Source organism: Streptococcus sp. 29887 (assembly GCF_032595075.1).
GTDB classification, from domain to species: Bacteria; Bacillota; Bacilli; order Lactobacillales; family Streptococcaceae; genus Streptococcus; species Streptococcus iners.
In genome coordinates this window covers 1,358,773-1,416,443 of sequence record NZ_CP118735.1, presented here as the reverse complement: position 1 = coordinate 1,416,443, position 57,671 = coordinate 1,358,773, and the positions used below count along the sequence as shown (strand labels likewise).

The 57,671-nt window shown below is 39.1% G+C and carries 55 protein-coding genes and 7 pseudogenes (2 of these 62 only partly in view); 59 read left to right on the top strand and 3 right to left on the bottom strand.

Annotated elements, in window-relative coordinates:
• Both PW252_RS07015 and PW252_RS07010 read left to right on the top strand, forming a co-directional pair.
• Positions 1-743: pseudogene (locus tag PW252_RS07015) on the top strand (DNA cytosine methyltransferase); its annotated part reaches 277 nt to the left of the window's first position; the annotation flags it as partial.
• 37 nt (positions 744-780) lie between these two features.
• Positions 781-2,015, top strand: a pseudogene (locus PW252_RS07010) (phage tail tip lysozyme); the annotation flags it as partial.
• Positions 2,016-2,076: 61 nt separating this feature from the next.
• On the opposite strand, the gene PW252_RS07005 reads toward PW252_RS07010, so the two are convergent.
• Positions 2,077-2,922, bottom strand: coding sequence for a nucleotidyl transferase AbiEii/AbiGii toxin family protein (locus PW252_RS07005; protein ID WP_001030299.1), 846 nt, complete (start codon positions 2,920-2,922; stop codon positions 2,077-2,079).
• On the bottom strand, positions 2,919-3,509 hold the full coding sequence (locus PW252_RS07000; protein WP_000037237.1) for a type IV toxin-antitoxin system AbiEi family antitoxin domain-containing protein: 591 nt from the start codon (positions 3,507-3,509) through the stop codon (positions 2,919-2,921). Before PW252_RS07000 ends, PW252_RS07005 begins: the two co-directional genes overlap by 4 nt.
• Before the next feature lie 169 nt (positions 3,510-3,678).
• On the opposite strand from PW252_RS07000, the gene PW252_RS06995 reads away from it, so the two are divergent.
• From PW252_RS06995 to PW252_RS06875, 26 genes and pseudogenes are all read left to right on the top strand, one after another.
• Complete coding sequence (locus PW252_RS06995) at positions 3,679-8,574, top strand: SspB-related isopeptide-forming adhesin (protein WP_248050946.1); 4,896 nt, start codon at positions 3,679-3,681, stop codon at positions 8,572-8,574.
• Positions 8,575-8,766: a calcium-binding protein gene (locus PW252_RS06990; RefSeq protein WP_001068448.1), complete on the top strand. Its 192-nt coding sequence runs from the start codon at positions 8,575-8,577 to the stop codon at positions 8,764-8,766.
• On the top strand, positions 8,750-9,301 hold the full coding sequence (locus PW252_RS06985; protein ID WP_017648290.1) for a hypothetical protein: 552 nt from the start codon (positions 8,750-8,752) through the stop codon (positions 9,299-9,301). Before PW252_RS06990 ends, PW252_RS06985 begins: the two co-directional genes overlap by 17 nt.
• A gap of 49 nt (positions 9,302-9,350) precedes the next feature.
• Positions 9,351-12,941, top strand: a pseudogene (locus tag PW252_RS06980) (N-6 DNA methylase); the annotation flags it as partial.
• A 72-nt stretch (positions 12,942-13,013) separates the two neighbouring features.
• Positions 13,014-13,094, top strand: a complete 81-nt coding sequence (locus PW252_RS06975) for a 23S rRNA methyltransferase attenuation leader peptide (RefSeq protein ID WP_125332768.1) — start codon at positions 13,014-13,016, stop codon at positions 13,092-13,094.
• A 159-nt stretch (positions 13,095-13,253) separates the two neighbouring features.
• Positions 13,254-13,991 (top strand): 23S rRNA (adenine(2058)-N(6))-methyltransferase Erm(B), encoded by a 738-nt coding sequence (erm(B), locus tag PW252_RS06970; protein WP_167787034.1) that lies wholly within the window; start codon positions 13,254-13,256, stop codon positions 13,989-13,991.
• Positions 13,992-14,160: 169 nt separating this feature from the next.
• Positions 14,161-14,421 (top strand): annotated as a pseudogene (locus tag PW252_RS06965) (topoisomerase C-terminal repeat-containing protein); the annotation flags it as partial.
• A 41-nt stretch (positions 14,422-14,462) separates the two neighbouring features.
• Entirely contained in the window at positions 14,463-14,837 is a 375-nt protein-coding gene (locus PW252_RS06960) for a TnpV protein (protein WP_248050943.1), read from the top strand.
• A 366-nt stretch (positions 14,838-15,203) separates the two neighbouring features.
• Positions 15,204-17,123, top strand: coding sequence for a TetM/TetW/TetO/TetS family tetracycline resistance ribosomal protection protein (gene tet(O), locus PW252_RS06955; protein WP_248050939.1), 1,920 nt, complete (start codon positions 15,204-15,206; stop codon positions 17,121-17,123).
• A 51-nt stretch (positions 17,124-17,174) separates the two neighbouring features.
• Positions 17,175-17,364: pseudogene (locus tag PW252_RS06950) on the top strand (cysteine-rich KTR domain-containing protein).
• Between the two features lie 473 nt (positions 17,365-17,837).
• Positions 17,838-18,347 carry a sigma-70 family RNA polymerase sigma factor gene (locus PW252_RS06945; RefSeq protein WP_000872511.1) on the top strand — a complete coding sequence of 170 codons (510 nt, stop codon included), beginning with the start codon at positions 17,838-17,840 and terminating at the stop codon, positions 18,345-18,347.
• A 94-nt stretch (positions 18,348-18,441) separates the two neighbouring features.
• Positions 18,442-18,867 carry an RNA polymerase sigma factor gene (locus tag PW252_RS06940; RefSeq protein ID WP_000323896.1) on the top strand — a complete coding sequence of 142 codons (426 nt, stop codon included), beginning with the start codon at positions 18,442-18,444 and terminating at the stop codon, positions 18,865-18,867.
• An 83-nt stretch (positions 18,868-18,950) separates the two neighbouring features.
• The gene (locus PW252_RS06935; RefSeq protein ID WP_000323521.1) at positions 18,951-19,424 is read left to right on the top strand and encodes a sigma factor-like helix-turn-helix DNA-binding protein; all 474 of its coding nucleotides are present in this window, start codon (positions 18,951-18,953) and stop codon (positions 19,422-19,424) included.
• 55 nt (positions 19,425-19,479) lie between these two features.
• Positions 19,480-19,602, top strand: a pseudogene (locus PW252_RS11335) (helicase SNF2); the annotation flags it as partial.
• A gap of 70 nt (positions 19,603-19,672) precedes the next feature.
• Positions 19,673-19,972 carry a DUF5962 family protein gene (locus PW252_RS06930; protein ID WP_000194866.1) on the top strand — a complete coding sequence of 100 codons (300 nt, stop codon included), beginning with the start codon at positions 19,673-19,675 and terminating at the stop codon, positions 19,970-19,972.
• Between the two features lie 13 nt (positions 19,973-19,985).
• Positions 19,986-20,276, top strand: coding sequence for a DUF5966 family protein (locus PW252_RS06925; protein ID WP_024413658.1), 291 nt, complete (start codon positions 19,986-19,988; stop codon positions 20,274-20,276).
• Positions 20,277-20,371: 95 nt separating this feature from the next.
• Positions 20,372-21,010, top strand: a complete 639-nt coding sequence (locus PW252_RS06920; RefSeq protein WP_024413657.1) for a hypothetical protein — start codon at positions 20,372-20,374, stop codon at positions 21,008-21,010.
• A 39-nt stretch (positions 21,011-21,049) separates the two neighbouring features.
• Positions 21,050-22,126, top strand: coding sequence for a toprim domain-containing protein (locus tag PW252_RS06915; RefSeq protein WP_024413656.1), 1,077 nt, complete (start codon positions 21,050-21,052; stop codon positions 22,124-22,126).
• 53 nt (positions 22,127-22,179) lie between these two features.
• Complete coding sequence (locus tag PW252_RS06910; protein WP_012775533.1) at positions 22,180-22,407, top strand: DUF5965 family protein; 228 nt, start codon at positions 22,180-22,182, stop codon at positions 22,405-22,407.
• Positions 22,404-22,793 (top strand): DUF5945 family protein, encoded by a 390-nt coding sequence (locus PW252_RS06905; protein ID WP_024408868.1) that lies wholly within the window; start codon positions 22,404-22,406, stop codon positions 22,791-22,793. The genes PW252_RS06910 and PW252_RS06905 overlap by 4 nt, the downstream gene beginning before the upstream one ends.
• 49 nt (positions 22,794-22,842) lie before the next feature.
• Positions 22,843-23,139 carry a hypothetical protein gene (locus PW252_RS06900; protein ID WP_161942787.1) on the top strand — a complete coding sequence of 99 codons (297 nt, stop codon included), beginning with the start codon at positions 22,843-22,845 and terminating at the stop codon, positions 23,137-23,139.
• A gap of 177 nt (positions 23,140-23,316) precedes the next feature.
• Complete coding sequence (locus tag PW252_RS06895) at positions 23,317-24,384, top strand: Abi family protein (RefSeq protein ID WP_002936409.1); 1,068 nt, start codon at positions 23,317-23,319, stop codon at positions 24,382-24,384.
• Positions 24,385-24,437: 53 nt separating this feature from the next.
• Positions 24,438-24,680: an ADP-ribosylation factor GTPase-activating family protein gene (locus PW252_RS06890; RefSeq protein WP_002943336.1), complete on the top strand. Its 243-nt coding sequence runs from the start codon at positions 24,438-24,440 to the stop codon at positions 24,678-24,680.
• A gap of 342 nt (positions 24,681-25,022) precedes the next feature.
• Positions 25,023-25,385 (top strand): SAG1252 family conjugative relaxosome accessory protein, encoded by a 363-nt coding sequence (locus PW252_RS06885; protein ID WP_024376479.1) that lies wholly within the window; start codon positions 25,023-25,025, stop codon positions 25,383-25,385.
• Between the two features lie 2 nt (positions 25,386-25,387).
• Complete coding sequence (locus PW252_RS06880; protein ID WP_017768985.1) at positions 25,388-25,753, top strand: plasmid mobilization protein; 366 nt, start codon at positions 25,388-25,390, stop codon at positions 25,751-25,753.
• The gene (locus PW252_RS06875; protein WP_248050938.1) at positions 25,740-27,614 is read left to right on the top strand and encodes an SAG1250 family conjugative relaxase; all 1,875 of its coding nucleotides are present in this window, start codon (positions 25,740-25,742) and stop codon (positions 27,612-27,614) included. Before PW252_RS06880 ends, PW252_RS06875 begins: the two co-directional genes overlap by 14 nt.
• 104 nt (positions 27,615-27,718) lie before the next feature.
• Here the strand turns inward: PW252_RS06875 and PW252_RS06870 are convergent, their stop codons facing one another.
• The gene (locus PW252_RS06870; RefSeq protein ID WP_043029181.1) at positions 27,719-28,582 is read right to left on the bottom strand and encodes a helix-turn-helix domain-containing protein; all 864 of its coding nucleotides are present in this window, start codon (positions 28,580-28,582) and stop codon (positions 27,719-27,721) included.
• A 191-nt stretch (positions 28,583-28,773) separates the two neighbouring features.
• On the opposite strand from PW252_RS06870, the gene PW252_RS06865 reads away from it, so the two are divergent.
• The 31 genes and pseudogenes from PW252_RS06865 to PW252_RS06715 form a co-directional block, all read left to right on the top strand.
• Complete coding sequence (locus PW252_RS06865) at positions 28,774-28,938, top strand: PhrA family quorum-sensing system peptide (RefSeq protein WP_141666435.1); 165 nt, start codon at positions 28,774-28,776, stop codon at positions 28,936-28,938.
• 540 nt (positions 28,939-29,478) lie between these two features.
• A complete protein-coding gene (locus PW252_RS06860; RefSeq protein WP_238718734.1) occupies positions 29,479-30,483 on the top strand; it encodes a hypothetical protein in 1,005 nt (334 codons plus the stop codon).
• Positions 30,484-30,528: 45 nt separating this feature from the next.
• Complete coding sequence (locus PW252_RS06855) at positions 30,529-31,848, top strand: YcaO-like family protein (protein ID WP_238718733.1); 1,320 nt, start codon at positions 30,529-30,531, stop codon at positions 31,846-31,848.
• Positions 31,849-31,868: 20 nt separating this feature from the next.
• Complete coding sequence (locus tag PW252_RS06850; RefSeq protein ID WP_238718732.1) at positions 31,869-32,711, top strand: SagB/ThcOx family dehydrogenase; 843 nt, start codon at positions 31,869-31,871, stop codon at positions 32,709-32,711.
• Between the two features lie 8 nt (positions 32,712-32,719).
• The gene (locus PW252_RS06845) at positions 32,720-33,949 is read left to right on the top strand and encodes an insulinase family protein (protein ID WP_074390465.1); all 1,230 of its coding nucleotides are present in this window, start codon (positions 32,720-32,722) and stop codon (positions 33,947-33,949) included.
• 14 nt (positions 33,950-33,963) lie between these two features.
• Entirely contained in the window at positions 33,964-34,899 is a 936-nt protein-coding gene (locus PW252_RS06840) for an ABC transporter ATP-binding protein (protein ID WP_043029129.1), read from the top strand.
• Entirely contained in the window at positions 34,892-35,644 is a 753-nt protein-coding gene (locus tag PW252_RS06835) for an ABC transporter permease (protein WP_043029130.1), read from the top strand. The genes PW252_RS06840 and PW252_RS06835 overlap by 8 nt, the downstream gene beginning before the upstream one ends.
• A gap of 385 nt (positions 35,645-36,029) precedes the next feature.
• Positions 36,030-36,434 carry a sigma-70 RNA polymerase sigma factor region 4 domain-containing protein gene (locus PW252_RS06830; protein ID WP_248050936.1) on the top strand — a complete coding sequence of 135 codons (405 nt, stop codon included), beginning with the start codon at positions 36,030-36,032 and terminating at the stop codon, positions 36,432-36,434.
• A 316-nt stretch (positions 36,435-36,750) separates the two neighbouring features.
• Positions 36,751-36,891, top strand: coding sequence for a hypothetical protein (locus PW252_RS06825; protein ID WP_248050934.1), 141 nt, complete (start codon positions 36,751-36,753; stop codon positions 36,889-36,891).
• A gap of 98 nt (positions 36,892-36,989) precedes the next feature.
• Positions 36,990-38,564 (top strand): recombinase family protein, encoded by a 1,575-nt coding sequence (locus tag PW252_RS06820; protein ID WP_248050932.1) that lies wholly within the window; start codon positions 36,990-36,992, stop codon positions 38,562-38,564.
• Entirely contained in the window at positions 38,564-40,180 is a 1,617-nt protein-coding gene (locus PW252_RS06815; RefSeq protein WP_248050930.1) for a recombinase family protein, read from the top strand. Before PW252_RS06820 ends, PW252_RS06815 begins: the two co-directional genes overlap by 1 nt.
• Positions 40,167-41,609, top strand: coding sequence for a recombinase family protein (locus PW252_RS06810; protein ID WP_248050927.1), 1,443 nt, complete (start codon positions 40,167-40,169; stop codon positions 41,607-41,609). The genes PW252_RS06815 and PW252_RS06810 overlap by 14 nt, the downstream gene beginning before the upstream one ends.
• A 109-nt stretch (positions 41,610-41,718) precedes the next feature.
• Positions 41,719-42,063 (top strand): annotated as a pseudogene (locus tag PW252_RS06805) (NUDIX domain-containing protein); the annotation flags it as partial.
• A gap of 198 nt (positions 42,064-42,261) precedes the next feature.
• The gene (locus PW252_RS06800) at positions 42,262-42,711 is read left to right on the top strand and encodes a EutP/PduV family microcompartment system protein (protein WP_248050925.1); all 450 of its coding nucleotides are present in this window, start codon (positions 42,262-42,264) and stop codon (positions 42,709-42,711) included.
• 9 nt (positions 42,712-42,720) lie between these two features.
• Complete coding sequence (gene cobD, locus PW252_RS06795) at positions 42,721-43,815, top strand: threonine-phosphate decarboxylase CobD (protein ID WP_248050922.1); 1,095 nt, start codon at positions 42,721-42,723, stop codon at positions 43,813-43,815.
• Positions 43,802-44,674: a GHMP family kinase ATP-binding protein gene (locus PW252_RS06790; protein WP_248050918.1), complete on the top strand. Its 873-nt coding sequence runs from the start codon at positions 43,802-43,804 to the stop codon at positions 44,672-44,674. The genes cobD and PW252_RS06790 overlap by 14 nt, the downstream gene beginning before the upstream one ends.
• A gap of 1 nt (position 44,675) precedes the next feature.
• Complete coding sequence (gene cobT, locus PW252_RS06785) at positions 44,676-45,740, top strand: nicotinate-nucleotide--dimethylbenzimidazole phosphoribosyltransferase (RefSeq protein ID WP_248050915.1); 1,065 nt, start codon at positions 44,676-44,678, stop codon at positions 45,738-45,740.
• 15 nt (positions 45,741-45,755) lie between these two features.
• Positions 45,756-46,364, top strand: a complete 609-nt coding sequence (locus PW252_RS06780) for a cob(I)yrinic acid a,c-diamide adenosyltransferase (protein WP_024380930.1) — start codon at positions 45,756-45,758, stop codon at positions 46,362-46,364.
• A gap of 183 nt (positions 46,365-46,547) precedes the next feature.
• Positions 46,548-47,903 carry a cobyrinate a,c-diamide synthase gene (locus PW252_RS06775; RefSeq protein WP_248050913.1) on the top strand — a complete coding sequence of 452 codons (1,356 nt, stop codon included), beginning with the start codon at positions 46,548-46,550 and terminating at the stop codon, positions 47,901-47,903.
• A 3-nt stretch (positions 47,904-47,906) separates the two neighbouring features.
• Positions 47,907-48,854: an adenosylcobinamide-phosphate synthase CbiB gene (gene cbiB / locus PW252_RS06770; protein WP_248050910.1), complete on the top strand. Its 948-nt coding sequence runs from the start codon at positions 47,907-47,909 to the stop codon at positions 48,852-48,854.
• A 9-nt stretch (positions 48,855-48,863) separates the two neighbouring features.
• Complete coding sequence (locus PW252_RS06765; RefSeq protein ID WP_248050908.1) at positions 48,864-49,547, top strand: cobalt-precorrin-8 methylmutase; 684 nt, start codon at positions 48,864-48,866, stop codon at positions 49,545-49,547.
• Between the two features lie 9 nt (positions 49,548-49,556).
• Positions 49,557-50,252, top strand: a complete 696-nt coding sequence (locus PW252_RS06760) for a cobalt-precorrin-8 methylmutase (protein ID WP_248050906.1) — start codon at positions 49,557-49,559, stop codon at positions 50,250-50,252.
• Between the two features lies 1 nt (position 50,253).
• On the top strand, positions 50,254-51,378 hold the full coding sequence (gene cbiD / locus PW252_RS06755; RefSeq protein WP_105117748.1) for a cobalt-precorrin-5B (C(1))-methyltransferase CbiD: 1,125 nt from the start codon (positions 50,254-50,256) through the stop codon (positions 51,376-51,378).
• Positions 51,369-51,986, top strand: coding sequence for a cobalt-precorrin-7 (C(5))-methyltransferase (locus tag PW252_RS06750; protein ID WP_105117749.1), 618 nt, complete (start codon positions 51,369-51,371; stop codon positions 51,984-51,986). Before cbiD ends, PW252_RS06750 begins: the two co-directional genes overlap by 10 nt.
• Positions 51,973-52,536, top strand: a complete 564-nt coding sequence (locus PW252_RS06745; RefSeq protein WP_248050904.1) for a decarboxylating cobalt-precorrin-6B (C(15))-methyltransferase — start codon at positions 51,973-51,975, stop codon at positions 52,534-52,536. The genes PW252_RS06750 and PW252_RS06745 overlap by 14 nt, the downstream gene beginning before the upstream one ends.
• A 5-nt stretch (positions 52,537-52,541) precedes the next feature.
• Positions 52,542-53,315, top strand: coding sequence for a cobalt-precorrin-4 methyltransferase (locus PW252_RS06740; protein ID WP_024380922.1), 774 nt, complete (start codon positions 52,542-52,544; stop codon positions 53,313-53,315).
• Positions 53,290-54,351 carry a cobalt-precorrin 5A hydrolase gene (locus PW252_RS06735; RefSeq protein ID WP_398582942.1) on the top strand — a complete coding sequence of 354 codons (1,062 nt, stop codon included), beginning with the start codon at positions 53,290-53,292 and terminating at the stop codon, positions 54,349-54,351. The genes PW252_RS06740 and PW252_RS06735 overlap by 26 nt, the downstream gene beginning before the upstream one ends.
• Positions 54,352-54,371: 20 nt before the next feature.
• Entirely contained in the window at positions 54,372-55,097 is a 726-nt protein-coding gene (gene cobJ / locus PW252_RS06730) for a precorrin-3B C(17)-methyltransferase (RefSeq protein ID WP_105106638.1), read from the top strand.
• Positions 55,094-55,873 carry a precorrin-6A reductase gene (gene cobK / locus PW252_RS06725; RefSeq protein ID WP_248050901.1) on the top strand — a complete coding sequence of 260 codons (780 nt, stop codon included), beginning with the start codon at positions 55,094-55,096 and terminating at the stop codon, positions 55,871-55,873. Before cobJ ends, cobK begins: the two co-directional genes overlap by 4 nt.
• Before the next feature lie 17 nt (positions 55,874-55,890).
• Complete coding sequence (cobA, locus tag PW252_RS06720) at positions 55,891-57,345, top strand: uroporphyrinogen-III C-methyltransferase (protein ID WP_248050899.1); 1,455 nt, start codon at positions 55,891-55,893, stop codon at positions 57,343-57,345.
• Positions 57,342-57,671, top strand: the start of a protein-coding gene (locus PW252_RS06715) for a sirohydrochlorin cobaltochelatase (RefSeq protein ID WP_248050897.1). 438 nt of this gene lie beyond the right edge of the window; only the first 330 of its 768 coding nucleotides appear in the window; the start codon lies at positions 57,342-57,344; its stop codon lies beyond the right edge, outside the window. Before cobA ends, PW252_RS06715 begins: the two co-directional genes overlap by 4 nt.

The window sequence follows — 57,671 nt, the reverse complement described above, 5'->3', positions numbered from 1 at the left end:
GAGGGACTCTCTTTTTTGAGATTGCTCGAGCGGCCAAACAAATCCAACCACGTTTTCTATTTTTGGAAAACGTCAAAGGCCTACTCAATCACAACGAGGGACGGACGTTCGCCACAATCCTCTCCACGTTGGATGAATTGGGGTATGATGTCGAATGGCAGGTGCTTAACAGTAAGGACTTCCAAGTCCCGCAAAACAGAGAGCGGGTCTTTATTATCGGACATTCTAGAAGATACCGTTCCAGATTCATATTTCCTCTCAGAAGAGAAAACAGCCCAGCTCATCTTGAAAGGCTAGGAAATATCAATCCCTCTAAACGTGGTTTGAATGGTGAAGTCTATCTGACGAATGGACTTGCTCCTACACTAACAAGAGGTAAAGGAGAGGGAGCAAAAATCGCCATTCCAGTCTTAACACCAGATAGACTTGAAAAACGGCAACATGGTCGTCGATTTAAGGACAATCAAGACCCTATGTTTATTTTGACCAGTCAAGACAGACACGGAGTTGTTGTCGCAGGAAATCTGCCGACTAGCTTTGACCAGACCGGAAGAGTATTTGACATATCTGGCTTGTCACCGACTTTGACCACTATGCAAGGTGGAGACAAGGTGCCAAAGATTTTGCTGAGGGAGGAGCTGTCATTTCTGAAAATCAAGGATGCCACAAAAACAGGGTACGCAAAGGCAACTCTTGGAGACTCTGTCAATCTGGCTTATCCAGACTCAACCAAACGTAGGGGATGAGTGGGAAAGGGAATATCCAATACCCTGACGACTTCAGACAGGCATTCATTCAGGCCGAGTGAGTGAACATCAACAAGTCTTGGTAGGAGATATTATTGGTCAGACCAAAGACGGAACGGGTCTGAAGGTCACCTATCAAAAGGTTGATGATGACACGGATAAGCTAGTCTATGTCAATCCCCAGCTTTCTACTTTCCAAAAGTGATCCAGGTTCAGACAACCATCCTTCCAACTATCGGTCAGTTTGGCGGCGATGAGTTCGAGAGAGCCAAGGCAATTTATGACTATCTCAAAAGCAAAGGTGTGACCAATCAAGCTATTGCAGCCATTTTAGGAAATTGGTCGGTAGAATCCTCCATTAATCCAAAACGAGCTGAAGGCGACTATTTATCTCCACCAGTTGGTGCGACAGACAGTTCGTGGGATGATGAGGGCTGGCTCTCACTTAATGGTCCAACTATATACAATGGACGTTACCCAAATATTCTCAAACGTGGTTTAGGCTTAGGCCAATGGACAGATACCGCGGATGGGTCACGCAGACATACCTTATTGCTCGAATATGCCAAAGGATAACATCAAAAGTGGTATGACTTAGGGTTACAACTGGATTTCATGTTGCATGGGGATAGTCCTTATTACACCAACTGGTTAAAAGATTTCTTCAAAAATACAGGTAGTCCAGCTAGTCTTGCCCAACTCTTTCTCATTTACTGGGAAGGAAATAGTGGTGATAAGCTACTTGAACGTCAGACACGAGCAAGTGAGTGGTATTACCAAATTGAAAAAGGCTTTAGTCAACCTAACGGTGGGACAGCACAAAGTGATCCAAAAGCACTTGAAGCTGTATGAGGAGACCTTTTTGAAAACTCTGTTCCAGGAGGTGGTGACGGTATGGGGTATGCCTATGGCCAATGTACTTTGGGAGTCGCAGCCCGTATCAACCAACTGGGTCTAAAACTCAAAGGTAAAAACGGTGAGAAGATTCCAATTATCAGTACCATGGGCAATGGCCAAGATTGGGTGCGTACAGCCGAAAGTCTCGGTGGAGAGACAGGGACAAGTCCACAAGCAGGAGCTATTCTTTCCTTTGCGGGAGGAGGACATGGCACACCTGCAGAATACGGACATGTGGCTTTCGTCGAAAAAGTCTACCCAGACGGTTCATTCCTTATCTCAGAAACCAACTATAATGGCAATCCTAACTACACCTTCCGTAAATTATCAGGAGTCGATAGTACAATTAGCTTTGCCTATACAACGAAATAAAAAAAGATATGCTAACAAAATGAATAAATGTTAGCATATCTTTTGTGTTTTTTTGTCACGATTAATCAGAATTTATAGAAATGAGAACTGTTATGAGACGAATCATCTCATCAAGAACATCTGCAAGTGAAATCCCTTTTGTATAGCTATATTTTTTTGAATAATTTTGCCATTGTTTATTCTGAATAGGGTCAGATTTGAACCTCTCGAGTAGTTCAATAATCTTTACAAAATCGAGTTCTGTTTCGCGATATGAAAATGTTCTCTGACAGGCATTTCTCAACTGAATGAAGTCAATGTCTTCTTTCTTCAGTTTGGAAAGAATATAAACATCGTAAAAATCTTTGCTTCTACTGTTCAAGAAGTTACGTGAATAGATGGTTTGAAGTTTTTCAGCTAGAATTGTTTCAATTGTATAAGCAATGATTGGAAAATTGTCTTCATCAAAAATAGCTTTATAGTCGTATGTAATCGGCTGAGGAGTTACAACATCACCTGTCGCAATATCCAAATGGATAACTTGTTTAATATTCTCAAGTTGGCACGAAATTGTTGCTCGATAGCCACCATAGTCATCACTTTCTTTAATAGCTGTGATTGATTGAATCACAAAAGATATACCTTCTTCGGAATCTGCTAAAATTTCCTTGAGTTGCTGTTTAACAGTTTCTTCTGAGAGTGTTATTTGATGGAATAAAAAGTCAATATCAACAGTGCTACGAGATTCAACTCCGATGACATTCGAAAGTAGGAATCCTCCTTTGAAGATATAGTGATTTGAATAAGAACTTTGACTTAATTTTTTCAAAATGACTTCTAGGAAGTAATAGGTCATGACGGAATTAAAGGTTAAACCAGTATTCTTTGATATTTTATGACAGAGTGCTGTTAATTTAGCTTTGTTCATATTAGAACCTCCAGAGTTTGTTTAACTTTTTCTAAAGTATTCATTTTTGTCGCATATTCATAGAGTTTTGCTAGATTTTTTTTAGGATAGTTCCCATAAGATTGAAGTGTCTTGACAAAGAGTTCGGAATCAATCTTTTCTCGATGTATTACAAAATCACAAATAATACGTTCAAAATCATATACCCTTACGTTGTTTCCCAAAGGAGTAGGTACAGTAGTCATTCCCAGCTCGCTGTATTCTTTAGAGACAAAGTGAATATTTAGATTAGCTGGAGGAGTATTAAAGCGGTAGCCTCTAGGAACTGTCACATCAAAATATTGTGGAATTTCATCTGTAAACTGTTGTAGATACAGTGCCGAAATATAAGAGAAAATAGCCTTAGGAAAACGATATTGAAAGAAGTAGTATTCATCATAGTCTCCGTTTTGGGTTAGGAAAATACCTTTTTCAACTCGGAAGATAATGCCTTCTTTCTCTAGTCTTGTCAGATATATTGTTGGAATACCTAGTGCTTTACAATCTTTGTTTGTGACAATTCCATTGTTCTTTTCTATAAAATCGAGTAGAATCTCTTTTTTTGACATACGGCCTCCCACTTGTTGCTTTTACACTACAATTTTACAATATTTGTGGTATAAAAGCAACATTTTCTTTTCCCTCATTTTATTGTGATAACAAAATCAAGCCTTCTTTTTTATGATGAGGAAAGAGTGACAATTTGTTGCTACAGAAAAAAGAAAAGAAGGACACATTATGACCAAAACATGTAATCATCACTTTCTTGTCAATCAGGAAAAAGGCGAGAAACACGTCTTTCGTAAGAGTAAAAAATACCGTACTTTATGTTCGGTTGCCCTTGGAACTATGGTGACGGCTGTTGTTGCTTGGGGAGGAACGGTTGCATCTGCTGATGAAGTCACATCATCAGTTGACACCACCATCCAACGAACGGAGAATCCAGCCACAAATTTACCAGAAGCACAGCCAAACCCTTTATCTGAACAAACTGAAAGTTTAGCGTTAACTGGACAATCTAATGGAGCGATTGCTGTCACCGTACCACATGATACAGTAACACAAGCAGTTGAAGAAGCAAAGGCTGAAGGTGTTTCTACGGTTGAAGATAGCCCAATGGACTTGGGAAATACAACTTCTGCGGCAGAAACCAACCAACAAATTTCAAAAGCAGAAGAAGATGCCCAAAACCAAGTTGAGGCTATCAATGAAGTTACTGAAACCTACAAAGCTGATAAAGCAACATATGAATCGAATAAAGTCCGAATTGAGCAAGAAAATAGGAAACTGACACAGGCCTTCGAAGGGGCCAACCAAACTGGTAAAGAGACAAATGCTTGGGTTGATACTAAAGTCAATGACCTAAAAACTCGGTATGCAGATGCTGATGTGACAGTAAAAGAACAAGTAGTTTCATCAGGAAATGGGACATCTGTACTTGACTATACAAAATATGGCAAGGCTGTTGAAACCATTCAAACTACTAACGAACAAGCTGTAGCGGATTATCTAACAAAGAAAACCAAGGCAGATGATATTGTTGCGAAAAACCAAGCCATTCAAAAAGAAAATGAAGCTGGACTAGCTAAGGCAAAGGCAGATAACGAAGCCATTGAAAGGCGTAATCAGGCAGGTCAAGCAGCTGTAGATGCTGAAAATCGTGCAGGTCAAGCTGCGGTGGATCAGGCTAATCAGGAAAAACAACAATTCGTTTCAGATCGAGCAGCTGAGATTGAAGCCATTACAAAACGTAATCAAGAAAAAGAAACCGCAGCCAGAAAAGAGAATGAAGCGATTGATGCCTACAATGCCAAAGAAATGGAACGCTATCAACGTGACCTGGCCGAGATTTCGAAAGGTGAAGAAGGTTATATTTCTGAAGCCCTTGCTCAAGCCCTCAATCTCAATAACGGTGAGCCACAAGCACAACATGGGGCAATTACTCGAAATCCCAATCAGATCATTTCGACTGGCGATACCATGCTAGGTGGATACTCAAGAATTTTGGATTCAACAGGATTCTTTGTCTATGATAGCTTCAAAACAGGCGAGACTCTTAGTTTTAACTATCAAAATCTTCAAAATGCACGATTTGATGGGAAAAAGATTAGTCGTGTGACTTACGATATTACCAACCTTGTATCACCAGCTGGAACCGATGCCGTGAAATTGGTTGTACCAAATGATCCAACCGAGGGCTTCATTGCCTATCGAAATGACGGAAACGGTGACTGGCGAACAGACAAGATGGAGTTTCGTGTAGTTGCTAAGTATTTTTTGGAAAACGGCTCACAAGTTACCTTCTCCAAAGAAAAACCAGGTGTCTTCACACATTCTTCCCTCAATCATAATGACATTGGTCTAGAATATGTTAAAGATTCATCTGGGAAATTTGTTCCGATTAATGGTTCAACCGTTCAAGTGACTAATGAAGGTCTAGCACGTTCTTTGGGTTCCAACCGTGCAAGTGATTTGAATTTACCTGAGGAATGGGATACCACATCAAGTCGTTATGCTTATAAAGGAGCTATTGTCTCAACAGTTACATCAGGTAATACCTACACAGTAACCTTTGGCCAAGGCGATATGCCACAGAATGTTGGCTTGTCATACTGGTTCGCCTTAAATACCCTACCAGTTGCACGTACAGTAACACCGTATAGTCCCAAACCTAATGTAACGGTGGAACTTGAACCCATTCCAGAACCTATTACGGTAACACCAGATATCTTTACTCCTAAAACATTTACACCAGAAAAGCCTGTAACCTTCACGCCAAAGCCTTTGGAAGAAGTGGTGCAACCTAGTCTAACTTTGACCAAGGTAACCTTACCTGTCAAACCTATTCCAAAAGAACTTCCAACGCCACCACAAGTACCAATTGTCCATTATCATACGTACCGTTTGACGACAACTCCAGAGATTATGAAAGAAGTGGTCAATAGTGACCAAGCTAATCTTCATGAGAAAACTGTCGCAAAAGATTCAACGGTGATTTATCCCTTAACAGTTGATGCCTTATCGCCCAATCGTGCCCAAACGACTAGTCTCATTTTTGAGGACTACTTGCCTGCTGGTTACCTCTTTGATAAGGAAACAACACAAAAAGAGAATGGAAACTATGTCTTCAGCTTTGATGAGACTAAGAATTTTGTGACTTTGACCGCAAAGGAAAACTTGTTGCAGGAGGTAAATAAAGATTTAACCAAGGTTTATCAACTGACTGCTCCAAAACTCTATGGTTCTGTTCAAAATGATGGGGCAACCTATTCTAATAGCTACAAGTTGCTTGTGAACAAGGGAACAGCCAATTCCTATACAGTCACTTCAAATGTGGTGACGGTTCGTACACCAGGTGATGGGGAGACAACTACACTTATTACACCTGACAAGAACAATGAAAATGCGGATGGTGTTCTCATTAACGATACGGTCGTAGCTCTTGGTACAACCAACCACTACCGATTGACTTGGGATTTGGACCAGTATAAGGGAGATCGTTCTGCTAAAGAGACAATTGCACGAGGCTTCTTCTTTGTGGACGATTACCCAGAGGAAGTGCTCGATGTGGTGGAAAATGGCACGGCTGTTATTACCCTTGACGGTCTGAATGTATCAGGAATAACGGTTAAAAACTATGCTTCACTAAATGAAGCTCCTAAAGACCTTCAAGCTAAATTAGCTCGTGCTAAAATTACACCGACAGGTGCCTTTCTAGTCTTTATGCCGGATGACAACCAAGCCTTTTATGACCAGTATGTTCAAACAGGAACTTCTTTAGCTCTTTTGACCAAAATGACGGTGAAAGATAGTCTCTACGGTCAGACAAAGACCTATACAAACAAGGCTTATCAAGTTGATTTCGGCAATGGCTATGAAACCAAGGAAGTGACCAACACCCTTGTTTCTCCAGAACCCAAGAAACAGAACCTCAATAAAGACAAAGTAGACATCAATGGGAAGCCCATGCTAGTGGGAAGTCAAAATCACTATACTCTCTCATGGGACTTGGACCAATACCGAGGGATTAAAGCAGACAACTCTCAGATTGCACAAGGTTTTTACTTTGTGGATGATTATCCAGAAGAAGCTTTACTGCCGGATGAAGCAGCTATTCAGTTTGTCACATCTGATGGTAAAACAGTTTCAGGAATCATGGTGAAGGCTTATTCTCGATTATCAGAAGCTCCTAAATCTTTACAAGAAGCCCTTTCTAAACAAAAAATTCAGCCTAAAGGAGCTTTTCAAGTTTTCATGCCTGAGGACCCACAAGTCTTTTTTGAATCTTATGTGACCAAGGGGGAGAATATTACCATTGTCACTCCGATGACGGTTTTGGAAACCATGCTTAATTCAGGGAAGTCTTATGAAAACGTGGCCTATCAGGTGGATTTTGGCCAAGCTTATGAAACCAATACGGTGACTAATTTCGTCCCTAAAGTAACTCCACATAAGTCTAATACCAATCAAGAAGGCATTTTAATTGATGGAAAGACTGTCCTTCCGAATACAGTCAATTATTACAAAATTGTCTTGGATTACAGTCAATACAAGGACATGGTCGTGACGGATGATGTTCTTGCCAAGGGATTTTACATGGTAGACGATTACCCAGAAGAAGCCCTTACCCTAAATCCTGATGGCATTCAAGTTTTGGATAAGGCTGGCAATCGTGTATCTGGTATCTCTGTCAGCACCTACGCTAGTTTGTCAGAAGCTCCGGAAGTCGTCCAAGATGCCATGGCTAAACGTCAGTTTACGCCTAAAGGAGCCATTCAAGTCCTTAGTAGCGATGATCCAAAAGCCTTTTATGATACCTATGTGAAGACTGGTCAAACCTTAGTTGTCACGCTTCCGATGACGGTAAAAAATGAGTTGACCAAAACAGGTGGTCAGTATGAAAATACAGCCTATCAGATTGATTTTGGTTTGGCCTATGTCACGGAAACAGTGGTTAATAATGTTCCAAAATTAGACCCACAAAAAGATGTGGTGATCGACTTGTCTCATAAAGATGACAGCCTTGACGGGAAAGAAGTGGCCTTGCATCAAACCTTTAACTATCGCTTGGTTGGAGCATTGATTCCAAGTAATCGTGCGACTGATTTATTTGAATATGGTTTTGAAGATAACTATGATGAAAAGCATGATGAGTATAATGGTGTTTATCGCAGCTATCTGATGACGGATGTCATCCTCAAAGACGGTTCTGTCTTAAAAGAGGGGACAGAAGTCACGAAATATACCTTGCAACAGGTGGATACAGAAAATGGCCTAGTGTCAATTTCATTTGATAAATCCTTCTTAGAGACTATATCTGATGATTCAGCTTTTCAGGCAGATGTTTACCTGCAGATGAAACGGATTGCGACTGGTCAGGTGGAGAATACCTACCTTCATACAGTGAATGGCTATGTCATTAGCTCAAATACAGTTGTAACACATACACCTCAACCTGAAGAACCAAGTCCAAATCAACCCACACCACCTCAACCACCAATTGAGACTATTGAACCGCCTGTTCCAGCAAGCATTTTGCCAAATACAGGGGAACAGGAATCCCTTTTGGGCTTGATTGGAGCTGGTATTCTACTTGGTACGGCTTATGGACTGAAGAAAAAGGAGGAGAAGTAGATGAATCCAAAAACTATTTATGAAAAGGATTCAGACCAAGATGGCTTGACAGATGCTCAGGAACTGGCTTTGGGAACCAATCCGCAGTCTGTTGACACAGATGGTGATGGTCAAGCTGATTTAGAGGAGCTACAATCTGGACATTCACCACTAGTCCCACAAAAGGAGTTGTGTGATGGCTTGGAACTTTGACACCATGAAAGAGGCTTTGTCTGAAATGGAGAAGGTCGATTACCAAGAGTTTATCAAGGCCTTTCTCTCTTTGGAATTAAGTATTTCTGATAGAACAATCCTCAATCAGGTTTATCAAGATTATATGGATGAAGATGACCTATCCTTGATTAGTGATGAGCTACGAGTTAAAGTGGATAGTTATCAGGATGAAGTACAGGCAGATATGACTGACATTCTAGAAAAGTTGTACCGAACAGGGGAAGGCTCTAGTTTTATTATGGATCTGATGTCATCAAATAGTCTTTCAGACACCTTGGAACAGTATGAGGTTTTGGATAGTGACGATTATTCACCACTTAGCCTTGAAACCTTACAGGACATGATTCAACAGGACTTGGCTATTTCCAGCCAGGATTATTTTGGAGATTTGGTTCACCTTGCCTTGCAAAAAGATTTACTAGACCAGAAAAGTCATTTCTTACAACACTATGTGGCAACTGTAATTGAAGGTATTCCACAAGAAAGAGACCAACGAGCCTTGGTCCTAGATTAACGCAAAGGGCTGAGAAAAACTCTCAGCCCTTTTAAAATGGGAGGGAAAAATGAATCAAGAAGTCTTACTACAAATGATGAGAGCCACCATTCCTCGTGATAGAGCCCTGCTTGAGGCATTTTTATATTACCAAGCAGAGCATTTTGATGAGGAGTGGGATAGTCTTATTCGTCAGTTTATGACCAATAGGCAGGGAATCAAAAGATCTGTTCAGGTACTTCACTTTGAGACAGATGTTTCAGCTTTTGTCCAGGCTAGTCCTTATGATACTGCTCATGATCTATTGACCTATACACAAGTTTTCGGCCAAACTGGTCTCCAAAAACTCGACAAACTATCGCCGTCTGAAAAAGACTTGGTGATTGAAGTGGCCTTGTTCAATCTGGCCACTCGTTTTCAATTATTGGATTCCAATGGACACTACCAAACCATATCGCCGGATTCACTCTTACAAAAGAGTAGGGGAGCTAATTTGGTCAATGTTTATCGTGTGGCTAATAATTTAGCGGATCGAATCAGCCGAGATATTGAACAGTTTCTCTTGACTTACGAGCCTGAGCTTGAAACAAGAGCTGATAAAACTGTTCTAGAAAATGAAGAAACTGGTGATGAGCACAAAGTGAGTAGTAATCAAGCAATATCATTTAGAGAAGATGGCTCTTTGATTATTGCTAGTTTGGACGTAGATTTGTCTCATTTGGATATCCGAACTGGAAAAACCAGTCATCTGCCTGCCTATGAAGAGTTATCTTTACGACGTAAATTTGAGATTCTAACATATTTTGACCAAATTCGTAATGAACGTTCCAAAGTCCCAAGTTTTAAACGAGGTGATTTTGACACTGAAATGGAAATGACACCAATCTTTGAGGGCGAGGAGTTACTCACCTATCTAGAAGCTGATGGTAGTCCCTATGAGCTGAAACGAACGCTGACCACAGTCGAAGAAAAGGAATTAGAAAAAATTGGACAAGCTATTAGGGCAGAAAATCAAGAAAAATTGACTCAGGTAGGGATTGAGCTATCTCAGTTTGACCCAGACCAAATCGGTATTTTATTGGATGCGGCAGGTCGTTTTCGTTTAAAAAATGCAGACCTTGCTTTACTAGGTGGTTATCCCAAAGCCTCGGTAACTCAACTAGCCCTTGCGACAGAACTACTCCAAATGGGACTAAGTCATGAAAAGGTTGAATTTTTCTTTGGTAGCCAGCTTTCCATTGAAGAGCTGCGACAAGTTGCCTACGCCTTTTTACACCAAGAACTCAGCAGAGAAGATGCGGAGCAATTTGAAAAAGATAAAGGTAATCAGCCAGATTTAACTCTCAGAGATTGGAAAAGCAAGCTAGAGAAAGCTGAGGGAAAAGAAGTAGTTGATGAAGAATTCGCGGAAAATCCACTGGTTCAGAGAGTATTGGACACTTATCCTCTGGGGTCATTGGTTTCCTATAAGGGACAGGACTTTGAGGTCGTGTCGGTCAGCGATGCTCGATTGAACGGTTTGATTCGAATTGAGTTAGTCAATGATTTTTCGGATATCATTGAACAAAATCCAGTTCTTTATTTGAGGACCTGGGAAGAAGTCAGTCAGGCACTTCATCAGCCAAAGGCAGAACCACAAACAGAGTTAGAAGAAGCGGACCAAGAACTAAATCTTTTTTCATTTCTGAAAGAGGAGCCAGTTCAGAGTATTGGACTATTGGAACCAGATGGTTCTGAAAAAGGTCATAACGATATTGATCTTGAAGAAACAGATAGTCAAATTCCTGAAGAGGTAGTCGTCGAAACAATTCCAGAGATTCCAGTAACGGACTTTTATTTTCCAGAAGATTTGACGGACTTTTATCCTAGGACTGCTAGAGATAAGGTTGAGACAAACATTGCGGCTATTCGTTTGGTTAAAACACTTGAAACGGAACGCCGTCAGGCAAGTCCAAGTGAACAAGAACTCCTTGCCAAGTATGTGGGTTGGGGTGGACTTGCCAATGATTTCTTTGATGACTATAATCCAAAATTTTCTAAGGAACGAGAAGAACTGAAAAGCTTAGTCACAGATAAAGAGTATTCGGATATGAAACAGTCCTCCTTGACAGCCTATTATACAGACCCTACCCTGATCCGTCAGATGTGGGATAAGTTGGAAAGAGATGGTTTTACAGGCGGAAAAATCCTAGACCCTTCCATGGGAACAGGGAATTTCTTTGCGGCTATGCCCAAACACTTAAGAGAAAAGAGTGAGCTATATGGCGTAGAGCTAGATACCATTACAGGAACTATAGCCAAACACCTTCACCCCAATAGTCATTTTGAAATTAAGGGTTTTGAGACGGTGGCTTTTAACGACAATAGTTTTGATTTGGTGATTTCAAATGTGCCATTTGCCAATATTCGGATCGCGGATAACAAGTACGATAAGCCTTATATGATTCATGATTACTTTGTCAAAAAGTCGCTTGATTTGGTCCATGATGGTGGGCAAGTAGCGATTATCTCCTCAACAGGAACCATGGATAAGCGAACCGGAAACATTTTACAAGATATTCGTGAGACAACTGACTTTCTTGGTGGGGTTCGACTGCCTGACTCTGCCTTTAAAGCCATTGCGGGAACGAGTGTCACAACGGATATGTTATTCTTCCAGAAACACTTAGACAAGGGATATGTGGCAGACGACTTAGCCTTTTCAGGTTCCATTCGTTATGATAAGGATAGTCGCATTTGGCTCAATCCTTATTTTGATGGGGAATACAATAGCCAAGTGCTAGGAACCTACGAGATCAGAAATTTTAACGGCGGAACACTTTCTGTTAAGGGGACTAGTGATGACTTGATTGCCAGTGTCCAAACTGCTCTAAATCAAGTAAAAGCCCCAAGAAAGATTGATAGAAATGAGGTCATCATTAATCCAAATGTGTTGACCAAACAAGTCATTGATACTTCCATTCCAGTTGAAATGAGGGAGAATCTGGGTCAGTACAGTTTTGGTTACCAGGGTGCTACGGTCTACTATCGAGATAATAAAGGCATTCGAGTCGGAACCAAGACGGAAGAAATCAGTTACTATGTCGATGAAGAGGGCAACTTCAAAGCATGGGACACCAAACATTCTCAAAAACAGATTGATAGATTTAATAGCTTAGAAGTTACAGATAGCAGTGCTCTGGATGTCTATGTGACCGATGATGCAGCTAAACGCGGACAATTTAAGGGGTATTATAAAAAGACAGTTTTCTATGAAGCTCCTTTGTCTGATAAAGAAGTGGCACGAATCAAAGGAATGGTGGACATTCGAAATGCTTACCAAGAGGTCATTGCCATTCAACGCCATTATGACTATGATAAGAAGACCTTTAACCACTTGTTAGGCAAACTCAATCGTACCTATAATAGCTTTGTCAAACACTATGGGTATTTGAACAGTGCAGTGAACCGTAATCTTTTTGATAGTGATGATAAGTATTCGCTTCTTGCTAGTTTGGAAGATGAACGTCTGGATCCAAGTGGAAAGTCTGTTATCTATACTAAATCCCTTGCTTTTGAGAAGGCTTTAGTGCGTCCTGAAAAAGAGGTTAAAAAGGTACATACTGCCCTTGATGCCTTAAATTCGAGCTTGGCTGACGGACGTGGTGTTGATTTCGATTATAAAATTTTGTATAATAGGAATTGAAGTTAAATTAGATGCTAAAAATTTGTAATTAAGAAGGAGGGATTCGTCATGTTGGTATTCCAAATGCGTAATGTAGATAAAACATCTACTGTTTTGAAACAGACTAAAAACAGTGATTACGCAGATTGAAACAGACTAAAAACAGTGATTACGCAGATAAATAAATACGTTAGATTGATTCCTACCAGTGACTAATCTTATGACTTTTTAAACAGATAACTAAAATTACAAACAAATCGTTTAACTTCTGTATTTGTTTATAGATGTAATCACTTCAGGAGTGATTACATGAAAAAAAATATAAAATATTCTCAAAACTTTTTAACGAGTGAAAAAGTACTCAACCAAATAATAAAACAATTGAATTTAAAAGAAACCGATACCGTTTACGAAATTGGAACAGGTAAAGGGCATTTAACGACGAAACTGGCTAAAATAAGTAAACAGGTAACGTCTATTGAATTAGACAGTCATCTATTCAACTTATCGTCAGAAAAATTAAAACTGAATACTCGTGTCACTTTAATTCACCAAGATATTCTACAGTTTCAATTCCCTAACAAACAGAGGTATAAAATTGTTGGGAATATTCCTTACCATTTAAGCACACAAATTATTAAAAAAGTGGTTTTTGAAAGCCATGCGTCTGACATCTATCTGATTGTTGAAGAAGGATTCTACAAGCGTACCTTGGATATTCACCGAACACTAGGGTTGCTCTTGCACACTCAAGTCTCGATTCAGCAATTGCTTAAGCTGCCAGCGGAATGCTTTCATCCTAAACCAAAAGTAAACAGCGTCTTAATAAAACTTACCCGCCATACCACAGATGTTCCAGATAAATATTGGAAGCTATATACGTACTTTGTTTCAAAATGGGTCAATCGAGAATATCGTCAACTGTTTACTAAAAATCAGTTTCATCAAGCAATGAAACACGCCAAAGTAAACAATTTAAGTACCGTTACTTATGAGCAAGTATTGTCTATTTTTAATAGTTATCTATTATTTAACGGGAGGAAATAATTCTATGAGTCGCTTTTGTAAATTTGGAAAGTTACACGTTACTAAAGGGAATGTAGATAAATTATTAGGTATACTACTGACAGCTTCCAAGGAGCTAAAGAGGTCCCTAGCGCCTACGGGGAATTTGTATCGATAAGGGGTACAAATTCCCACTAAGCGCTCGGGACCCCTTGTAGGAAAATGTCCTAAGTGTGGCAACAATATTGTATTAAAAAAATCGTTTTATGGTTGTTCAAATTATCCTGAATGTAAGTTTACTTTAGCTGAACATTTTAGAAAGAAAAAACTAACCAAAACGAATGTAAAAGAATTACTGGAGGGAAAAGAAACCCTGGTAAAAGGAATCAAAAACAAAGAGAAAAAGCCCTACAATGCCGTTGTAAAAATTGGGGAAAAGGGATATATTGATTTTATCTCTTTTTCAAAATAAACATAAAAGCCCTTTAAAGAGGGCTTTTGAGGTAACAGACAATGGCAAAGACAATTTTTGAGGAAATGGGCGGCAAATACGAAAGGCAAGGCGATTATTTGATACCGTGCTTTACTGTACCCGCCGAAGAAGAACAGCCGATAGGCATCTGGGGACAGCGGCATTTGGATTATCTGAAGCATCACTGCAAAGTTACATACACCAATCTTCTTACAAGCGGCAGACTTAACGCTTACCTTGCCGACATTGACAGACAGGCACAGGAACGCTTTGAAAGGCTCATAGAGGGTATGAAACAGGCACAGGGCATAACGGAACAGCTAAAGGCAGAAAACGCCTTAGAATGGACAGGATGCCTCAATAACATAAGGGCTTGTGCGAGGGAGATTGTGGAAAAGGAAATTATTTTTGCATAAACAGATGATTAGTGGCAGGGGGAAATCCTGCCGCTTTTTCTGCTTTAGTTTGTCAGCTTGACAAATAAAGGGTTAAGGAATATAATTAGATTCAGTATTATACAAGGAGTTAATAAATATGCGGCAAGGTATTCTTAAATAAACTGTCAATTTGATAGTGGGAACAAAAAGTAGCAGTCCCGTTTCACTTTTAATATGGGGCTTAGTTTTTTGTACCCAGTTTAATAATACTTTTATCATGTAATTTTATATGCCCGAAAACATATAAGTGTTTTGGGGCTATTGGAGTTATTTACCCAGTGATAGGAGTATTTATCACTGGGTATTTTTATGCCCTTTTTTGGGTGTTGATAGGAGGAAAATCACATGAAAATAATTAACTTAGGCATTCTGGCTCACGTTGACGCAGGAAAGACAACATTAACGGAGAGTTTATTGTATACCAGTGGTGCAATTGCAGAACCAGGGAGCGTAGATGAAGGCACAACAAGGACAGATACAATGAATTTGGAGCGTCAAAGGGGAATCACTATCCAGACAGCAGTGACATCTTTTCAGTGGGAGGATGTAAAAGTCAACATTATAGATACGCCAGGCCATATGGATTTTTTGGCGGAAGTATACCGTTCTTTATCCGTATTAGACGGAGCAGTATTATTAGTTTCTGCAAAGGATGGCATACAGGCACAGACCCGTATACTGTTTCATGCACTACAGACAATGAAGATTCCGACAATTTTTTTCATCAATAAAATTGACCAAGAGGGGATTGATTTGCCAATGGTATATCAAGAAATGAAAGCAAAGCTTTCTTCGGAAATTATAGTGAAGCAAAAGGTTGGGCAGCATCCCCATATAAATGTAACGGACAATGACGATATGGAACAGTGGGATACGGTAATTATGGGAAACGATGAACTATTAGAGAAATATATGTCAGGGAAACCGTTTAAAATGTCAGAACTGGAACAGGAAGAAAACAGGAGATTCCAAAACGGAACGTTATTTCCCGTTTATCACGGAAGCGCTAAAAACAATCTGGGGATTCGGCAGCTTATAGAAGTGATTGCCAGTAAATTTTATTCATCAACGCCTGAAGGTCAATCTGAACTATGCGGGCAGGTTTTTAAGATTGAATATTCAGAAAAAAGGAGGCGTTTGGCTTATGTGCGTCTGTACAGCGGCGCATTGCATTCGAGGGACGTTGTCAGAATATCAGAAAAAGAGAAAATAAAAATTACAGAGATGAGTATTCCTACAAACGGTGAATTGTGTTTAGCAGATACGGCTTACTCTGGTGATATTGTAATTTTACCAAATGATGTTTTGCAGCTAAACAGTATTTTGGGGAACGAAATACTGTTGCCGCAGAGAAAATTTATTGAAAATCCGCTCCCTATGCTCCAAACAACAATTGAAGTAAAGAAATCCGAACAGCGGGAAGTGTTGCTTGAGGCACTTACAGAAATCTCAGATGGCGATCCTCTTTTAAAGTATTACGTGGATACTACAACGCATGAAATTATACTTTCCTTTTTGGGGAAGGTACAGATGGAAGTTATTTGTGCCATTCTTGAGGAAAAGTATCATGTAGAGGCAGAAATAAAAGAACCTACTGTTATATACATGGAAAGACCGCTTAGAAAAGCAGAATATACCATCCACATAGAAGTCCCGCCAAATCCTTTCTGGGCTTCTGTCGGGTTGTCCATAGAGCCGCTCCCTATTGGAAGCGGAGTGCAGTATGAAAGCAGAGTTTCACTTGGATATTTAAATCAATCGTTCCAAAATGCGGTTATGGAGGGGGTTCTTTATGGCTGCGAGCAGGGGCTGTATGGATGGAAAGTGACAGACTGTAAAATCTGTTTTGAATATGGATTGTATTATAGTCCTGTAAGTACCCCCGCAGACTTTCGGCTGCTTTCCCCTATCGTATTGGAGCAGGCTTTAAAAAAAGCAGGGACAGAACTATTAGAGCCATATCTCCACTTTGAAATTTATGCACCGCAGGAATATCTCTCACGGGCGTATCATGATGCTCCAAGGTATTGTGCAGATATTGTAAGTACTCAGATAAAGAATGACGAGGTCATTCTGAAAGGAGAAATCCCTGCTAGATGTATTCAAGAATACAGGAACGATTTAACTTATTTCACAAATGGGCAGGGAGTCTGCTTGACAGAGTTAAAAGGATACCAGCCAGCTATTGGTAAATTTATTTGCCAACCCCGCCGCCCGAATAGCCGTATAGATAAGGTTCGGCATATGTTCCACAAGTTAGCTTAACAGCTTGCAAAAGTCATATAAAATGAGATTTGAAAGGATTAGAGACTAATTATGATGAAATGCGAATGGATATTGTGTCCTGTTTGTGGGAGCAAAACCCGTAATAAAATTAGGAAGGACACTGTTTTGGAGAATTATCCCCTTTATTGTCCAAAATGCAGACAAGAAAGCTTGATTAAAGTTGACAACTTGAAGATAACTGTCATCAAAGAGCCAGACGCTTAAGACGCAGAGCCGATGAAATTGTGGAACAATTCACGAATCATCGGCTCTTTTTGTTTCGTATTTGAAAGAACAAACTCACCAAATAAAAAAAACGATATTCGGGTGGGTTATTTTGTTATACCCTAAATTACCCTCTGAATTTGTTTTTAAATTTGGAGGGATTTTTTTATGTTCTTTTTTCGGGCGGTTATTCATCTGCTCATACGAAGTAAAATTTATCAATACATAGCATATCAGAGAATGGCAGGAAACCAGTTAAAAAAATTTCTGCCAGTGCAGCGGTACTTCTCACCTTGAAAGTGGAAGTACAATCTCCATACAACAGAATTTGTATTTCCCATAACCGTGAAGGTCACAGAGCCTTTGCGGTTTTTCTTTTGTCGTTTTTTGTTGGAAAGTGCCGCAGGGCTGTTTCTGGTGTGCGTTGCCGCTCCCCGCCTCTCCATCTGGATTTTTACATTTCAAAAATTCAGATGGGAGGTATTAGCGGTGAAATACGCACCAAGAAAAGTATATATCAAAGAAAGCGGCGGCTATGTGGAACTGTCCTATACGGATTTCTGCCGCCGCAGGCAAGCCGACAAGGGATATATGGACAAGCTGTTTATCCCCGTCCAAGGTTGTCTGCTTGAAGTCGTAAGGGAGCAATATGCGGACTTCTACCGTGACAGGGAGCGGTGGCGTTACCTGCAAAAATTAGATGCGAGGAACAGCCTGCTATCTCTGGACGGATTTACGGACAGCGAGGGGAATCCTCTGGACTTTATCGCTGATGAAGCGGCGGACATTGCGGAAACCGTTGTCAATGCTGTTATGGTGGACAGGCTGAAAGCCGCCCTGCCTTTGTTGTCGGATAGTGAGCAGGAGTTGATACAGGCAATCTTTTTTGACGGACTTTCCGAGCGTGAAGTCGGGGCGAGGTTAGGCATAACCCAGAGCGTTGTGAACAAACGCAAAGCCAGAATCCTAAGAAAACTAAGAAAGATAATAGAAAATTAAAATTTAAGGCGTTCAGCCCCCTTGTTTTTTCCTTTGGGAAAATGAGGGGGCTTTTCTCTGCCCTCTCAATCAATTCTGATTGGAGGAAGAAAGAATGGCATACAACCACGGACGGGAGGACAGGAAATGGCGTATCTGGAAAGAAGCGGAGGAAAAGCTGCTGCGTGAGTGCGGCGTTGATGAAGTGACCATTGAGCAGATACGCATAGCGGACAGGGCAGACTTCAATTCCAACAGGCGGTTTTACCGATGGACGAATGACGTTGCGGAATACCTTGAGGACATGGCAGACAGGGAGCGGCAAGCGGAGGTGAATACAGTTGCGGAGTTACTGGACGAGATTGAGAGCGAAAATCTCTATCAAGTATTAGTCACGGTGGACGGGCGTACCTTGAAAATCGTCCTGCTGAAAATGCAGGGGTATTCCACAAAGGAGATTGCCCCACTTGTGCATTTGACGACTGGTGCCATCTATGCGAGGTTAGACCATCTGCGGAAGAAGCTTCGGAAAATTTTGTAAGCGTCTAATACATCCCATTATTCTGCGGGCTACTGGGTGGGGAGTGGAATCTCCCCGCTTATTTTTGGCAGGAGGAAAACGGGATGGCATATAAAGCTAAGGCGTATACGCTTCGGGAGGAATCCACGGAAAGCGGTATAAGGTATTTTATCAGTTTTAAGGACGGGCAGGGGGAACACCACGAACTGGAAGTATCCGAGCAGTTATTCTTTGAATTTCGGCAGATGGAACGCAGGAACAGGAATCTTCTCCAATGGGACGAGCGGCACAGGGAGTTTTCGGAAGTATGGGACGAAACGCTGAACAGGCGGGCGTTAAAGCTGCCTAAGAGCATTGAGGAACAAATGATTGAAGCAGAACGGGCGGAACTGCTCTGTAAGGCGGTTGACAGACTGCCAGAGATACAAAGGCGACGTTTCCTGCTCTACTACGAGTATGAGTTCAATTTTTACCAAATCGCCGCTATGGAGCATTGCACCGCTTCTGCAATACAGAAATCCGTTGCTGTTGCAAAGAAGAAAGTAAAAGCGGAAATGAGGAAATATCTCCAACCATGACCGACACCGCCCGAAAAAGAAATGGCATTTAGCAAAAACGTATGTTGACGATGGCTATGATGTTTTAGCTCCCTTGGTTGAAAAAGAAGTAGAAATTGAGGAGATAGATGCAGCTTTGGCCAAGTTTAGTGAAGATACAACACCCCAAAAGAAGCAACAAATAGCACTTGAGATATAAGAAAAAAGGCTGACAAATAATTTTGAACGCGGTAAAATGAAGTCAAGAAATCACAAAAGGAGAATAGATCATGACCCAAACACTAGAAGAAATGCGTTATCAACTAGAAGAATGGTTGTCACAAGGCTTTACGAGTTCAGAAGATAGGGCAAACTACCAAACTTTAAAGGAACAGTATGAAGATGAGACCTTTGATTACAGTTTTTCAAGGCGTGAAATTACTGGACAGCTGGAACTCATCATCACAAGTCGTGAGAATGATTTTCCTAGCTTAGATGAGGTGACAAAGACGGAATACCTTGATTTGGTTGCCCAACTAGATGATTTAGACAAGAGACAGGCTGACTACTATCGCAAGCAATTAGCCTAGAAAGAGGTGTAAGATGTTGGAGCAAATTCTACAAAGCCTTTTGATTATCGCAGCAATAGGACTGATGTTGCTCGTCCTTTATCGGATTGTGAAAGTTTCAGTTGCTTTGTTTCTTATCGGACTCATCAGTGGATTAGTCTTTATAGAAATCTATGGAATCTACCTCTTCTTTACTGAGAGATACCTCTATACAGAAGATTTAGCCACCAATGGTATTTGGAGTTTTACAGGATTTTTTATTGCTTTGAATCTATTTCTCGTTTTAAGCTTTATTATAAAGTGGTGGAGAAATAGAATAGTTTAACACGGAGGATTACCGATTGGTAGTCCTTTTTCTTGTGATAAATTTTCCAAGATAATCTTGTTATGATGTGGCTATCACTAATAAAGGAGTAAGCCATGTTAAATAAAGTGAAAGCTCGATTTCTGATTGGAGTAGGAGGTTTAATCGCAGTCAGTTTTATGGTCATGATTGGCTATACGATTGGCTCACAATCCGTTTCAAAACAAACTGAGCACCAAATACGAGCAGAAGCCAATAAACTTGTGACAAAGGAAAAGCAGGAGGAAAGAGCGACAGTCCTATCAGATGAGCTTGTCAAAGAATTTCTTACTCAATATTTCACCAAGGTCCAGCTTGGTGAAAATAACGCTCGTATCAAGCCCTACATGACGGATTCGGCATTTTCAGAAGAGGAAGCAAATCAGAATAAAGCAATTAATCAAGTTTATAAAGATTATATGCTTGACTACCGATTTGAATCAGCCAGTATCTATGTCAATACAGAAAGCAATGTTGCACTTGCGGAAGTTACCTACCAAGTGACCTATGTTTCTGATTTGAGTGAGCAACAACAGCGAACCACTCAGACAGAAATCAAGACGGTTATGTTATCCTACTCCAAAGTTTCCGACAAGCTCCTGGTTAATCAGTTGACCATTTGGAATGGGAAACTGGAGGACATGAAAGAAGCCACAAATGGTGCTAATTCCAGCATACCAACGATCCAAGGAACTACAACAAGTGAGAACAACTAGCAGGAGACAGTCTTCTGCTTTTTTTGATAGGGAGACAAGATGACACGAATTAAAATAGTAAAACAAAAGGCCATTTTAGATGTGGCTGAAAGTTTAGGTTATTCCTTCAGACGTTTATCAGGACACATTTATGAACACCCAGACCATGATTCCTTTCGGATTTTTGCCGATACCAATACTTTCAAATGGTTTTCAAGAGATATACAAGGGGATGTGATTGACTTTGTTCAATTAGTGGCAGGTGTTACTTTCAAAGAGGCTGTATCCTATCTTGAAACTGGAGATTTTGAACAGGCTACGGTAATAGAAGAAACTTATCAACCGTTTCAATATTATTTGCATGAAGAACCCTTTCAGCAAGCACGTATTTACTTAAAAGACATCCGTGGCCTAAGTGATCAGACTATCAATACCTTTGGTAGACAAGGATTGCTTGCTCAAGCTACTTATCAAGCGGAGTCAGTTTTAGTGTTTAAAAGCTATGACCATAATGGTGTCTTACAGGCCGCAAGCCTTCAAGGTCTCGTCAAAAATGAAGAAAAACACGATCGAGGTTATCTCAAAAAAATCATGAAAGGCTCAAAAGGCCATGTTGGTATTAGTTTCGATATTGGGAATCCCAAGAGACTCATTTTTTGTGAATCAGTTATAGATATGATGAGTTATTATCAACTTCACCAAAAGCAGCTATCAGATGTTCGCCTGGTGTCAATGGAAGGCTTAAAACTTTCAGTGATTGCTTATCAGACTTTACGTCTAGCAGCCGAGGAACAAGGGAAATTGGCATTTCTAGATACAGTAAAACCAAGCAGACTTAGCCATTATCTTCAGGCAATACAAGAGACGACAACCTTTTTTCAAACTCATTCAAACGTGCTAACATTGGCTGTTGATAACGATGAGGCAGGAAGAGAATTTTGTCAGAAACTGTCAGATAAAGGACTTCCAATCACCAAAGATTTACCACCATTGCAGGGACTTGAAACAAAGTCAGATTGGAATGATATTGTGAAGCAGCAGAGTGAACTATCTTTAAGTGATTTTATCCAAACAGCCCAAGCAAAAGTCAATAAGAATCATCCTCCACCAAAACGAGAGCGTGCTATGGAATTGTGATAACAAAATCAAGTCCGCTATCATAATCTAGAAAGGGACAAGGAGGACACCCTATGAGTGTGATTGAACGTCTGGCTGAAAAAGTAGCTAGGCAAGAAGAAAAGGTCTCACGTGAGACAGAGAAATTGGAACACTATCGTGACCAACTACAAACAGCTATGTACAGTACCTTTATCAAACGGCAACAATCTAGTCAGTTGTCATTTCATGAAGCACTAGAGCAAGCCTTTGGTAAAGAAACCACACTACACTCAAATTACAGAAATGAGGATACAGAATGAGTAAAACATGGAATTTTGATCAGCCACTAGACGATGTGAAACCAACATCGTCCCATGAAGAACGAGCTAAAATCGCAGCACTCTTCCATAAACAGGATGAAAAACCAATTGAAGAAGTAGACTATGTGGCTGCTTTTGAACAACAACAAAAGGAGTCAAAATATAAAGATGACCAAACGCTCGCATCAACCGTTAAACAAAGTCAGCCGAAGAAGGTAAATATCACAAGTGACTATAAACAACACTTGGCTGATACCATTGCACAAAATAACAAGGATATTTCAGCCTGTCAAAAGCAAATTGAAGAACTTCATCAATTGATTGATGAAAAGAAAATCCAAAATAAAAAGTTGCAGGCTATTTCAGTAGCCATTGATGATTTATAAGTCAGGTAGTCCTATGCGGGCTACCTTTTTACAATTGAAGGAGAAGATAATGAAATTTTTTCAAAAGAAAAAACAGAACCAGGATCAATTTAAACGACTGATTCATCGACTATCTGAGATGTCAGATACTGAATTAACCAAAGTAGAACAACTCCTAGACGTGGTTTTTGATTCTAGTTTCAAGTCTAGTGAGAGAGTGGAAATATCTAGGGACATTATAACCGATGAGGAACAAAGTCTTGATAAGTCAATCCAAGAAGCGAAAAATAAACTGAATACTGAGCAGTTGGAAAAAAACATTGAGAGATTTAGACAAGGTAGGCGAGAGAGCAATAATAACAAATAACAGACCAATTATTTTGGCCTGTTTTTTGAAATATGTGTCATCGTTGAATCAAACGAAGTAAAAATATTTCTTGCTTAGTAGGAGGTGTTGTGGTATAATTTAGTTAGATTAGAAGTCATCGAAGGTACAGCAATGTATAACTAGGTGGCCTTTTTTCATATTGCGGAGAGATATTTTATGCCTAATAATGTATTTGAATTAATAAATTTTAAGGACTATTTTCCGTTAGATTTAGATATTACTGATAAAACTAGGTTGGTTTATAGACCAGTATTAGCACCAACTCAATTAAAATGTTCTCTTGAGCCGGCTTTAACTGAAGAACAGTTATATGTCCATATGAAAGAAAACTCTAACTGGTCTTTCAAATACAATGGGAATGATGATTTTTATAAACAGGATTGTATTGACTTTTTAAGAGATATAGACTTCCAATCATTCTCTCAATATGGGAAGTTGGTGGACAGAAAATACATAGAAGCAAAAAGAGTTTACTTATTTGATAGCTACTTTAGAAATTTTCTTCAAGAGATATTGGAGCGTATCGAAGTTTTTTTGAAGAAGAGTACAGCTGATGCTCTGACGATTGGATACAATAAACCTTCTTATATTTTTGAAGATGATGCTCTCTATTATTCAGAACAATCTAAATACCGAAAAGAAAATCCTAAGAGGCTGGATATTGTTTTGAAAACAAAATATCATTTGTCACGATTGATTTTGGAAAAACAAGATGATGCCACAATCAAGAATCAGATTAACCAATATGGGGTCGTGTTACCTTGGACCGTTTTTCGTTTAATGACATTTGGAAATATAGCGTCCTTCCTCGTTGCCCTACAACCAGAATATCGAAATAAGGTTGCTGCCTATATTAGTCTTCCCTTGGACAAGGATGATAACATTCCAGCTAAAATCTTATTGTCTTGGTGTAACGCTCTTCGTTATCTTAGGAATATTTGCTCACACAATGGCAGATTATATGGTCGCTTACACCATACACTGCCAGCTTTTCATCATTCTGACAGAGAGTTGCTAGTGACAGACTCAGAGAATGATAGCAAGACACTATTTATCTATTTTATAGCAATGAGACATCTTATCTTGTCAATGTCCATAGAAACTAAGAATTTTTGGAATAAAAAATTACAAAAGCTTCTGGAAGAAAGTAATCAAGAACAAGTGGATTTGAGACACTATGGTTTTCCAAAAAATTGGATGGATTTATTGGCAATAAAGATATGATAAGTGCTTAGATGGACACGGACTAAAAAATAGATTAGAACGGAGGTAAAGTATTGAATCTTATTTCAATCAAAGAATTTGTCGAATTGACTATCAATAATAATCCAGACATCAATCCCAAAGAGCTTGAAGAAACCTTGCGTGCAGTACTTGAAGAAAAAGAAGGAAGGGCAAGGTGTATGAATTGTGGATCTCCTATTTGGGTAGCAGGGAGTGCACTGGTAGGGAGCTACATGTGCTTCACGTGTCTAACAGGTGAAGCCGATGGTAGTGATGATTTTGAAGTTTTAGGTTAAGCTATTTCATTTCAGAAATTTTTCGAGAGCCAAATGGCTCTTTTTCTTTTCCTGTGATAATTTTTTCAGCTCTCTCTTGTTACACTCTATCTAGTTTTAGAAAATCAACCCTTGACTTTTTCTTGGGGGTTTGGGGGCGAAGCCACCATGTTTTCTTATCGTCGGCTGACCAACCTGTAAGGTTTGGGTTCAGCTGGCGATTAGATTTTAGGTTATTGTGGACACAATAACTGAGCTCGCAAAAGCCGAAAAGCGAAGCGTTGAGGCTTTTAGGAAGCACCCGTATCCCATACGGTATCGGGGCTGACCCGATAGAGGCAAGTAGAGAAGGAGTATAACGAGATGACAGACCACTATCGTATTATCCGTAAGGAAATCAATCTGACACCAGGAGAACTTGAGCAGATTCAGGAGCTGATGAAGCAGGAACACGCAGAGCAATTCTCTCCCTTTGTCCGTCAAAAGCTGATGGACTTGGTTGAGAGGAAGCAGGCAGTAACGGATTGGTTTGCCCTCTGGCAGTCCCAGAAGATTGAACAAATCAGTCGAGACATTTTACAAGTGACTATCATGGCTGAACAGACCCATCAGGTTACAGCAGAGCACTTGCGAATTATCCTAACCTGTGTGCAGGAGCTGATGGCAGAAGTGGAGAAGGCTATCCCACTTAGCCCAGATTTTCGTGACAAGTACATGGGAGGTTAGATATGGAAAATCGTTACCGTACCAACCTCAAAAAAGTCTTTCTGACAGACCAGGAGTTGGAAACCCTGAACAACCGTATCGGTCAGAGTGGCTGTAAAAATTTCTCTGCTTATGCTAGAAAAGTTCTGCTCAATCCCAACATGACCTTTCTGACCATTGACACCAGTAACTATGACGACTTGGTATTTGAGTTGAGACGAATCGGAAACAACCTCAATCAAATCGCACGGACCGTCAACCAGACTCACATCTTAACACCAAGCGACCGTGGATTTTTGGTGCAAGGCATTGGCCAACTCATAAAGGAAGTGGAGAAGGACTTTAACATAAAGTGTCAGCAGCTGAAGGAGTTTTATGGTCGTCACTAAACACTTTGCGGTGCATAGCACCAAGTATCGTAAGAGCCTCATCAAGTATATTCTCAATCCAGAAAAGACGAAGAAGCTGAAACTGGTCTCTGATTTTGGCATGAGCAATTACTTGGACTTTCCCAGCTATGAGGAATTGGTGGAGATGTATCAGGCAAACTTGACCAACAATGATCGGCTCTATGATTCCAGAAACGACCGCCAGCAACTCAAGCAGACCAAAATCCATGCACACCACTTGATTCAATCATTTTCTCCTGAAGACAAGCTGACACCAGAGGAAATCAATCGCATTGGTTACGAGACTATCAAGGAGTTGACAGGGGGCAACTTTCGTTTCATCGTCACGACTCACACAGACAAGAATCATATCCATAATCATATCCTGATAAACTCTGTTGACCTAAACTCTGACAAGAAGCTCAGATGGGACTATGCCCAGGAGAGAAATCTTCGCATGATTTCTGACCGCTTGGCGAAGGAGTCAGGGGCAAAGATTATTCCGCCCAATCGCTATTCGCATGAGAAGTTTGAAACTTATCGCAAGACCAATCACAAGTTTGAACTCAAGCAGCGTCTCTATTTTCTCATGGAGAACAGCAAGAACTTTGAGGACTTTGTGGTCAAGGCTTCCGCTTTCAACGTGGAGATGGATTTCTCTCGCAAGTACGCCAGATTTTTCATGACCGACCGAGACATGAAGCAGGTCATTCGCGGCCATCAGCTGTATAAGCGCCAGCCCTACACCGAGGATTATTTCAGAGAGCATTTTGCGACACGAGCTATTGAGCAGCGACTGGATTTTCTCTTGCCCAGAGTACGAAACCTCTCTCATCTTTTGGAAATAGCAGAGCAGTTAAACCTGAAAATCTCCCCGAAGAAAAAGCATGTTACCTTTACCTTGAAAGAGGACGACCGAACAATTTCCATTGAGAACAAAAAGGTCAGCACAAAACACCTCTACGATGTCCAGTTTTTTGAGGACTATTTTGATAAAAGAGACATCACACCAGAACATGACTTGGCTAACCTGGTCTCAGACTTTGAAGCCTACCAAGAAGAGCGGGACAAGGACAAGCTCCCAATTGAGGAACTCTTGGCGGCCTATAAGGATTTCAAAGAAAAACGAGACCAGGTCCAGGAGTTTGAAGTTGCATTAGCGGAGCACCAGATTGACAAGTTAGTTAAAGACGGTCTCTTTGTCAGAATCAATTATGGTATCAAAAAAGACGGCTTGGTCTTTATACCAAACCGCAAATTGGATATTCATGATAATGAAAAAGGCAAGTTCTACCATGTCTTTATCCGAGAGACCGCTCAGTTTTTCATCTACAATAAAGAGAACTCTGATTTCAACCGCTATATGCGAGGACGTGAACTAATTCGTCAACTCACTCATGACAGCAAGCATATCCCGAAATGCAGACGGCCAACCATGGCCAGTCTCAAAGAGAAAATAGCAGAGCTTAATCTTCTTATTGAATTAGACATCAACAACAAATCTTACCAGGAAGTCAAAGATGAGTTAATCAAGGACATCGCCCAGTTGGATTTGACCATCACGGAGTTGCAGGATAAGGTCGCTCATCTCAACAAGGTCGCAGAAGTCTTGCTCAATCTCAACAACTCCGATCCAGAAAACAGACGGCTTGCCAGATATGACTATGGCAAGATGAATCTGACACCAGCCATTAAACTGAAGCAGGTGGAGAAAGAAATTGAAGAAAATCAAAATTCCCTAACAAAATGGATAGATGATTACGACTATAAGGTTAGGAGATTAGAGAATTTTGTAAGCATACTTGATAATACAAGAAATCAAAATATCACTAAATTAAAACAGGAAATAAAATTAATCTAGTTGTTTGAGATTTCATAGGAAAATTGTAAGGCTGACAGTATTAATCTAACTATCAGCCTTACAGGCTATTTAATGTTTAAGTAGCACTCCAATATCAAGATAAACTAAACAGCATCTAGTTCCTTCAAATAATTTTCTATCTTCATCAGCATTAAAGGATTGTTATAAATCTTGCATAGCTCTCTTGCTTCTATATAATAATTTTTGACTTGTTCTTTACCAAGGAATTGTGTTCCACAATTTCCAACGAGAACGAGCAGGGGAGCTAGTTGGTAACTTGTTTGCCTCTCTTTACAGAGTTCGATAGTCTCAAGGGCTTCTTGCATGGCTTCGTTGTATTTTTCTTTTGAGACTAAATAGTGAGCATAGTTGTAACGAACTCTGATATAACCAAACAAAAACTCTTGATGGTCCAAATTTTTTGTCTGATACAACTCTATTAAATGAGAGTAGTTTGCTTCATAATCTTCTTCACGACCAACAAGGGAATAGAAGTTAGACAGTGTGTTTAATACCTTTAAGTAAATCAGAGTATTTGAGGATATTTTTGATAATATATTTTCTAAGTAAGAAATGGCCTCATGCTTACGGTCATATTGGTAAAAGTCAATAATAGCTTTAATCCACTCAAGGTACATCCTGTCTTCTAATGTAAGAAAGGTGCTTCGCTCCAACTCTATCTTATAAAGATATTCTAAATCGTCATAATTTCTATCATCCAATAGACGAGCAGATAAATGCTTGAAATTAGAGAGGTTAGATTTAACTTCAATTTGTTCATTGAAAAAGTAATCTAATGGAACTTCAAGTCGTTGAGAAAGCTTGAACAAAAGATCTGCGGAAGGCATGAAATGCCCCCTCTCAATTTTACTAATCTGGCTTTGTTCACAAATTCCTTCAGCAAGAGTTTTTTGTGAGAGACCCAACTCTTTTCTTTTTAATCTGAATTTCTCGGAGAGTGTATTCATAAAAGATAATAGTCCTTTCTATTTATTCAACTTAATTATATTTCTTTTAGTTCAAAATAGCAAGTTACAAGAACAAAAAATTACTTAATGTAATAAAAAAAAAAAAAAGTTCAAAAAACTATAAAAGAACTTGACTAAATAAAATATATCTGTTAGAATAAAGGCAAGAAAAAAGAAAGGGGTTTCATTCTATGAGAAGAAAACGTGGAATTAATAAATTGGTTACATTTGCATTACTAGGTATTCTTACATTTAGTAATACAATCCCCTACCAACAGTTTATTCAAAAGAATAAATTGTTGGAGATTCAAGTACAAAAAAAGTCTAATGGTCTTGATGTTGGGAAGGCTGATTAGTATTTAATCAAAAATTGGTATATACAATATATAAGTAAAGGAGGTCTGTTAATGAATTATTGCAATAATTTTAGGTATAAGAACGGAGATATGTTAAACTCTCGATGATATTTGAATTAATAGTTGATTACAACGATTCTATGTGTCTTTTTATACAGGAATCTGTCGTTCAACTAGTTGAGTATGATTTGCATAGGAAATTATGTTTGTAACTATTTTGGAGGAGTAGAAATGATTATTTTTGAATTAGTTGAAAACTCTCGTTTTCTAGATGTTCCTGCGACAGCAGATGTCACATGGTGTTGCTGTTGCTATTTCTGTACTTCGACAGGTAAATAGGAGGGGATATGTTTATTTTAGAATTGGTAGAGCAAAATAGAGTGTTTGATTCTCAAACTTCAGCAGAGGTTGTGTACTGTTGTTGCTGCTATTTCTGTACTTCAACAGGTAAATAAATATAATCTAATTTGAGGGCGGTGAGAATTATTATTCTTACCGCTTACTTATTTTGGGGTTAAAACAGAAGAAAGGTATTTAATAATGAACGATAATATGAAATTCAAGCTTAGTCCTGGCGTAGTTATGGTTCCAGATGGTCAGTCTATAATTGTAAGATTCAATGATAGATACTTTAATTTAAATGGTGAGGATGTTGAAAAAGTCTTACTTCCTATATTGCCGTTACTTAATATAGGTGCAAGTCATTCGGAGTTAGTCCAAAGCGTAGATTTAGAATTTAGAAGTAAATTATCTAGTATATTAGAGCAATTAACAAGTAAGGGCTGGATTGAAAGTAAGAGTGCAGTAAGTGATACATTTACTGATCTTAAAAATTATTCTTCAACTGGTTTAAATGTGGAAAGAGTTTTGGAAGTTTTTAAAGATAAAAAAGTGGGTATTATTAATTTAGATGGAAGATTACCAGTTATAACTTATGATGTGCCTCTCATAATAGCAAATAAAATAGAAGTAGAACAGATTCAGAGTGACACGGATTTTTCAGGTATTTTTGAATTTATAGATAATAATGATTTTATAGTATTGATTGAAACTGAAACAAATGACTTTTTTGAGAAAAGAATTAATTCTTTGTGCTATAGTTTGCAAAAACCTTTTATACTTTTTAAAACATCAGGTTTTATAGCGGAAGTTGGCCCGATGTGTATCCCACCATATACAGCTTGTTTAGAATGTTATAGAACTAGAAAGTATAATAACCTCACACATTATTCTGAGCATATAAAAGTAGAGAAGTTTTTAGATACTAATTTGAAAGGGCAGATTCAAAGAGCTTATTCAGTTGATTCCACAACATTTCGAATTGGGTTTAATATTTTGGTGGGTCAAATACTACAATTTTTCTTGAAAGAAGATACTTGGAATTTTCCGAAAACTATTGAAGGTATTATTGAAGTAGACGGATATAATGTTAATTTTAATTATGATTCACTTCTCAAATCACCGATATGTGAGGTTTGTGGTCAATCTTCAAAGTTAAAAGTCACGAACAAGTTTTGGACAAAAACATACGAATATCAAGAATAATGGATATTCTTTTGAAATCAACAACATACAGAGAAAGGCAAGATTATGAAATTTTTATCTACTAATTTGACAAGCATCTATCCTTTTGTGTCTGATAGGCTTGTTAACAATAAACTAGGTATTGTTAAAGATTTATTTTATTGGTTGCCTGAGCGTGATGATGCTAGGGTATTTCTTGTAGCAGCTATTGCTCAAAACTTTTCAAGAATGGGAATTGAGGTTTCAACATCTTTTAATAGCGGTGCTGGACTCACATTTGAATCTGCAGCTAATGCTGCAATAGGGGAGACTATAGAGAGATACTGCTCGGCGTTTATACAGTCTTCAGATTTAGTGCTTGGATCGTATAAAGAATTGTCAAATAAATATTGCTGTGTCTCCCCCAAAAAATTTGCTTTCTATAACAAATTTCAGTATCTAGAATCAGATTTTCCTTTTTGTATTTTTAATGAATCAACAACAGTTAACTGGACCTTTTGTAAAAAATTAGGAAAAAAGGAAGATTACTTGATTCCAGCAGCAGTTACCTATTTACCATACTATCCGAGTAATGATGAGAAATTAATTTGGTATCCTATTTCAACTGGATTGTCATGTGCTTCTGATGATGAGGAAGCTATTGTTAAAGGAATTTTCGAAGTGATTGAGCGTGATGCTTTTAGTATTTTATGGTATAACGAGCTTTCTTTGCCTAAGATTGATATAACCTCCAATGAAGAAGTTTATCAATTGTATAAAGAAAGATTTGAAATACCTGGATGTAAATACACTTTAATTGATATGACACTTGATACAAAAATTCCTAGTGTTTTAGGAATCTTAGAGGATGAGCGAGGTGGAATTTTAATTGCAGCAGCGACTAGGTTGACACTAAAAGAAGCAGTGATAAAAACTTTTATAGAGTTATCACAAGGTCGTATTAGTTGGAAAGAAGATTTTGTTCAGGGAAGTAAAGAGAAGTACTGTGATGATTTTTCTGATATTCGAGACTTTCATAGCCGAGTGATGCTATTTACTAAAAAATCTATGAAGTCACATTTTAATTTTCTACTTCATCAAAATTGTACAGTAGAAATTCAAGATGAAAAAATTTTGCCATATGATGAGCAACTTAAAATTTTATATGAAAAAATTTCAAATTTAGGATATGATATTTTTTATAAGAACTTGACAACAAGTGATGTTTATAATCTGGATTATAGAGTATATAAGGTAATAATACCTGGTTTTATAGAGATTACAAATGACCATTTATATCCTAGAATTGGAGGAACTCGTATACATGATGTTCCAGTAACATTAGGACTATTAAATAAGCCAAAAACAGTGGATGAATTTAATAAAATTCCTCATCCATTTCCGTAATCATAAGGAGCACTGATATTATGAGTAAAATATCTTCGATTGAGATACTTTCAAAAAATGCATTTGAAAGTAATATTATAAATAAATATAATTTTCAAACGTTTCATGAAATTACTAAATTAAATATTTTGAGAGAAAAAATATTAGGGAAAAATATTTCTCAAATTATTTCTAATCCTGTTTTTATTGAAGGATCGGTCAACTCATCGCATTCTTTTGTAACCTTTCCTAAGATAAATCTACCCTCCGATTTTACCGATTATGAGAGAGAAACTAAGGAATTTAGAGAAATTTTATTTTCTAGAAGAAGTACCCGTGAATTTTCATCAGAAAGCTTAACTCTAAGCGAGTTAAGTTATATTTTGAATTCTAGTTATGGAGTTAGTGGAGCACTTGAAAATGTAGAAAAAGGATATTATCAAGAGCTGAGAACTTCTCCTTCTGCGGGAGGATTGTATCCCTTAGAAATATATTTTTATGCTAATAATATTGAGGGATTGGAGGTGGGGGTTTATCATTATAACCCTTCAGAGCACAATCTATCTGTTTTGCAAAATGGAGAACTTGATTTATCTAAGTATACCTCTTATTCAAGTATTGCGAAAAAAGCAGCGTGCGTAATATTTATTACTGCAGTTTTTCCAAGATTATCCTATAAATATGGAGAGCGTTCATATAGGTTTGTACATTTAGATGCAGGGCATCTAGGACAAAACATTTATTTATCTGCTGAGAGCATTGATATTGGTACGCTAGCTATAGGAGGATTTTTTGATGATGAAATTAATAACTTACTTGATATTGATGGTGTTACAGAAGGAATCGTTTACGAGTTCCTAATCGGACATAAAGATGAAGGTTAGGTGATTTAATGTCAAAAACTTTCTGTCAATCAACATATAGTAATGTAGAGGTTTTTAAAGTCAGAGGATTTGATCTAGACGAATTATTAATCTGGTTCAATATTGGGACTATGAATGAAAAAAAAGATTTTCATGGAATTGTGCATCTAACGGAACATTTACTTTCTAATATAACTTATAAAGGGATGTCTTTTTCTGATTTTTTAGCCTCCAAAAATATCAAACTAGAAATGAGAACTGGCTTGGATAGTATGTACATCTATCTAGTTTCGCCATTAGGGAAGATTTCTGATAATTTTCGTGAAATTTTTGAATATCTGATACATGGTTCAATTTCTGAAGTTGATTTTTTCAAAGAGAAGCGTATCATTCATAAAGAGAGGATTTCAAGAAAATTTGATAGATTAAAATTGTATCAAGATGAATTGAATAGTTTAATCTGGTCAAAAGAGCTAAATGTTGATATTTTAGGAAAAGATTTAAACAATATAAAATTAGAAGATGTACTAAAAATTAAGAGCAACTTATTTTTTTCAAGCAGCATGAAGCTTTATTTTTCGGGTGAAATATCTGATAAGTCTATTAAGGATACGTTGGATGACTTATTATTAAATCGAGAGGGCATCGATGAAAATCCTATTGTTGTTCAGAATAACTTAGTTGATTATTTTAATATAGGATACTCTGATAAGGTTCTTGATAGTAACCCAGGAGTTATGGTCTCGTTGTCTTATCTTTTTGATGAAGTTTTGTGTGAAAAAGAATCATTGATTTTATCTCTTTTGTGTTTACTAATGGTCAATGGGACGAGTGGTTTCCTATTTGATAACTTAAGGAAAAAATTGGCAGATTTATATTTTATAGTTGCTCGATCTTACTATTATTTTGATACACCTATTTTTGAAGTACAGTATATAGATTCAAAGGAAAACCTAGAGAATATTTCGGAAATAAATGAGTTTATATTGGATGTTTTTAGATCATCTGAATTTATCGGATATATAAAATTGCATTTAGAAACCTGTAAAACGGAGCTTACTAATATAATTAATTGCCAAGTTAATTCTGGAAGTATGAAAATGTTTTTTATTTATTTGGCTAAAGAGCATCAAATTGGTCGGAGGCAGATAGTATTAGAATCTACGTTGAATTTGCTGGATAGTATAACATCAGAAGATATTTCACACTTTTTGGATAAAATATCAAGTAGAAAATTTTCAATAGTTATTCTTAAATAAAATAGGGAGGTTTTATGTTTATTAAGGTCAATAATTTAGGCTATTCTTATAATGGTAAAAGTATCTTATCCAATATAACATTCGGTATTGATAGAGGGGAAGTTGTTGCAATTGTAGGAAAAAATGGTTCTGGTAAAACTACACTTTTTAATTGTCTACAAGGAATATACACAGATTACAGTGGAGAAAGTATTGTTCTCAACAGTAATTCTAAAGATAGAGCATCAGACTTATTGAAGAAAATAGGGGTTCAATTTCAAACAAATAAATTTTTTAACAAGATAAAAATTTGTGAGCTCTTTGAATTTATAGGTGCTTTATATAATATTTCGTTGTCAAAAAAAGAGATTTGTGAGCTTTTAGAAAAAGTAAGCTTGAAGGAGGCTTATGATAGTTACATTTCTGATTTATCAGGTGGACAGCAACAGAGGATTGCTTTAGCGTTAAGTATGATAAATGACCCTGAAATTATCTTTTTTGATGAGCCTACCTTAGGATTAGATATTCAAACTCGAAAGGAACTTTGGAACATTATAAAAGGATATAAAAAGAATGGGAAAACAATTTTATTAACGACACATTATATAAATGAAATTATTGATGTGTGTGATAGATTAATAATAATTTATCAAGGGAAAATTGCTTATGATGATTCAGTCGAGAACGCATTTAATAGTTTGCCGTATTCACATAAGATAGTATTTGATTACAGTTTGGCTGGAATAGATAAAGATTTTCTTCAATCTAATATATCTAAATATTTTAGTGAAAACGAATTTCGTTTTATGGATGAAGAGTTACTGATTTTTTTTAATGATTACGAAAAAACTCTTACGACGTTATCGCGATTATGTGATAAGGAAAAGATAGAGTTGAGGGGTGTTTCTATTTCGGAAATGGATTTGGAGGATATGTTTTTAATTATAACCGGAGGTAATATACATGCGTAGTATCATGAAATTTATTAAATCATTTTTTTTAATGGAAATCCGAAATAGACAAGCAGTGATTACAGGAACTCTTTTGCCGATATTAATGCTTATTTTGATGGGAACGGCTGGTTCTTCGGAGAGCAGGGAGGGAATGTCCTACATGACATATATCCTTCCCGGTATCTTAGGTATGTCGTATGCTTCAACAGGTTTGATAGCATTTCCGATTATGTTATCGAGTTATAGAGAAAATGGATTTTTGAAATTTATAAAAGTAACTCCCGTCAAAATTTCAAAGATAATTTTTTCTTTAATCATAACTCAAATAATTTTGATGTTTTTGCAAACGTTACTGGTATTAGTTTTTTGTAATTATATTTTAAAATTAGGCCTAAAATATAGTTTTCCCAATATAATCTGGCTTTCTATAGTTCTTGTACTGAGTGCGATTTCTCTAGTATTGATAGGTTTGATTATAAGTATCCTATCTAAGAATGTAAAAAATACTTCGGTTTTTGGAAATTTAGGTAATCTACTTTCAACATTTTTAGGAGGAGCATTTTTTCCGACGGATGTCTGGCCACAATTTTTACAGCCATTAGTTAAAGTTAATCCTCTAACACATATGATTGCGATGTTAAGAAGTAGTTTAATTTATAATGATTTTGTGTTATCTGATATTTGGAACTATACGTTTTATCTAGTTCTTATGATTGTAGTATGCTTTGTTATTTCATTTAGATATTTTACTTATGAAGCTTAAGTAATTATGTATTTGTTTTTGACTCTTAGATAAAACAATGGCCTAGATATATAATAGATTTTTTATAAAAGAATTGTAGCGAGTTCGAAAGAACTTGCTTTTTTATTTATAGCATATGTCCTTGCTAAGATATCCTATCTTTAATGACAATGGGTATAACTGATTAGAAAAGTATTTTTTAATTGGTGAAACTATGATTAGCGGTGAGTACACCAATATATAATTGTTAATTGATTGTCTGAAATTTTGAAACAAAATCACTATATTTTCACTCTTATTAGTGAGGAGAAATTCTCGAGCTGAAAAATAAGTGAGAAATAGCTATGGTTGAGATAAGAAGCCCTCCATTTATGATACTTAAAAATAAATATAAGTGGAGGAATTAATGAAATATTGCATATTTGTTAGAGGTAAGAAGGTATCTGTTAGCGAGGAAGTGTATAAAGGTTATTGGAAACTTGTTAATCATCAAAAGTACTTGAATAGAAAAGATAGAAAATTCGGTGTATTGCCTTTTTCATCACTTGAAGTAGATGGGTTGCCACTAGCAAATGTACTGCCAGATACAACTGTTGATATTGAACGTTTGGTAGAAACCAAGCTCGTTATAGAACAACTAAATGAGGCTTTATTAACCTTATCTGATAAAGAATTTGAAATTATTGATGCTTTATATTTCAGAGAACATACCATTAGAGAAGTAGCAATAGAGCAAAAGATGTCTGCGACTAGCCTATTTCGGGTGAGAAATACAATTTTGGACAACCTACGAAAATTTTTTGAAAAATAACGAAACAGGGGACTAAAAAATTCACTCTTTATAGTGAGGGGAATTTTTAGTCTCTTTTTTGCCCTTTGACAACTGAATAGACTGAAGTGGGACTTTAATCATTTGTGGAGCAATTTAGCCTGGTACGCCGTGAGATGAGCGAGAATTATCGGCTATAAAATAGGTTGGTTACCTATCTGCCATGAGACAAATGAGGATAATGATACTTCTGAACGTTCAGGCTGCCATCGAGAAAGGACAGCGGGTGAAACTCCCATGAAGAACTTAACCAGTTCTACCTACAGAGGTCAAAATTTTAAGTAAAGGAAAAACGTTTATGGAAAAAATACAAACAGGTGCGGAATTACCGCAGATTGTGATTGAGGGATATAAGGTGACGGTTCGAGTAACCGATAAGCCATTAAAGATTACTGAGGTTTTAGATGATTTATTAGGTCGAAAGCTTGAAAAAATTTGAGTTTTTAGCGGACAAGTCTTGATAGATTATGTAAAATAGAATAGTAGAACCTCAATCCTTAATCGGTAAGCACCTAAACACTGATTAAGGAGATAAACATGACACAAGCCTGTATTTATTTACGCCTGTCACGAGATGATGGGGACAATGTGGAAAGCAATTCCATCATCAACCAACGCTCGCTTTTGCGAGACTATGCCAGAAATCACGATTTTATGATTTTAGAAGAATTTGTGGATGATGGCATCAGTGGCTTAACCTTTAACCGTCCTGACTTTAATCGTATGATGGCGATGGTGAATGATAAAATCATTGATACCATAATTGTCAAGGACTTATCACGCTTCGGTCGAGATTATATTGAGACTGGGAAATACCTTCAACGAATTTTCCCTACAATGGGAGTTAGGTTTATTTCAGTCAATGATCACTATGATAGTATGACTGCTGATACAAATGAAACACACTTGGTTATGCCCATTAAAAGTCTAATTAACGATAGCTACTGTCGAGATATTTCAACCAAAGTTCGGAGTACCCAAAAAGCGAAACGGCAAAAAGGCGAGTTTATCGGAGCCTTTGCTCCCTATGGCTATCTTAAAGATGACAAGCAACGGAATCATTTAGTGGTTGATGAGACTATACGCCCGACTATCGAGAAAATCTTTGCTCTTAAACTAGAGGGCTATTCGTCAAATGCTATTGCAGGCTTTCTTAACCAGGCTGGGATAGAAACTCCCTTGCAACGTAAGAAAGCCTGTCAGGAAAAGATTAAAGGATTTTATGGGCATAGATATAAGTGGGACACGAAAATAGTCAATCGTATTTTGACCAATCGTGTCTATACTGGTAGTTTGGAACAGGGGAAGCAAACCAAACTTAATTACAAGTCTCAAAAGTCTGTAGCTGTGAATCCAGAAGATTGGGTTCGGGTTGACGATACGCATGAAGCCATTATCTCAAAAAGTACGTTTGAGATAGCCAATAATCTCTTACTCAGGGATGTCAAGCACGGGAAGAAGCTACCTGACCTCTTTGCAGGATTGTTATTTTGCAGCGACTGTCAGGCTCAACTTGTACAACGAAAACTCCGCCACAAGGATAAAGAGACTGTTCAGTATATTTGTAGCACCTACAATAACGGAAGAGGATGTAGTCGCCATGCAGTCAAGCAAGTGATATTACTTGACTTAGTATCGACCTTTATTCATCAACATCTTGACTGGAAGTCTTATCTGATTAAAGCAGTTCCTGATTATGTTAATCAAGAACAGTTTTTGGAAGTCGATTTTACTTCTTTGATTGCGAATCGCAAGAAGTATGAACAGTTGCTCCGGTCCTTGTACTTGGATTTAGACGACGGTTTGATCAATGATACAGAATACCAAGAGTTTCAGCGAAGCTATCGCCAAAAACTAAAGCAAATTGAAGACACTATCATTCAAAAGAAGGCACTAGCTCAAACCCTGTATGACAAACTTCAGGATAAGGAACGGTGGTTAAAACAATTGAGTGAAATCCAAAAAGATAAAGAGCTCAATCGTATCACTTTAGTGACCTTACTTGACCGTATTGTCATTCATGAGGATCAGGAGTTGACCTTGGTGTTTCATGATGTGGCAGAACTAGAAGTTCTTCAGCAGTTTTCTCTTAGAGAGACGGAGGTGGTCTGATGGCACGTACCAAGAACCGCTACCGCAAGGAAACGATAGAAGAGACACCACTTCAAACTTATCGTACAGGCATTTACATTCGTTTGTCCAAAGAGCGTACGGAAAGCTGGCGAAACAAATCGCAATCCTTGGAGACACAAGAAAGCCTAGCTCGAGCTTTTGCTAAGAAGAAAGGGTTAGTTGTAACCAAGTGCTACATTGATTATGAATATTCTGGGACAACCTTTCACCGACCGGCCTATCAGGACATGATGGATGACATCAAAAAAGGTGTCATAAACTGTATTATCATTCGAGACTTATCCCGTTTGGGTCGTAACTACATTGAGATGGGACGACTGATTGATAAGGTGTTTCCCTTTATGGGGGTTCGGTTTATTTCAATCAATGACCATTTAGACACACTCAACGGATTAGAAGATAAGAAATCCTTTGAAGTGGAAATCAAGAATTTGGTCAACGACTTATATTCTAAGGATATTTCAAAGAAAGTTACCGCTAGTCATATTCAGAAAGCAAAGCAAGGTTATTTCATCGCTGGCTTTGCTCCCTATGGATATAAGTTAGAAAGAAGAGAGGGTGGTAATCGTTTAGTCATCGATGCGATAGTTCAACCTGTTATGGTAGATGTCTTTGAAAAGTTAATAGCAGGCCAATCTATCAACCAGGTGACAAAATACCTTAATCAGCAGAAAGTTGCTACGCCAATGGCCTATCGTCAAACAGGAGAAAGGTATAGAACAGAGAATGATACACGACAATGGCAAAGTGCGAACCTTCAGCGACTTGTTCAAAATCCTGCGTTTTATGGTAGCCTCATTCAACGTCGGCATAATAAAACCTTAACTGACAAAGATTTCATTCAAGTCGATGATTGTCATGAGGGTTATATTACAAAAGAAGAGTATCAAACCCTTCAAAAACTAATCAGGGAACGTCGTTCCATAAGAAAACAGACTCAGCCTCGTACTACTAATCGTTATAAGGGTCTTATCTATGTCAAGGGGCAATCAACTCAAATGCGAAGGTACTGTAAGCATTTCTCAAATCCCAAATCAGAGTATGATTACTATTACTTTATGGACTATATTCATGGTTCAGCACCTTCAGAGAAACAAACTGTCTATATCAGTGAACAAGCCTTAGATAAGATTGTGTTGAGCTTGGTTCAGACAGAGATGAGTCGGCTTGGCACGGTTAAAAACTTATTGCCCAAATTAGAAATGAAGAAGGATGAATGTCTTAGAGACTGCCAAAAGAAAATAAAAAATCTTCAAAGGACTTTGTCTAGTCTACAAGCTGAGCAAGGCGAGCTTTATCTGAATTATCGCCTTGAGGATCAGGAACGAGAGACTTATCTGTCTCAAAAGGCGACGATTATCTCAAAAATTGAAACCCTCTCAACGGAAATATCACATTATGAGGCTTTAGCGGTGAAAATTGAGGAGAAACACAGTCAGCAGGTCAGTTGGATTAAACATCTTGCTAAATGCCAAAATCAATCTGTTTTAACGGCAGAACTGCTTAATGAAGTGATAGAACGGATAGAAGTTGAAGTGGATAAGTCTGTGACAGTAACTTTTGCCTGCCTGATGGGAGGTGATGACCATGTCTAAAATGGCTTTATACCTTCGTCTTTCCGTCGATGAAGATGGGACAGACGAAAGTAACTCCATTACCAACCAACGCTATCTTTTGAATCAGTACCTTGATCAGTCATCAGACTTTAATCATTGGGAACGCTTGGAATTTGTAGATGATGGTTTTTCAGGAACAAGTCTCAATCGACCTGCCTTCCAACGCTTGATGGCTGATGTTAAGGCGGGAATTATCCGTTATATCATTGTTAAAGATTTGTCTCGTTTTATGCGTGATTATCTGGAATTAGGGAATTATTTGGAAAATATTTTCCCTTTTCTCGGAGTTCGCTTCATAGCTATAAATGACCAATATGATAGCTTGACATCTGAACAGAATGGACTAGATATTGATGTACCGTTTAGAAACCTTCTCAATGATTTCTATGCCAAGGATGTCTCTGAAAAGGTTAAGAGTGCGATGAACAGCATGAAACGCTCTGGAAAAAACATGAGTTGGTTGCCACCATTTGGCTACATCAAGGATCCAGAAGACCGATTCAAGATTATCATTGATGAGGCAGTTGCACCAATTGTTAGACGTATTTTTACCTTGTACCTTGATGGTAATAGTTATCAAAAGATTGCTCGCATCTTGAATAAAGAACAAGTCATTACCCCAGCAGAGCGAAAAATGCAAATCAGTCAGGCACGTTACGAAAAGTCTCTCCGACTAACAAGAGAGCAAGAGAGAAATGTGTGGAGCGTAATAAATGTTGCTCAAATTTTGAAGAATGAAGCCTATAAGGGAACATATCTCTATAATACTCGAACCTACATAAGAGGGAAGCATGTTTCTCTACCAGAATCAGAGTGGGAACGAATTGAGAATAATCACGAAGCGATTATTTCGGCAGAACTATTTGAACAAGTTGCTCGATTAAAAGCTAAGAAGGTTACCCAGAAAAAACACTCTCAGCCTACGAAAATTCCTAGTATTTTGACAAGTCTTATTCGTTGCGAGCATTGTGACCATTCTTTAATTGGACATTACAATCATCAAGGTTACCAATATTTTTCCTGTCGCTATTGTAAAGGACAAGGTGAAAAAATGAAGTCCTGCCGAGTAGATAGGATTGAACAATCAATCAAGGAGAAGCTTGGACAAGAGGTGGTTAAGCCCCGTCAAATTACTTCTAAGACTAGATTGCTTAGAGAAATTGAACGGTTGAAGAAACAAAAACTATCCTGTTACCAAGATTGCAAGGATAACCTGGTGACCAGGAAAGAATACATTACAAAGAAAATGGATATAGACGAATCTGTTAATAATTTAGAACAACAGCTTAACGAAGCTAATAAAGTTCAGTTGTTGACTAAGGATCAGTTAACCAAAGAAATAATTAGCTCTCACATTGAAAAAGTAGTCGTAGACTGCCTCGGATTTTTTACAGTTATCTATAAATAGTTGAGGAAGAGACTTGAATCCTATCAAGTCTCTTTCTCGATAGGTTGCTTTGTGATATAATTAGTGTGAAATCTAGTAAATAAATAGTGTCAGTTACTTGACATAAGAGGGTCATATTGAAGAAGGTGAAAGTTTCCATGACTCTGTTGTTCGCGAAGTTGAGGAAGAAACGGGTTTGACCATTACAAATGCTCGCTTGGTTGGTGTCAAACATTGGCCTGACAAGGAAGGCCATCGCTATCTAGTTTTTCTCTATAAGGCAACGGAGTTCACTGGAACGCTTCATTCAACGGAAGAGGGGGAAGTGCGGTGGGTCAAGAAATCGGACCTTCCTCAGATGAATTTGGCCTATGACTTGTTAGAAATCCTAAAGGTTATGGACAATCCTGAATTGTCTGAGTTCTTTTACACCCAAAAAGGAAGCGATGGGGATTGGGATAGGAATTTTAGGTAGGATTGCTTGATTTTTTGAGTTGACGAAGACTTGAATATAGTATATACTATACTTGTTAATATATAAAAGGCAAAGGGGCCTGTTGTTCGCAATGAAGCGGAAGTTTTGGAACAACGGGCTAACTTTGCCTTTTTATTTCTAATAGTATTTTAGGAAATTGAATTTCTCCTTTGATAAATAGCTTGAGAGGATGATTGTATGGGACTTGAATCAAAAAAAATTATGTTTGTAGGTCCAGTAGGTGTTGGAAAAACGACACTAACACAACGTTTGAAGGGGCTTGATATCACCTATTTTAAAACACAAGCTATCCAATTTTATGATTCTATCATTGATACACCTGGTGAATTTTTACAACATAGACGATACTACAATGCTTTATCTGTAACAGCTGCAGAGGCGGAAGTGATAGGCTTACTAGCTTCGGCAACCGCTACTATGCAAACATTTCCTCAGGGGTTTTCATCTTTATTTAATAAACCAGTGATTGGCATTATCACCAAGGTTGATCTGGTGATGGATCCTACAAGCCTTGAGAAAGCTAGAGCACAATTACGTGCAGCAGGTGCCAAGGAAATCTTTGAGGTATCTTTAGAGGATAATACAGGTATTGAAGCGATTCAAAACTATTTGACAAAGGAAAGTTGAGGTGATGGGATGAAGGTAGAACATGGAGGAAACATGAATCAGCTTGCCTCTGATTTTGGTTTTCGCCCAGAGGATTGCTTAGATTTTTCTGCCAATATCAATCCATTAGGTCTTTCAGAAAAAGTAAAATCAAAGATAATGGAAACTTTAGATAGCTTAGTTCACTACCCTGATGTGACCTACTCACAGTCCAAGGCAGCCTTGGCTGAATACCATTCTTGTCCGACCCAGCAAATCCTTCTATCAAACGGTGCAGTAGAAATCTTTTATGAATTGGCTAGGTATGTGAAGCCTCAAAAAATCTTGCTCTTAAGTCCGACATTTATGGAGTATGAAAAAGCATTTAAGCAGGTTGGTTCAGAGATTATATATCATGTATTAGAAGGACCTCATTACAGTTGGACGTTTGAATCCATCTTACCTAAATTGGAAAAGCTGTCATTTGGAGATTTGGTATTGATTTGTAATCCAAACAATCCAACAGGGACCTTGGTAGCAACGGCTACATTATTACTGGTAGCAGAATTTCTTCGACAAAAAGGAGCTTATTTGGTCCTTGACGAAGCCTTTATGGATTTTGTTTTAGACAATGATGCCTATTCCATGGTGGCTCATTTGAAGGATTATCAAAATGTCATTGTTGTTCGGTCTTTGACAAAATTTTATGCTATTCCTGGCTTGAGGTTGGGGTATGCCTTATCAAGTAATATTGATTTGATTGTTGCTATTGATGAAATGCGACCACCTTGGACCATCAATGCTTTGGCAGATGCTTTAGTACCTGTTATTCTCAAGGATAGTGAGTATCACCATGCTACAGAAGAGTGGCTCAAGAATGAGCAGGAATTCCTTTATAAAGAATTGACTGCTTTGCCCGATTTGCAAGTCTTGCCACCGACTGTCAATTACATTTTCTTTGAATACGAGGGAAATGAAAGTCTGAGAGAGCTTTTAATACAAGAAAAAATATTTATTCGTTCCTGCCATAATTACCACCATCTAGATGACAACCATTATCGAGTAGCCATTCGGTCAAGAGAGGAAAATTGTCGTTTGATTGAGGCTTTTAGATCTGTGTTAGGAAAGTGTGATGGCCATGTCTAGGAACAAATGGTTTTCCTGTCCAGGTTCATGTGGGGAATTGTTTCAGGGTGTTAAGGATGGTCAAGAATTTTTGCTGACCTACGGTATCAATCGTAAGTCTTATTCTAGACTTGTCAGAGAGGAGGAAGAAACGGAATTTGCAATAGGAGAAAAGGTTATGAAGGTCTTGGATTATCTTGATCCGATAGAGGATGGATGGAAGCTAGAAAAGAAGTCCAGTCTTCCAATCGGTAAAGGAATGTCCAGTAGCACGGCAGATATGCTGGCAAGCCTACAAGCCTTAGCCTATGTTCAAAATAGGCATTTGACTGCTGAAGAAGTGACCAAGTTCTGTTGTCAGATTGAGCCAACGGATTCGATTGCCTTTGCTGACTGGACGGTCATCAATCCCTTGAGCGGTCAGATACTGTTTCAGACAGATTGGAAACCAGAACTTTATGTCTATATTCTAGAACCTAGAAAGACCGAGTGGACAGTTGAGTTAGCTAGAATGACAGAATGTCCTACTTATCCAGTCCAAACATCAGAAGGGTTATTGGAAATGTTTCAGCAGGCATGTCAGTCAAAAAATGAACTTCTTTTGGGTCAGATTGCGACAGCAAGTGCCCTATTAAACAACACTCGGCTACCAAAGCCTTATTTGGCGGACATAATAACCCTAGTGAATCAATTAGGTTTACTTGGAGTTAACGTCGCTCACAGCGGAACGGTAGTGGGAATATTGATGACTAAAAGTCAATTACCATTGATATCAGTTATCGAAGCAAATTTTTCTAAGGGAGAAATTGGTAAGTATTATGACCAACGCTATCTTTCAAGGATTTGTTTCGAAGGTGTTAAAAGGGTGAAAGGAGGTTAAGGTGGTAGACTTACATGAGATATTGAGGGAGATCAAGCCTCTAGATAAACATGCAATTGAGAAAGGGAAAAAAATTTGTGATCAATTAGCCAAGCCATTAGGTGCTCTGGGTAAAATGGAGACCATCTATGCGCGCTTATTTGCCATGTTTCATGGAGACATTGACCTTTCTAAACAGATTGTAATGGTCTATGTAGCTGATAATGGTGTGGTTGCAGAGGGAATTTCTGCTAACCCACAGGAAACGACCTATGTCGTAGCCCGTAATATGTTAGAGGGAAAAACAGGTTTATGCGCCATTTCAAGACATGTAGGCTCAGATGTCAGGGTAGTTGATATAGGGTGCATGAAAGATGTTCATACCGACCAAGCTTGTAAGGTTAGGAGAGGGACGGGGAATATTCTCAGGGAACCAGCCTTGACTAGAGAGCAAGCTGTTGAAGCCATAATGGTTGGCTACAGGGAAACCCTATCCTATATTCAGAAAGGCTACAAACTTTTTGGTACAGGAGAGATGGGAATTGGCAATACGACAACCTCGGCAGCAGTAATCAGTGCTATTTTAAATCTTGAAGCCAGTCAAGTGACTGGTTACGGGGCTGGCTTGACAGAAGGGATGAAATCCCATAAAACACAAGTGATTGCTTCAGCGGTTGCTCGCCATGCTCCCTACAGGGATGTTCTGGACATTGCTGCAAAAGTTGGTGGATTAGATATGCTGGGTATGGTAGGGACTTACTTGGCCTGTGCTCATCATCAACTTCCCTGTGTAGTGGATGGTCTAATCTCCATTACAGGCTTGCTGATTGCCAGTCAATTAAATAGTCATGTTTTAGATTACTGCTTTGCTTCCCACCTTTCCACAGAGCCTGCCTATCGGTTGGTTTGTGAGCACTTGGGACTAGATCCTATGCTCTTGATGGATATGAGATTGGGTGAGGGATCGGGTTGTCCTCTAGCCTTCTTCTTAATGAGCAATGCAGTTTATACTATTGAAGAAATGCCTACATTTTCTGAGGGAAAATTGAGTAGGGATGATTACATCGACATTCGTCAATCAAAATAGAAAGTGAGAATACAAATGCAGTTATATACAAAAACAGGTGACAAAGGACTAACTAAACTGGTTGGTGGTCAGAGTGTCGCAAAAGATGCGGAGCGTGTCAATGCTTACGGTACCATTGATGAATTAAATTCTTGGATTGGTTATATCGTTACTAAAATGGACCCAGCAGATGCCTTAAAGGATGAATTGTTGCAACTCCAGCATTACCTTTTTGACTGTGGTTCGGATTTATCTACGCCTCACGGTGTTTATCCTTATAAGGTTGACAAAACCATGGTTGATTGGATTGAGGAGCGCATTGATACCTATGCGGATATCCCACCAGCGCTCGAAGTTTTTATCTTACCAGGAGGACATGAAATTGCCGCTATGATCCACATAGCACGCACTATTGCTAGACGTGCGGAGCGCCATATTGTAGGCACCATGTGGACAACGGAAATCAATAAGGATGTCTTGGTATTTGTAAACCGTCTTTCAGATTATTTCTTTGCCTTGGCGCGTGTGATCAATTTTACCCACCAGCAGCCAGACATTGCTTATGAAAGAGGTGCAAAAGTCTTTCATAATATAACAAAAGCTGATGTGGAGCGTTGGGCTAAGGCTAGGGAAGAAGGAAGATAGGAGCATATTTTGAAACCGTTTATATTTACATATTGACATAATGCTCTATAAAGTGTAGAATGATTTTATAAGAAAAATCATTTGACACAACGGCGTGTTAAAATCAATAAATGTGAGCAACGGGGCTACAAAAAATAGTGATATTTTTTGTGGCCTTTTTATGTTTTAAAAAGGTGGCAATACATGAAACAATTTATGTTAGCAGGTGTTTCTAGTGGGGTTGGAAAAACAACAGTCACTCTAGGTATTTTAAAAGCCTTGACTGAGAAAGGCTTACGTGTGCAACCTTACAAGGTCGGTCCAGATTATATTGATACCGCTTATCATAGTCGAATAACGAAGAGAGTTTCTCGGAACTTAGACAGCTTTATGATTCCTGATAAGGCTGCTTTGGACTGGTCTTTTAGAAAGTGGCATAAGGATGTCGATATTGCTCTTGTTGAAGGGGTAATGGGTCTATTTGATGGTCTTGGTACGGATAAAGACTGTGCATCATCGGCTGCGATTGCTAAGAAATTAGATATCCCTGTTGTCTTGATTATCGATGGGAAAGCAACTTCAACATCGGCAGCGGCTATGGTTCATGGTTTCTCAACTTTTGATCAGGATTTGACAATTGCTGGAGTGATTGTCAATCGAGTTGCTTCACAAACGCATTATGAATTGATAAAAGGCGCTATTGAACGCTATACAGATGTGGAAGTATTGGGCTACTTTCCAAAAAATGTTCAGGTAGAATTGCCTTCACGACATCTGGGCTTAGTGCCTGATGTTGAAATGGAAAACTTGGAGAAACATTTTTCTATCTTAGGTCAATTGGCTCAAGACCATATTGACTTAGATCGCTTGCTTGAGAAGGTAGATATAGCAGGTGAAGAACCGTCAAATCCATTCAGCATTCCGAAACAATTTCCTCTAAAAATTGGCTATGCTCTTGATGATGCCTTTCATTTTTACTATGAGGATAATTTGGATTTGTTAAGGGAATATGGGGTCGAATTGATTCCCTTTAGTCCCCTTAATGACAAAGAATTGCCCCTAGCCGATGCCTACTATTTCGGCGGAGGTTTTCCGGAAGTCTATGCAAAAGAGTTGATGGAAAATATTTCCTTCCGCCAATCTGTTCAGCAGGCCCATCAAGAAGATAAACCTATTTATGCAGAATGTGGTGGCCTGATGTATCTTGGCAAGGAACTACAGACTGGAGAGGGTTCTTATGACATGGTAGGGATATTTGATGGTGTCAGTGTTATGACAGACCGGCTAAAAAGCTTTGGTTATTGTCAAGCTAAGACTCAGGTTAGGAGCTTGTTTGGTCCAAAGGATACGGTTGTCAGGGGTCATGAGTTTCACCATTCTGTATTTCAGACTAATGAACCGACCGTTTTGCAACTAGAAAAAGTTCGAGATGGCCAAGTTGTTTCTAGCTGGACAGGTGGCTATCAAACTGGTAATACCTTTGCTAGCTATCTGCATGTTCATTTTTATCAAAATCAGGCTTTGTTGGAAAATTGGCTTCAAAGTATTTGTGAGGGATAGCTTATGTATTTACTAGCTATATTCATTGCGGTTCTGTTGGATTGGTTGCTGGGAGATCCATATAGTTGGCCTCATCCAGTCAAGCTAATTGGGAATTTTATTAGCCTATTTTTGAAAGGTCAGCCTAATAGTCCAAAGGGAAAATATATCTATGGGCTCTTCTTGTGGTTGGCTACGATTGGTCTGACAGTAGGAATAAGTTACCTCTTACTCAGAGCATCTGCTCGTTTTTCGCCAGTGCTTTACTGGGTTTTATGGATATACTTGGCTTATACTTCTTTGTCGACAAGGTGTTTAGCCATGGAAGCCTTAAAGGTCTTGAAAACGTTAAAGACGGGGACTATTGAAGAGGCTCGTTATCAGGTCAGTATGATTGTTGGGCGAGATACTAGTCAACTGACAGCGGAGGAAATCAGCAAGGCCACCATTGAAACAGTGGCTGAAAATACCAGTGACGGCGTTATCGGACCATTGCTATGTTTGTTTATTGGTGGTCCAGTTTTGGCCATGGCTTATAAGGCAGTCAATACCTTGGATTCTATGGTTGGATATAAGACAGAAAAATACCGGCAAATTGGGTTTGTGTCAGCCAAGCTGGATGATCTAGTAAACCTGATACCTGCGAGGCTCACGTGGATTTGCTTGATGATTGCTAGTCATATTCTAGAATTGGATAGTAAAAATGCATGTCTAATCGGCTTTAGGGATCGTTACCAACACGCCAGCCCTAATAGTGCCTTTTCAGAAGCTGTAGTGGCAGGTGCCTTGGGTATTCAACTTGGTGGCGCCCACATTTACCATGGTGAGTGGGTTGACAAGCCGACCATTGGTGATGCGGTTCGTCCCGTTGAGTTTACTGATATTCAAACGACGATTCAAATGCTTTATATGAGTACAACCGTTTCATTGTTGCTATTTAGTGCCGTATATTTGTTACTGACGATTATTTAGGAGACTTACATGACCTATATTCAAAATCCATCCTCTATTGAGGAAACAAGTTTTAAGATTATCCAATCCATAATTGATGAAGAGCATCCAGATTATCGTTTTCAAACGGAGATGGAGGAGTCTATCATCAAGCGAGCAATTCACACTTCAGGCGATTTTGATTATCTCTATACTTTAAAATTTACTCATGATGTCAATCAAAAGATTGTAGAAGTATTGAAAAACAAGGGGACCTTGGTGCTAGATTCCAGTATTTCACTTAATGGGATAAACAAACGCGTTTTAGATCAAATGGGGGTGAATTATACCTGCTTGATCAACGATGAAGATGTTGCTCTACTGGCTAAAGAAAAAGGTATCACACGGGCCATGGCTGCTGTTGAAGTGGCAGCCAAAATTCCAGGTCCAAAAGTTTTTGCCTTTGGCGGTGCTCCAACAGCCCTATCCTACTTATTAGAATTGGTTGAGGCAGGGCAGATGGAAGTTGATGCTGTTATTGGTGTTCCAGTTGGATTTATCAATGTTGAGGAATCTAAGTCAGACTTGCTTGCGTCACCTCTTCCTGCCATTGCGACCCTTGGTCGAAAGGGTGGTAGTACCATTGTGGTGGCTATAATAAATGCCATCATCTACCAGTTAAAAGAAGTCTTGACTGGTGATTATGTTCGTTATTCAACACCAATAAATAAGTAGGAGAACTTTATGGCCTATATAACAGATGCACATCAGATTGAAGCAGCAAGTTACCAAAAAATTCAGGAAATCATCACTGAGCAACACTCTGGGGTTGTGTTCACAGACCCTTACCAGGAGGCAGTTTTAAAGCGAGTTGTTTTTACCAGTGCTGATTTTGATTACCTGTATAATATACAGTTTTCCAATCATGCCATTGAGGAAATAGTGAAGGTCTTGAAAAATAAGGGAACTATCTTCACTGATACGACTATGGTTTTGGGAGGGTTCAATAAGAAATTATTGGATAGGCTTGGTGTTGCTTATCGTTGCTTGGTGAATGAACCCGAGATTTTTAAAGAAGCCAAGGAAAAGGGAATTACGCGATCAATGGCTGCAGTAGAGCACGCGGCAAAAGTTGAAGGGCCGAAACTCTTTGTTTTTGGGAATGCTCCAACTTCTATATTTAAGGTCTTGGAAATGGTCGAGGCAGGTCAAATGGAGTCTGTTCCAGTCATCGGTGTTCCAGTTGGATTTGTTGGAGCTGCAGAGTCTAAATTGCAACTCCATGAAAGTTCCTTGCCGGCTATAGCTGCACTTGGTAGAAAGGGTGGCAGTACCATTGCAGCAGCAATCGTAAATGCTATTCTTTATCAGCTAAAATCTGAGGATAGAGAAGGGCAACTCTTCTCACTTTCAGGAAATAGTTTTTGTCAAGGTAAGTAATATGGACGAATATGTATATGTTGATGGAAAAAAATTAAAAAGGGGATTTACGACTGGGACCTGTGCAACAGCAGCAACAGTCGCAGCCTTGAACATGATTTTACAACAGGAAATCGAGGAGAAAGTTACTGTAAAAACGGCCTCAGGGGTTCAAGTCACTATGGATGTTCACAAGCCTTCCTTTGATGAACAATCGGCTACGGCGGCTATTCAAAAAGATGGAGGCGATGATGCCGATGCGACCCATGGATTATTGATTTTTTCAACAGTTACCTTATTACCTCATCAGACGGAAATTGAAATTGATGGAGGTGAGGGAGTCGGTCGGGTGACAGAAGTTGGTCTGGCCAATGCAGTCGGTATGGCAGCTATAAACCCAACTCCGCGAAGGATGATTGAGGAGCATGTTCGTGACTTGATAGGTCCAGATTGCGGGGCTAAGGTCTTGATATTTGTTCCTGGAGGTGAGGAAGTTGCCAAGGCGACTTATAATTCGCGGCTAGGCATTCTGGGAGGTATTTCCATTTTAGGTACCACAGGGATTGTCAACCCCATGTCTGAAGATAGTTGGAAAGCTGCTATTACAGTCGAGTTGTCCATGCTTTATAATAAGGGCTATCGTTCTGTTGTCCTATCGCCTGGAAAATATGGTGAAGCCTTTGGAATGGATGGTTTAGGCCTACCCAAAGAGCAAATTGTCAATATGAGCAATTTTGTGGGTCATGTTCTCAAAGAAGTTCAGAGAATTGGATTTACAAAGGTACTGATGGTTGGGCATATGGGCAAGTTAGTCAAGGTTGCATCGGGAACCATGTCTACGCATAGTAAGGATTCTGATGGACGTATTGATACCTTAATAGCTAATTTAGCCCTCATGGGTGCTCCTTTGGAAATGTTACAGAAGGTCAACGCTTGTTTGACAACAGACGCGGCAGCGACCATTATTAAAGAATATGGTTATGAAGGCATTTACCAAATTTTAGCAGATAAGATTAAGGCTAAGACAGAGCGGTTGCTCAAGTACCGTCAACCTGCGGTGACCATTGATGTTGTCTTATTTGGAACAGAGGATGGCTACCTAGCTTCAACCAAAAGCTTAGCGGAAATTCAGGAGGAATGGTCATGATAGATGTGATTGGCATTGGTCCAGGAAATCCGGTCTATTGCCTGGTTGGTCAATTGGACCGTTGTGAGCAGGCAGACTATATCTTGGGGAGTGAGCGCCATTTAGAAGTTCTTCCTGCTAGTCTTAGGGAGAAAGGGGTTATAGCCCCAAAAAAACTAATGGAATTAGAGGCTTTATTGGAAACATATCCCGTAGAAGCTTCTATTGTTTACTTGGTTTCAGGAGATCCCTTGATTTACGGTTTGGGCAAGTGGATGTCTGAAAAATTTCCTGGTCGTGTTAGGATATTGTCAGGGATTAGCTCCATGCAATACTTAGCTAGCAAGGTATGTTTGCCTATGAATGATGCTTATTTGACTAGTAGCCATGCTAAACTCCCAAACTTCGATTTGATCATGAGTTTGCCCAAGGTCTTCATGGTGACAGATGCCCATGTTGGTCCCTATCAAATTGCTCAGGAGGTCCTCAAAAGGGGACTTAAACGGAAGATCATTATCGGTGAACATCTGAGTTACGAAGATGAGGAAATCAGTATTCTAGCAGCGAAAGATGTTGTTGACCGTGATTATAAAATGAATGTGGTGGTAATTGTAGATGAAGGATACTGAATTTATTCGAACCAAGGTCCCTATGACCAAATCAGAGATTCGTGCCATTAGCATTGATAAACTAGATTTAACACATGCTAAACGGATGCTGGATGTGGGATCTGGGACTGGTAGCGTTACGATTCAAGCAGCTTGTAGCTATCCTCAATTAGAAGTGGTAGCTGTGGAGCAAAATCCTGATGCCTTGGCCCTAACAAGACAAAATATTGAAAAGTTTCAGTGCCAAAACATCACTCTGCATGAAGGGAAGGCACCGATTGAACTACAGGGTCCATTTGATGCCATTTTTGTCGGAGGGACTGGTGGAAACATGCAGGAAATTTTTGACTGGTGTCAGAAACTTCTCCTTCCAGGAGGCAGGTTGGTCTTGAATTTTATACTTTTGGAAAATGCCTTAGAGGCAGCCCAGATTGCTGAAACAATGGATTGGGAAGACCTAGAGCTCACCTCAGTACAGGTTGGCAACTGGACTGGTTTAGGAAAAGGTCATTATTTTAAACCACAGAATCCAACAATTGTGGTTTCTTGTCAAAAAGCTAAAAAGGAGTAGAGAGAATGTCGAAGGTACATTTTGTTGGTGCAGGTCCTGGTGATGTGGAACTGATTACCTTGAAGGGTTATAAGCAGTTATCACAGGCAGATGTTGTGATTTATGCAGGTTCCTTGGTCAATCCAGCCCTCTTGGATTACTGCAAGGAAGGTGCAGAAATTTATGACAGTGCTGGGATGCATTTGTTGGAAATTATTGATGTCATGGAGGCAGGGGTCAAGGCAGGCAAGGAGGTTGTCCGATTACAGACTGGCGACTTCTCTATTTACGGCTCTATCCGTGAACAGATTGAGGAGATGAAGAAGCGAGGGATTGCATTTGATTGTACCCCAGGTGTCAGTTCCTTCTTAGGAGCTGCTTCAAGTATTGGAACAGAATACACAGTACCTGAAGTTTCTCAAAGTGTTATCATTACCCGTATGGCAGGTCGGACACCTGTTCCGGAACGTGAATCTTTACGAAGCTATGCCCAGCATCGTACTTCAATGGCTATTTTCCTGTCTATTCAAGGCATTGAAAAAGTAGTGGAAGAATTGGTTCAAGGTGGCTATCCTACCACTACACCTGTTGCGGTCATCTATAAGGCGACTTGGCCAGAGGAGAAAAAGGTTTTTGGCACACTCGAAACGATTGCAGAGAAGGTCAAAGAAGCGGATATCAGTAAGACGGCTCTGATTCTGGTTGGTGATTTTCTAGGACAGGAGTTTTATTATTCAAAACTTTACCATGAAGAATTTGAACACGAGTATCGCCATGGGAAAAGTAGCCATGCCCAGTAAGGTTGCCCTTGTTGCCCTAACAGAAACTGGCAAAGAAACGGCTCTAAGGTTGAAAAGCAAGTGGGCACGTCCCTGTCATATCTATAGCCTAGCTAAATTGGCAGATAATCAGGTGACAGGTTTTGATAAGCGTCCTACTCAGGCAATAGCAGAGCTCTTTCAACAAGTGGACGTTCTGGTCTGTATCATGGCGACCGGAATTGTTGTCCGTGCCATTGCCCCTGTTGTTCAGGACAAAGCAGCAGACCCAGCCGTCATTGTCCTAGATGAAAATGCGACAAATGTCATTAGTCTACTAAGTGGTCATCTGGGTGGAGCAAATGAACTGACAAAGGAAATTGCAAGCCTTTTGGAAGCCAATCCAGTCATTACAACGGCAACGGATGTTCAAAATGTTGTTGCCCTGGATACCCTTGCCAAATCCGTCAATGGTTGGCGATCTGACCTACGCCCCTTGGTTAAGGAATTTAATGGCTTGTTAGCAAATCGGGAAAGGGTCTATTTTTACCAAGAAAAACCTTGGATAGAAGATGTGCGGGGCTTAAGCCTTCTTGAAGTCAATCAAGTGGAAGAAGTCCTAGCTGGAGATGCCCCTCTTATTCTCTTGCAGACAAAGGAAATGACCAGCAAACGTGAACATCTTGCTGTCATTTATCCTAAGCCCTATGTACTTGGAGTTGGGGCACGAAAAAATGTATCCTCTGAGATTTTTTATCGGAACTTTCAAGAATTTTGTCAGGAACAAGGAATTGAGCAAACCGAAATTGCGAGGATTGTCAGTATTGACGTCAAGAAGGATGAAGAGGCCATTTTGGATTTAGCAGAACAACTATCTTGCCCCTTTGATGTGTATAGCAAGGAGGACTTAGAGAAGGTTGCTGACAAGTATCCTTGTTCGGATTTCGTGAAAAAAACAGTTGGGGTAGGAAGTGTGGCACTTGCTAGTGCAGACCTTGCCAGCGATGGCCAGGTTCTAACAAATCGATTTGCAAAAGATGGGTGTACCTTTGCTTTAGGTAAAGTCCCTGTAAACTAATAGATATAAAGGAGAATGCTATGCTCTATGTGATTGGCTTAGGTCCAGGTAAAGAGGAACTAATGTCTGGAGAAGCCCTCAAGGCTATCGAGGATTGCGAAATTATTGTTGGTTATTCAACCTACATGCGTTTGATTTTGCATTTGGTAGAAGGTAAGGAATTAGTGGCGACAGGTATGCGGAAAGAAATTGAACGCTGCCAAAAAGCGATTGATTTGGCTTTGGAAACAGGTAAGAATGTCGGTGTGGTATCCAGTGGTGATGCAGGTGTCTACGGCATGGCTGGACTAATTCTAGAGCTGATTGGTGATGATTCTGACTTGGAAGTCAAGGTGATTCCAGGTATTACAGCTAGCTTGGGTGCTGCAGCAATTATGGGGGCTCCCTTGATGAATGACTTTTGTCATATCAGTCTCAGTGACTTGATGACCCCCATGCCTGTCATCGAAAAACGTCTTCATGCTGCAGCTCAGGGAGATTTCGTTATTTGCCTCTACAATCCACGTAGTAAGGGGCGCCCAGATCATTTGTCCAAGGCTCTTTCAATCATTGCAGAGTACAAATCACCAGATACCATTGTTGGTATCGGTAAGGACATCGGTCGAAAGAAAGAGGAGTATATCTTAACGACGATTAAAGATTTAGATGAGTCCTTGGTTGATATGACAACCATTGTCATCGTTGGAAACAAAGAAACCTATATTAAAAATGGCCGTATGGTTACACCTAGAGGATACACTCTATGATGAAATTACTTTTGGGAGGGACTTCGGACAGCACAGAAATTTTGGCTCTTCTAAATGATCTAGGTATCGAGGTAACAACATCGGTGGTGACAGACTATGGGAAACATCTGGCATCCAAATTTGGTCAACCTGTCATTCAAGGTCGATTGACTGCAGAGGATATGGTCCGCTTTGTCCAAGAACACCAAGTAGATGAAATCATTGATGCCACTCATCCCTTTGCTGATTTGGTTTCCAAGGAGGCGATGAGAGCAGCAGAGCTTGCTGGCATTTCTTACTTGCGGTATGAGCGGAAGGAAACGGGGGATTTGACGGGAGCCTTAGTGGTAAACTCTACAGAAGAAGCTATATCCCTGATAAAAGAAAAAGGTTACCCTACTGTTTATCTAGGAACTGGAAGTAAGACCTTGCCCCTCTTTGTTAAGGGTTTACCTGATGTGCGAATTGTGGCTCGTGTTCTTCCAACTTCTGAGGTTTTGCTGGCTTGCGAACGATTGGGTATGGTTGCGGATCAAATTGATGCTATTAAGGCACCCTTTTCCAAGGAATGCAACAAGGAACTGATTTTACGGTCCAAGGCTCAAGCCTTTGTGTCCAAAGAAAGTGGCAGTATTGGTGGTATTCGTGAGAAAATCACAGGTTGTCAAGAATTGGGTGTTGATTGCATTATCATCGCAAGGCCTAAGGTGGGTTATCCTAAGAAGGTGTCTTCCGTAGAAGAACTAAAAGAATATTTACAAATAGAAGCATTTCAAAACGAATGCCCAATAGTTTAACAGTGAAAGGAGTTAGAATGACAGGATTTGTAAGTTTGCTAGGTGCGGGACCTGGTGATATTGAATTGATAACGGTCAAGGGGGATAGAAGATTGCGAGAAGCAGATGTTTTGGTTTATGACCGTCTAGTCAATCAGGATTTGTTTTCCTATCTATCAGATAAGTGTCAGCTGATTGATGTTGGAAAGAAACCAGGAATGCCTTGCATTCGCCAGGAAGAAATTGAGAAGATTCTCATTGAGCAAGCTAGGGAAAACAAGCGTGTTGTCCGATTGAAAAGTGGAGATCCCTATATCTTCGGACGAGGTGGGGAAGAAGCGCAAGCCTTGGTAGAGGCTGGAATTCCTTTTGAAATAGTTCCAGGAGTGACATCAGCCATTGCAGGTGCCACTTATGCTGGAATCCCAATGACTTTTAGGGATAAGGCGACCAGCTTCCATGTCTTTACAGGTCATTTGCAGGATGAAATGGAAAGTCTAAACTGGGCAGCCATTAGTCAGCTCAAGGGAACCCTGGTCTTCTTAATGGGGATGAAAAATTTGTCAGTCATCACACGAGAACTTGTTAACAATGGTTTTTCTAAGAATACACCTGTAGCGATAGTAGAATGGGCAACCCATCCAAGCCAGCGCTCGATAGACGGAACCTTGTCTACCATTGAAGAACTGGCCCTGAAAGAAGATATGAAGGCACCTTCTATCATCGTAGTTGGGGATGTAGTTTCATTTAGAAAGGAATTGAATTTCTATGAAAATCTTCCTTTGCATGGTAAACGAATCTTTTTACAGGATTCAACAACCGGGAAATTGCCAGTCTACTTAAAAGATGATGGAGCGACCTTGGTTAAATTCCCAAGTCGTACACAGGTTAATAAGCTTTCCTTTGATTTGCCAGATTGGTCTAAAGTTGATGGAATGGTATTTACTGATACGCAGAGCTGGATTTTATTCTTATCTCGTTTGAGGGAGGATGGAATTGACTTACGCAGCCTTTCCCATATTCAGTTTGCAGCCATTGGTCACCATACGGCTAAGACATTGGAAGAAGCAGGGATTTTATTGGTAGCAAAAGGAACACAAAGTAAGGATCCTTCTATTAAGGACTTACTGGAAAAGACTGATGCTTCTTGGTATTTGGTGGCTCCAGAACACAAGCTGGCAGATTTGAGAAGCTTATATGACTACCCTGTTCTTGTCACCCATAGTCTTGCATTTGATAAGGAATTAAGACCTCAAGATTGGACCAATCTTGACTGTGTTTGCTTGCCAAATTCAGTTGCTGCGGCTAATTTTGTGACTCTTGTGGAAGAAACAGGATTAGACCTTCAAGAACTGCCAATTATCGTTATGGGAGAAACAACACGAGATAAACTGGTGGAAGCTGGCTATTCAAATATTGTTGAAACGGACCAGCCGACTATTTTGGCGATTCGAGACAAGTGCCGTGACATTCTGATAAAGGAGAATCTATGACAAAAGCTATTTTATTGGTGAGTTTTGGTACAACTCATCCAGAAACTAGACAAAAAACGATTGGTGCCTGTGAACAGGCCATCAAGGAGGCCTTTCCGCAGTATGCGGTTTATCAGGCTTATACTTCCACAGTCGTTTTGAGACGTATCAAGGAAAATGAGGGACTAGAGATTCCAACTGTTAAACAAGCTCTGGAACAAATGAAAGACGAAGGAATTCGGGAAGTTTACATTCAGCCATTACACATTATTGCGGGGTCTGAATTTGAAAAAATCTTGAATCAATCAAAAGAATTTCAATCTTATTTTGACATCATAAAAGTTGGT

Bases quoted from the DNA above. Each gene is read 5' to 3' on its own strand.
- PW252_RS06825 (WP_248050934.1), top strand. From the start codon at position 36,751: ATGGAAAAAATACAAACAGGTGCGGAATTACCGCAGATTGTGATTGAG.
- PW252_RS06780 (WP_024380930.1), top strand. From the start codon at position 45,756: ATGCAGTTATATACAAAAACAGGTGACAAAGGACTAACTAAACTGGTT.
- PW252_RS06900 (WP_161942787.1), top strand. From the start codon at position 22,843: ATGAAATTTTTTCAAAAGAAAAAACAGAACCAGGATCAATTTAAACGA.
- PW252_RS06790 (WP_248050918.1), top strand. From the start codon at position 43,802: ATGGCCATGTCTAGGAACAAATGGTTTTCCTGTCCAGGTTCATGTGGG.
- PW252_RS06850 (WP_238718732.1), top strand. From the start codon at position 31,869: ATGAGTAAAATATCTTCGATTGAGATACTTTCAAAAAATGCATTTGAA.
- PW252_RS06840 (WP_043029129.1), top strand. From the start codon at position 33,964: ATGTTTATTAAGGTCAATAATTTAGGCTATTCTTATAATGGTAAAAGT.
- PW252_RS06760 (WP_248050906.1), top strand. From the start codon at position 49,557: ATGGCCTATATAACAGATGCACATCAGATTGAAGCAGCAAGTTACCAA.
- PW252_RS06865 (WP_141666435.1), top strand. From the start codon at position 28,774: ATGAGAAGAAAACGTGGAATTAATAAATTGGTTACATTTGCATTACTA.
- PW252_RS07005 (WP_001030299.1), bottom strand. From the start codon at position 2,922: ATGAACAAAGCTAAATTAACAGCACTCTGTCATAAAATATCAAAGAAT.
- cobD (WP_248050922.1), top strand. From the start codon at position 42,721: ATGAAGGTAGAACATGGAGGAAACATGAATCAGCTTGCCTCTGATTTT.
- PW252_RS06750 (WP_105117749.1), top strand. From the start codon at position 51,369: ATGGTCATGATAGATGTGATTGGCATTGGTCCAGGAAATCCGGTCTAT.
- PW252_RS06905 (WP_024408868.1), top strand. From the start codon at position 22,404: ATGAGTAAAACATGGAATTTTGATCAGCCACTAGACGATGTGAAACCA.
- cbiB (WP_248050910.1), top strand. From the start codon at position 47,907: ATGTATTTACTAGCTATATTCATTGCGGTTCTGTTGGATTGGTTGCTG.
- PW252_RS06975 (WP_125332768.1), top strand. From the start codon at position 13,014: ATGTTGGTATTCCAAATGCGTAATGTAGATAAAACATCTACTGTTTTG.
- PW252_RS06895 (WP_002936409.1), top strand. From the start codon at position 23,317: ATGCCTAATAATGTATTTGAATTAATAAATTTTAAGGACTATTTTCCG.
- PW252_RS06935 (WP_000323521.1), top strand. From the start codon at position 18,951: ATGGCATATAAAGCTAAGGCGTATACGCTTCGGGAGGAATCCACGGAA.
- cobJ (WP_105106638.1), top strand. From the start codon at position 54,372: ATGCTCTATGTGATTGGCTTAGGTCCAGGTAAAGAGGAACTAATGTCT.
- PW252_RS06845 (WP_074390465.1), top strand. From the start codon at position 32,720: ATGTCAAAAACTTTCTGTCAATCAACATATAGTAATGTAGAGGTTTTT.
- PW252_RS06870 (WP_043029181.1), bottom strand. From the start codon at position 28,582: ATGAATACACTCTCCGAGAAATTCAGATTAAAAAGAAAAGAGTTGGGT.
- PW252_RS06995 (WP_248050946.1), top strand. From the start codon at position 3,679: ATGACCAAAACATGTAATCATCACTTTCTTGTCAATCAGGAAAAAGGC.
- PW252_RS06835 (WP_043029130.1), top strand. From the start codon at position 34,892: ATGCGTAGTATCATGAAATTTATTAAATCATTTTTTTTAATGGAAATC.
- PW252_RS06765 (WP_248050908.1), top strand. From the start codon at position 48,864: ATGACCTATATTCAAAATCCATCCTCTATTGAGGAAACAAGTTTTAAG.
- PW252_RS06860 (WP_238718734.1), top strand. From the start codon at position 29,479: ATGAACGATAATATGAAATTCAAGCTTAGTCCTGGCGTAGTTATGGTT.
- PW252_RS06815 (WP_248050930.1), top strand. From the start codon at position 38,564: ATGGCACGTACCAAGAACCGCTACCGCAAGGAAACGATAGAAGAGACA.
- PW252_RS06920 (WP_024413657.1), top strand. From the start codon at position 20,372: ATGTTAAATAAAGTGAAAGCTCGATTTCTGATTGGAGTAGGAGGTTTA.
- PW252_RS06800 (WP_248050925.1), top strand. From the start codon at position 42,262: ATGGGACTTGAATCAAAAAAAATTATGTTTGTAGGTCCAGTAGGTGTT.
- PW252_RS06740 (WP_024380922.1), top strand. From the start codon at position 52,542: ATGTCGAAGGTACATTTTGTTGGTGCAGGTCCTGGTGATGTGGAACTG.
- PW252_RS06925 (WP_024413658.1), top strand. From the start codon at position 19,986: ATGTTGGAGCAAATTCTACAAAGCCTTTTGATTATCGCAGCAATAGGA.
- PW252_RS06960 (WP_248050943.1), top strand. From the start codon at position 14,463: ATGGCAAAGACAATTTTTGAGGAAATGGGCGGCAAATACGAAAGGCAA.
- PW252_RS06985 (WP_017648290.1), top strand. From the start codon at position 8,750: ATGGCTTGGAACTTTGACACCATGAAAGAGGCTTTGTCTGAAATGGAG.
- PW252_RS06990 (WP_001068448.1), top strand. From the start codon at position 8,575: ATGAATCCAAAAACTATTTATGAAAAGGATTCAGACCAAGATGGCTTG.
- PW252_RS06820 (WP_248050932.1), top strand. From the start codon at position 36,990: ATGACACAAGCCTGTATTTATTTACGCCTGTCACGAGATGATGGGGAC.
- cbiD (WP_105117748.1), top strand. From the start codon at position 50,254: ATGGACGAATATGTATATGTTGATGGAAAAAAATTAAAAAGGGGATTT.
- PW252_RS06830 (WP_248050936.1), top strand. From the start codon at position 36,030: ATGAAATATTGCATATTTGTTAGAGGTAAGAAGGTATCTGTTAGCGAG.
- cobA (WP_248050899.1), top strand. From the start codon at position 55,891: ATGACAGGATTTGTAAGTTTGCTAGGTGCGGGACCTGGTGATATTGAA.
- PW252_RS06915 (WP_024413656.1), top strand. From the start codon at position 21,050: ATGACACGAATTAAAATAGTAAAACAAAAGGCCATTTTAGATGTGGCT.
- PW252_RS06810 (WP_248050927.1), top strand. From the start codon at position 40,167: ATGACCATGTCTAAAATGGCTTTATACCTTCGTCTTTCCGTCGATGAA.
- PW252_RS06940 (WP_000323896.1), top strand. From the start codon at position 18,442: ATGGCATACAACCACGGACGGGAGGACAGGAAATGGCGTATCTGGAAA.
- PW252_RS06855 (WP_238718733.1), top strand. From the start codon at position 30,529: ATGAAATTTTTATCTACTAATTTGACAAGCATCTATCCTTTTGTGTCT.
- cobK (WP_248050901.1), top strand. From the start codon at position 55,094: ATGATGAAATTACTTTTGGGAGGGACTTCGGACAGCACAGAAATTTTG.
- PW252_RS06880 (WP_017768985.1), top strand. From the start codon at position 25,388: ATGGAAAATCGTTACCGTACCAACCTCAAAAAAGTCTTTCTGACAGAC.
- PW252_RS06885 (WP_024376479.1), top strand. From the start codon at position 25,023: ATGACAGACCACTATCGTATTATCCGTAAGGAAATCAATCTGACACCA.
- PW252_RS06775 (WP_248050913.1), top strand. From the start codon at position 46,548: ATGAAACAATTTATGTTAGCAGGTGTTTCTAGTGGGGTTGGAAAAACA.
- PW252_RS06910 (WP_012775533.1), top strand. From the start codon at position 22,180: ATGAGTGTGATTGAACGTCTGGCTGAAAAAGTAGCTAGGCAAGAAGAA.
- PW252_RS06930 (WP_000194866.1), top strand. From the start codon at position 19,673: ATGACCCAAACACTAGAAGAAATGCGTTATCAACTAGAAGAATGGTTG.
- PW252_RS07000 (WP_000037237.1), bottom strand. From the start codon at position 3,509: ATGTCAAAAAAAGAGATTCTACTCGATTTTATAGAAAAGAACAATGGA.
- PW252_RS06745 (WP_248050904.1), top strand. From the start codon at position 51,973: ATGAAGGATACTGAATTTATTCGAACCAAGGTCCCTATGACCAAATCA.
- PW252_RS06875 (WP_248050938.1), top strand. From the start codon at position 25,740: ATGGTCGTCACTAAACACTTTGCGGTGCATAGCACCAAGTATCGTAAG.
- PW252_RS06735 (WP_398582942.1), top strand. From the start codon at position 53,290: ATGGGAAAAGTAGCCATGCCCAGTAAGGTTGCCCTTGTTGCCCTAACA.